This is a genomic window from Endozoicomonas sp. ALE010 (assembly GCF_049310165.1).
In the GTDB taxonomy this organism is placed as follows: domain Bacteria; phylum Pseudomonadota; class Gammaproteobacteria; order Pseudomonadales; family Endozoicomonadaceae; genus Endozoicomonas.
Window position 1 is genome coordinate 1 of sequence record NZ_JBLYNV010000007.1, and the last position, 57,671, is coordinate 57,671.

44 protein-coding genes (1 of these 44 running past the window's edge) are annotated in these 57,671 nt (G+C 47.9%); 22 read left to right on the forward strand and 22 right to left on the reverse strand.

Annotated features, from left to right (window positions below; genetic code table 11):
* The first annotated feature begins 664 nt into the window (after nt 1–664).
* From ACO6UY_RS04985 to ACO6UY_RS04995, 3 genes are all read left to right on the forward strand, one after another.
* A complete protein-coding gene (locus tag ACO6UY_RS04985) occupies nt 665–877 on the forward strand; it encodes a TauD/TfdA family dioxygenase (RefSeq protein ID WP_422449776.1) in 213 nt (70 codons plus the stop codon).
* 43 nt (nt 878–920) lie between these two features.
* A complete protein-coding gene (locus ACO6UY_RS04990; RefSeq protein ID WP_422449777.1) occupies nt 921–1,619 on the forward strand; it encodes a hypothetical protein in 699 nt (232 codons plus the stop codon).
* 894 nt (nt 1,620–2,513) lie between these two features.
* Nucleotides 2,514–2,963 (forward strand): hypothetical protein, encoded by a 450-nt coding sequence (locus ACO6UY_RS04995; RefSeq protein ID WP_422449779.1) that lies wholly within the window; start codon nt 2,514–2,516, stop codon nt 2,961–2,963.
* 81 nt (nt 2,964–3,044) lie between these two features.
* Here the strand turns inward: ACO6UY_RS04995 and ACO6UY_RS05000 are convergent, their stop codons facing one another.
* The 5 genes from ACO6UY_RS05000 to ACO6UY_RS05020 form a co-directional block, all read right to left on the reverse strand.
* Nucleotides 3,045–4,460 carry an ankyrin repeat domain-containing protein gene (locus tag ACO6UY_RS05000; RefSeq protein WP_422449780.1) on the reverse strand — a complete coding sequence of 472 codons (1,416 nt, stop codon included), beginning with the start codon at nt 4,458–4,460 and terminating at the stop codon, nt 3,045–3,047.
* 104 nt (nt 4,461–4,564) lie between these two features.
* Nucleotides 4,565–7,984, reverse strand: a complete 3,420-nt coding sequence (locus tag ACO6UY_RS05005; protein ID WP_422489253.1) for a hypothetical protein — start codon at nt 7,982–7,984, stop codon at nt 4,565–4,567.
* Nucleotides 7,985–8,164: 180 nt separating this feature from the next.
* Nucleotides 8,165–11,584, reverse strand: a complete 3,420-nt coding sequence (locus ACO6UY_RS05010) for a hypothetical protein (RefSeq protein ID WP_422489254.1) — start codon at nt 11,582–11,584, stop codon at nt 8,165–8,167.
* An 883-nt stretch (nt 11,585–12,467) separates the two neighbouring features.
* Entirely contained in the window at nt 12,468–13,226 is a 759-nt protein-coding gene (locus ACO6UY_RS05015; protein WP_422449783.1) for a hypothetical protein, read from the reverse strand.
* Between the two features lie 191 nt (nt 13,227–13,417).
* Complete coding sequence (locus ACO6UY_RS05020) at nt 13,418–18,469, reverse strand: pentapeptide repeat-containing protein (RefSeq protein WP_422489256.1); 5,052 nt, start codon at nt 18,467–18,469, stop codon at nt 13,418–13,420.
* 453 nt (nt 18,470–18,922) lie between these two features.
* On the opposite strand from ACO6UY_RS05020, the gene ACO6UY_RS05025 reads away from it, so the two are divergent.
* Entirely contained in the window at nt 18,923–20,119 is a 1,197-nt protein-coding gene (locus ACO6UY_RS05025; protein ID WP_422449785.1) for an ADP-ribosylglycohydrolase family protein, read from the forward strand.
* A gap of 22 nt (nt 20,120–20,141) precedes the next feature.
* Here ACO6UY_RS05025 and ACO6UY_RS05030 read toward each other — a convergent pair whose 3' ends face one another.
* Nucleotides 20,142–20,897 carry a hypothetical protein gene (locus ACO6UY_RS05030; RefSeq protein WP_422463078.1) on the reverse strand — a complete coding sequence of 252 codons (756 nt, stop codon included), beginning with the start codon at nt 20,895–20,897 and terminating at the stop codon, nt 20,142–20,144.
* Between the two features lie 584 nt (nt 20,898–21,481).
* Between ACO6UY_RS05030 and ACO6UY_RS05035 the strand changes: the two genes are divergently transcribed.
* From ACO6UY_RS05035 to asd, 3 genes are all read left to right on the forward strand, one after another.
* A complete protein-coding gene (locus tag ACO6UY_RS05035; RefSeq protein WP_422449788.1) occupies nt 21,482–23,110 on the forward strand; it encodes a hypothetical protein in 1,629 nt (542 codons plus the stop codon).
* Between the two features lie 143 nt (nt 23,111–23,253).
* Nucleotides 23,254–24,087 (forward strand): sulfurtransferase, encoded by an 834-nt coding sequence (locus tag ACO6UY_RS05040; protein WP_422449789.1) that lies wholly within the window; start codon nt 23,254–23,256, stop codon nt 24,085–24,087.
* A 198-nt stretch (nt 24,088–24,285) separates the two neighbouring features.
* On the forward strand, nt 24,286–25,155 hold the full coding sequence (gene asd, locus ACO6UY_RS05045) for an archaetidylserine decarboxylase (RefSeq protein WP_422489257.1): 870 nt from the start codon (nt 24,286–24,288) through the stop codon (nt 25,153–25,155).
* Here the strand turns inward: asd and ACO6UY_RS05050 are convergent.
* Entirely contained in the window at nt 25,148–26,284 is a 1,137-nt protein-coding gene (locus tag ACO6UY_RS05050; protein WP_422449791.1) for a hypothetical protein, read from the reverse strand. The genes asd and ACO6UY_RS05050 overlap by 8 nt on opposite strands.
* A 251-nt stretch (nt 26,285–26,535) precedes the next feature.
* Here ACO6UY_RS05050 and ACO6UY_RS05055 point away from each other — a divergent pair, with 251 nt between their 5' ends.
* Together ACO6UY_RS05055 and ACO6UY_RS05060 are read left to right on the forward strand one after the other, a co-directional pair.
* Nucleotides 26,536–26,715, forward strand: a complete 180-nt coding sequence (locus tag ACO6UY_RS05055) for a hypothetical protein (RefSeq protein ID WP_422449792.1) — start codon at nt 26,536–26,538, stop codon at nt 26,713–26,715.
* Nucleotides 26,716–26,796: 81 nt separating this feature from the next.
* Nucleotides 26,797–27,336 (forward strand): phosphatidylserine decarboxylase, encoded by a 540-nt coding sequence (locus ACO6UY_RS05060; RefSeq protein ID WP_422489259.1) that lies wholly within the window; start codon nt 26,797–26,799, stop codon nt 27,334–27,336.
* Here ACO6UY_RS05060 and ACO6UY_RS05065 read toward each other — a convergent pair.
* A complete protein-coding gene (locus ACO6UY_RS05065) occupies nt 27,329–28,468 on the reverse strand; it encodes a hypothetical protein (protein ID WP_422489261.1) in 1,140 nt (379 codons plus the stop codon). The genes ACO6UY_RS05060 and ACO6UY_RS05065 overlap by 8 nt on opposite strands.
* A gap of 422 nt (nt 28,469–28,890) precedes the next feature.
* Here ACO6UY_RS05065 and ACO6UY_RS05070 point away from each other — a divergent pair, with 422 nt between their 5' ends.
* From ACO6UY_RS05070 to ACO6UY_RS05080, 3 genes are read left to right on the forward strand one after another with little or no spacing between them, the layout of a single operon-like run.
* A complete protein-coding gene (locus ACO6UY_RS05070) occupies nt 28,891–29,361 on the forward strand; it encodes a hypothetical protein (protein WP_422489263.1) in 471 nt (156 codons plus the stop codon).
* Nucleotides 29,358–30,074: a hypothetical protein gene (locus ACO6UY_RS05075; RefSeq protein WP_422489265.1), complete on the forward strand. Its 717-nt coding sequence runs from the start codon at nt 29,358–29,360 to the stop codon at nt 30,072–30,074. Before ACO6UY_RS05070 ends, ACO6UY_RS05075 begins: the two co-directional genes overlap by 4 nt.
* Nucleotides 30,075–30,132: 58 nt before the next feature.
* Complete coding sequence (locus ACO6UY_RS05080) at nt 30,133–31,917, forward strand: hypothetical protein (protein ID WP_422489267.1); 1,785 nt, start codon at nt 30,133–30,135, stop codon at nt 31,915–31,917.
* 112 nt (nt 31,918–32,029) lie between these two features.
* Here ACO6UY_RS05080 and traF read toward each other — a convergent pair whose 3' ends face one another.
* A complete protein-coding gene (traF, locus tag ACO6UY_RS05085; protein WP_422449796.1) occupies nt 32,030–33,190 on the reverse strand; it encodes a conjugal transfer protein TraF in 1,161 nt (386 codons plus the stop codon).
* A gap of 537 nt (nt 33,191–33,727) precedes the next feature.
* Between traF and gshB the strand changes: the two genes are divergently transcribed.
* From gshB to ruvX, 4 genes are all read left to right on the forward strand, one after another.
* Entirely contained in the window at nt 33,728–34,660 is a 933-nt protein-coding gene (gshB, locus tag ACO6UY_RS05090; protein WP_422450541.1) for a glutathione synthase, read from the forward strand.
* A 160-nt stretch (nt 34,661–34,820) separates the two neighbouring features.
* Nucleotides 34,821–35,711, forward strand: a complete 891-nt coding sequence (locus ACO6UY_RS05095; protein WP_422449797.1) for an energy transducer TonB — start codon at nt 34,821–34,823, stop codon at nt 35,709–35,711.
* 71 nt (nt 35,712–35,782) lie between these two features.
* Nucleotides 35,783–36,355 (forward strand): YqgE/AlgH family protein, encoded by a 573-nt coding sequence (locus tag ACO6UY_RS05100; RefSeq protein ID WP_422449798.1) that lies wholly within the window; start codon nt 35,783–35,785, stop codon nt 36,353–36,355.
* A gap of 18 nt (nt 36,356–36,373) precedes the next feature.
* Nucleotides 36,374–36,823: a Holliday junction resolvase RuvX gene (gene ruvX, locus ACO6UY_RS05105; RefSeq protein ID WP_422449799.1), complete on the forward strand. Its 450-nt coding sequence runs from the start codon at nt 36,374–36,376 to the stop codon at nt 36,821–36,823.
* 240 nt (nt 36,824–37,063) lie between these two features.
* On the opposite strand, the gene ACO6UY_RS05110 is transcribed toward ruvX, so the two are convergent.
* Nucleotides 37,064–37,489, reverse strand: coding sequence for a hypothetical protein (locus ACO6UY_RS05110; protein WP_422467887.1), 426 nt, complete (start codon nt 37,487–37,489; stop codon nt 37,064–37,066).
* A gap of 41 nt (nt 37,490–37,530) precedes the next feature.
* Nucleotides 37,531–38,316, reverse strand: coding sequence for an NRDE family protein (locus ACO6UY_RS05115; RefSeq protein ID WP_422449801.1), 786 nt, complete (start codon nt 38,314–38,316; stop codon nt 37,531–37,533).
* Nucleotides 38,317–38,399: 83 nt separating this feature from the next.
* On the opposite strand from ACO6UY_RS05115, the gene ACO6UY_RS05120 reads away from it, so the two are divergent.
* A complete protein-coding gene (locus tag ACO6UY_RS05120) occupies nt 38,400–39,248 on the forward strand; it encodes a carbon-nitrogen hydrolase family protein (protein WP_422489269.1) in 849 nt (282 codons plus the stop codon).
* A 253-nt stretch (nt 39,249–39,501) separates the two neighbouring features.
* Here the strand turns inward: ACO6UY_RS05120 and ACO6UY_RS05125 are convergent, their stop codons facing one another.
* The 3 genes from ACO6UY_RS05125 to hemB all read right to left on the reverse strand — a co-directional run bounded on the left by ACO6UY_RS05125 (nt 39,502) and on the right by hemB (nt 44,021).
* Nucleotides 39,502–40,146, reverse strand: a complete 645-nt coding sequence (locus tag ACO6UY_RS05125) for a hypothetical protein (protein ID WP_422449803.1) — start codon at nt 40,144–40,146, stop codon at nt 39,502–39,504.
* A 455-nt stretch (nt 40,147–40,601) separates the two neighbouring features.
* A complete protein-coding gene (gene ppk1, locus ACO6UY_RS05130; RefSeq protein WP_422449804.1) occupies nt 40,602–42,791 on the reverse strand; it encodes a polyphosphate kinase 1 in 2,190 nt (729 codons plus the stop codon).
* A gap of 222 nt (nt 42,792–43,013) precedes the next feature.
* Nucleotides 43,014–44,021, reverse strand: coding sequence for a porphobilinogen synthase (gene hemB, locus ACO6UY_RS05135; protein WP_422449805.1), 1,008 nt, complete (start codon nt 44,019–44,021; stop codon nt 43,014–43,016).
* Between the two features lie 331 nt (nt 44,022–44,352).
* Here hemB and ACO6UY_RS05140 point away from each other — a divergent pair, with 331 nt between their 5' ends.
* Both ACO6UY_RS05140 and ACO6UY_RS05145 read left to right on the forward strand, forming a co-directional pair.
* Nucleotides 44,353–46,491: an FAD-dependent oxidoreductase gene (locus ACO6UY_RS05140; protein ID WP_422449806.1), complete on the forward strand. Its 2,139-nt coding sequence runs from the start codon at nt 44,353–44,355 to the stop codon at nt 46,489–46,491.
* Between the two features lie 38 nt (nt 46,492–46,529).
* On the forward strand, nt 46,530–47,258 hold the full coding sequence (locus tag ACO6UY_RS05145) for a hypothetical protein (protein WP_422449807.1): 729 nt from the start codon (nt 46,530–46,532) through the stop codon (nt 47,256–47,258).
* Here ACO6UY_RS05145 and ACO6UY_RS05150 read toward each other — a convergent pair.
* The 3 genes from ACO6UY_RS05150 to ACO6UY_RS05160 all read right to left on the reverse strand — a co-directional run bounded on the left by ACO6UY_RS05150 (nt 47,253) and on the right by ACO6UY_RS05160 (nt 50,132).
* On the reverse strand, nt 47,253–47,765 hold the full coding sequence (locus ACO6UY_RS05150) for a hypothetical protein (RefSeq protein ID WP_422489271.1): 513 nt from the start codon (nt 47,763–47,765) through the stop codon (nt 47,253–47,255). The two genes, ACO6UY_RS05145 and ACO6UY_RS05150, sit on opposite strands and share 6 nt — an antisense overlap.
* Nucleotides 47,766–48,214: 449 nt before the next feature.
* Nucleotides 48,215–48,703: a hypothetical protein gene (locus ACO6UY_RS05155; protein ID WP_422449808.1), complete on the reverse strand. Its 489-nt coding sequence runs from the start codon at nt 48,701–48,703 to the stop codon at nt 48,215–48,217.
* A gap of 175 nt (nt 48,704–48,878) precedes the next feature.
* Nucleotides 48,879–50,132 (reverse strand): sterol desaturase family protein, encoded by a 1,254-nt coding sequence (locus tag ACO6UY_RS05160; RefSeq protein WP_422449809.1) that lies wholly within the window; start codon nt 50,130–50,132, stop codon nt 48,879–48,881.
* Nucleotides 50,133–50,381: 249 nt separating this feature from the next.
* Here ACO6UY_RS05160 and ACO6UY_RS05165 point away from each other — a divergent pair, with 249 nt between their 5' ends.
* A complete protein-coding gene (locus tag ACO6UY_RS05165) occupies nt 50,382–50,813 on the forward strand; it encodes a hypothetical protein (protein WP_422449810.1) in 432 nt (143 codons plus the stop codon).
* 101 nt (nt 50,814–50,914) lie between these two features.
* Here ACO6UY_RS05165 and ACO6UY_RS05170 read toward each other — a convergent pair whose 3' ends face one another.
* From ACO6UY_RS05170 to nagB, 5 genes are all read right to left on the reverse strand, one after another.
* Nucleotides 50,915–53,068 carry an ankyrin repeat domain-containing protein gene (locus tag ACO6UY_RS05170; protein WP_422462205.1) on the reverse strand — a complete coding sequence of 718 codons (2,154 nt, stop codon included), beginning with the start codon at nt 53,066–53,068 and terminating at the stop codon, nt 50,915–50,917.
* Between the two features lie 117 nt (nt 53,069–53,185).
* Entirely contained in the window at nt 53,186–53,353 is a 168-nt protein-coding gene (locus ACO6UY_RS05175) for a hypothetical protein (RefSeq protein WP_422449812.1), read from the reverse strand.
* A 274-nt stretch (nt 53,354–53,627) separates the two neighbouring features.
* Complete coding sequence (locus ACO6UY_RS05180; RefSeq protein ID WP_422449813.1) at nt 53,628–54,845, reverse strand: ROK family protein; 1,218 nt, start codon at nt 54,843–54,845, stop codon at nt 53,628–53,630.
* Nucleotides 54,842–56,032, reverse strand: coding sequence for an N-acetylglucosamine-6-phosphate deacetylase (nagA, locus tag ACO6UY_RS05185; RefSeq protein ID WP_422462203.1), 1,191 nt, complete (start codon nt 56,030–56,032; stop codon nt 54,842–54,844). Before nagA ends, ACO6UY_RS05180 begins: the two co-directional genes overlap by 4 nt.
* Nucleotide 56,033: 1 nt before the next feature.
* On the reverse strand, nt 56,034–56,834 hold the full coding sequence (nagB, locus tag ACO6UY_RS05190) for a glucosamine-6-phosphate deaminase (RefSeq protein WP_422449815.1): 801 nt from the start codon (nt 56,832–56,834) through the stop codon (nt 56,034–56,036).
* A 238-nt stretch (nt 56,835–57,072) separates the two neighbouring features.
* Here nagB and ACO6UY_RS05195 point away from each other — a divergent pair, with 238 nt between their 5' ends.
* Nucleotides 57,073–57,522: a glucose PTS transporter subunit EIIB gene (locus tag ACO6UY_RS05195; RefSeq protein WP_422449816.1), complete on the forward strand. Its 450-nt coding sequence runs from the start codon at nt 57,073–57,075 to the stop codon at nt 57,520–57,522.
* Nucleotides 57,519–57,671: the 5' end (the start) of a phosphoenolpyruvate--protein phosphotransferase gene (gene ptsP / locus ACO6UY_RS05200; RefSeq protein WP_422449817.1), read on the forward strand. 2,412 nt of this gene lie beyond the right edge of the window; 153 of the gene's 2,565 nt are visible here — the first part of the coding sequence; it begins with the start codon at nt 57,519–57,521; its stop codon lies off the right edge, out of view. Before ACO6UY_RS05195 ends, ptsP begins: the two co-directional genes overlap by 4 nt.

Below are 57,671 nucleotides of genomic sequence, written 5' to 3' on the forward strand. Positions count from 1 at the left end.
CAGAACTGGTCAACAACGATGACTGGATGGAAGAGTTCCTACAAGGGCTGTGATATGCATTCACACGTTGCAGGTGAAAAACACCTTCTATATTTCGCTGCTGGCTGGTTAATAACGGTATAGCATTAAGAAGGTCTTGAAACCCCGGAACCCAACACAACGCTTGCACAAACAACGATAACTTCACCGACCATTACCTGTAACTGGCAGTGATTTGGAATCCTCCGCCGACTCCTAAAACGAACTCTCAGCCTATGATGCCTTGTACGCTATACCCGTTGTCTTGACAGTGGGAGCCGCCACGTACGGCCTTTGCGCTTATGCCAGCTACAGGGCCATCAGGGAGGCAAATCCGTTATTATCAACAGGACAAGCTTTTCACAATCACTCAGACATCCGCTGTCTTTCCAGCGGACACAATATCAACTGGCCGCTTTAGCTGACCCATCAACTGGCTCTGGAAGAACGCCGGAAGCACTTGAAATGAAGACGGTCGTTTAGAAAATTAGGTATCAGGTCTTCCTTTGCATATGCAAGATTAAAGATCTGACCGCCAGTGAGGTGGCGGATGTGATGGATAACCTCACACAACGCACTTCCTCGACCAGCTTGAAGCCTGGCGCGCGCTCAGTCCTGAGCGGCCAGAACATTCTGGCAAGCACTGTTGGATGAAATCCTTGCCAACTGTGTCATTTACACTCACCGGTGGCAGGAAGGCGATATTGTTTTCTGGGATAACTCTCAAGTCATGCACCGTGGGCAACTCTATGACTCAAGGCATTATCAGCGAGTTGGCCTCAGGTTAGGGGTTGTGGCCCGGGAAGAAACCACTCTGCGACATAGCGAATTATTGAGGTGGGGAACCTTGCAACTATAAATCTGTCGAATCCAATGGATGATTAGTAACCGGTAATGAAAAAATGAATGCAACATATTTTTCTTTTGCCACTACTGCTGCTGCAAAAATTAACTCCATGGTTTACAGCTCAAAGGCTATGGGTGGAAAACAGCAAACATCAAGGACATTGTGCAAAACGGTAACAACTGCGGAAGAGCCGGTAGAGCCGCGAATAAATAAGCGCAAAGCAATGGATGAAAGGCCCATCATTGCGGATCTTGGCAAAAAAAGTTGTAAAATAACCACTCCTGATCACCAGATTGCTGTCAGGCAGAGTCCACAGCCTTCAGAATCAGGGCAAGCAAGTATCTCACAGAAACTTTCTGATCCCCCTGTCTTACCAGGTCAAAATATACAGAGAGACCTGGATCAGCCCGTTGAAATAAATGGAAGACAATATACTCGTCAGGAAATTGCCGGGTTGACCATACCAGAACTTAATCAGGTTCTAAAGAAAGAAGAAAATAAAGACGTTTGTAAATTTGTAAGGTATTTGCGAAGAACTGAGAAGAATAAAGGTTACTCTGAAAAAAGCAGAGGATTGAAAGTTATTAAAATGAAATACATTGATAAGCAAATAAAAGTAATGAAATCAGAAAAGGATAGACTGAAATTAGAGAATAAAAATCTATCCCGGGAAATAAAGGCCATTAATAAAAAATGTAAAGATGTTGGGCGGTTAATTTGCATTAATAAGAATCAAATAATAGGCAGAAAGTAAACAGAGGTCTTTCTTTTTGAGCATGGTAAAGATTTAAGACCTGCTGTTTTTTTTCTAGCTACTTTCAAACAGCCTTTTATTGTTACTACAGAACTACCAAAAAGTTCTAATCATTAAAAACCACCGCCGCCACCGAAGCTACAGTCACCGCCGCCACCGCCGCCGAAGCTGCATTCACCGCCGCCGAAGCTGCATTCACCGCCACCGAAGCTATAGTCACCGCCGCCACCAGAGTAACAGTCATCGTGACTACTATAAGTATAAGCACTACGGCTGTGATTACTGCTGCTGGCGAGTAAAGTACCTGCAACCAATCCTGTACTCAAGGTGTTTCGCATGAAACTGGAAGCTCCGGAGTAGCCAGTACTTTTGCCTCCGGAGATGGAAGATGTGCTCGGGGGGTGAGCTTTGACATGCGCTCTAATGGTTTGTCTTCGAGCCTGAGAGAATTTTTTCGCCGGAGTATTTGGCACATTTGTCGTTGACCTCCGTGTGTATGGTTCACTTTTCGGTTGGTCAACAGAGGTACAGCTAAAGCAACTCCACAGACCTTTTCTCCTGGTCTTGGGCGCTTGTTTCTCCGTTACACAATCGGAGCGCACAGTGGCCCCTGAAATGGATTCCATAGAAATCTCCAGTGTTTCAAAGTTCGACAGGTAATGTTTATTTATAAGTCCGCGTTATTGCATGATTCCTGATGACAGGGACAACATTTGGCGGAACACCATGGAGCCTAGTCATGATTCCGGATATGGCAAATTTTCTATGTTTTTTTTGGCTATGTTTCCTTTAAAGGCACTGTTCGGGAACAATCGTGAATAAATTCAGTCCAATTCGATGAGTCAGGCAAGCTGGATTTATTGAACGATGAATATTTCAGGCAACTATCAACCAATGGCCCAAAGTGGAAACAATCTTCGGCACTGTCAATCCTGTCAGAATGAACGACAAGCCTTGCAAGAGGCGGCCCTGGATGAAAGCTCCGCAGTGGTGTGTCTGGGATGCTGTTTCTGCATGGAATTAAGTTTGGGATACGGCTGGATTGCGTCTGGTTTCTTTGGTGTGCTATGTGCCGAAATGTGCCAGCCATTTTTATTGAACCTGAGCGTTGATTTAGCTGATGAGCGGCTGAAAGATCGCAAGTGCGATCACACGGATAACTTGACGCCCCGGCTTAACGTTAGTGATAGCAGCACCAGAACCGACATTGCAGCTGCCAGGGCAACGGGTTCAGTTGATGACCGTCCGACTACACAGTCCCGGCCTGTCACTGTTCAGCCAGAGGAAAACTCAGACAGATACCCTCGCCCAATCAGGCGTGGCAGAAAGAAACGTCGCCGGTAGCGCTGGAATTAACCTGATCTGATACGTATGGCAACACTTCTGCTCTTTCACGTGTTTATCAATAGACATTGCTCTTCTATTTTATTTTCTTAACCGGGCAGCAGTGATACTGCCCACATTATCATTATCAACATCTTCATCAGCAACACGTTGCGATTCGACAAAATCAGCCCACACAGCAACGTCATGTTTATTGTACAAACAAACAGGAATTTGCCAGCAGTATTTTTTCAGACTATCAGGCAATGGCAACTGATCCAGAACTATATACTGATCAGTGGCTGCATATCGTTTGATGATCGATCGGCACAAATACTTTAATGAGTAAGGGCTATCCACAATATTCTCAATGGATAAAATCTCATTAAAGTTCCTGTCGATAATGCGTAGTGGACTTTCTGCAAGAAACTTTCCTGTCAGTGAGGTTGCCTTGGCAATGCATTGAAACGTACTGGTTTTATCAGGTATTTGTTGAAACAGAATTCTGAGTATTTCATCCTCACCATTGAGGGCGGCGAGGTAAAATAGACGGGAGTCATAACCCATGACTGCCTTGTGCCACCCCCTGCTCAGGATGAGCTCTACCTCACTGGAAAAACCACCTGCGATGACCGTCAGCAGCGGAAACCAATGATTGTGGTCCAGTGTGAAGACTTCTACCTTTTGCCGGATAAGGAACCGTAGAAGATCTGTGTTTCTGGACTCATTGGCGTAGTAACAGGCGAGCTGGAAGACAGAGGTGAAGGTTTTGCAGTTCCTTGCATTGATATCCGCACCATATTGTACAAGTCGTTCTGCCACCTGTTTATTCCCTTTGCGGCAGGCAGACATCAGCGGAGTCGAACCATAGGTGTTGACCGCTTCAACATCTGCTCCGGCCACCAACAGTATCTGGGTAACCTCTTCGTTGCCTACTTCAGCAGCAGCATGCAAGGGGCCGAACATCATCGAATCTGTCTTCTCAATATCTGCGCCCGCAGCCAAAAGCATCCCGGTGACCTCTGTACAGTTCTGGTCGGCAGCCGCTATCAGGGGGGTCCAACTGGCACTGTCGGCCTGGTCCACATCAGCTTTTGCACGAATCAGCTTTCTGACATGCTCGGGCTGATTAAAATAGGCGGCCCTGGTCATTAGTGTAAATCCCTCATCATCTACTGTGTTCAAGTCACCTGACGACAGAGCTTCATCAATTGAACGACATTGGTCTAATACACTGGGCAGAGTATCTGCTCCGTTCAATTGCCCGTTCAGTTCAGGGGGGAGCGTTTCAGCAGGTTTCACTTTACGATTGTCCAGTCTGGGCATCGTGCCCACTTCAAGCTGGTTGTCAGCGGTTGGCAATTGACGGTTAGTAATCTGATCTTCTGGATATTGGTCGCTGGACAGACTGCTAGGGACAACCGGAAGCGAACTCGATAATCTTTCTGCTGGACCCACACTACCTCCCGGGAAATCAGGACAATATGACAGCATCTCTATTAGAGAGATAAACGTCATGAAAGTTCCTGATCGGGCAGCTAATCGCAATAGCTCATGACGGTTTCGTCATGATGAAAAGCTGTCCTTGCAATGTGGGGCGGAAAATATACGACACTAATTTTTTAATTGGTGCCATTAGATCCTTCATAAGCAACCATATTAAATGCCCTGGAGCGCAGATTGCTGGCCAGTTTGCCTTGGGCTGGATCGGGGTAACTTTTCTGAAGACGCTCCAGAACATGCATAAGGACAATGCGTGATTCGGCATCGAGCTTTGGCTCTATACATTCAAGGACTGCCAGGACATTAATGCGCGTCATTGCCATCAGTGCGCGGGCAGGACCAACAGCCTGACCGATTGCCAGGTTGAGTTCATCGATCATAATGCTGGTAAGTGACCTGGCGTGGGTCGAGTCACCTGAAGCCAGCACAGGGGAATCGTAATTTAGCAGTGTTGACGGGCCAGAGTCCATCGGGGTGATCAAGTCAACCACATAAATCCAGTCTTTCCTTGTACGCGTTCCTTTTAAACGGAGAATGAGGTTGCAGAAGCAACAGTTTATGCCGTAGTAAACCTCATTGAAGTCGTTGGTATGAAGCGGTTCGTACTTATCCGGCAAGTAGCCACCCTGCTTGGCAGCTTCCTCCAGCCAGCCATAGAGTTGACCTTTGATGCTACTGAAATCCTTTCTGTTAAGCACCAAAAGATCGGTATCCCTTGGCGTGACTGAGCGTTTAATAAGATCCGGGAATATTTCGGCTGGTAACAGGTCGCTGCTGGTTGCCAGCTCAAATGCCTCGCTCCCCCAGAGTGACTGAACCTGTAGCTGGTAAGCACGGCTTCCCAAATATGCCACAGACTTCTTATCATGATTCAACGCCTGTACCCCCCTGGCTATTTGCTCATGAAAATAATCTCTTGTCGTGAGGGTCTGCGGAGTATCTAACCTGACAGATTTGTTGTTGTTTGCGATAAAGTTTGCCAGAGAGTCAAGGCTTTTTCTGGTTTGTTTTTTAGAGCGGCCATTATGAGTCGGGACTGGATTCAGTTTATGACTGACAGTGGTTTTGGCTAATGATAGCTCTTTAGAGATATCCAGGTCTTTTAAGCCGCGTGCTATGAATTCAATATTTTTTTTCAATCTTTTCCTGTTACCAGCTGAAGCCTGTTCAAGTTTGGCAATCGTTGGAAACTCATTTTTGAGAATGTCGACCCGTTTACTGCTAACGGTAGCCAGAGCATCATTCAAATGCATAATTTGTTGCAAGCTGTCGTATAAAGTAGCGTGAATTGACTCGAACAGAACAATTTTCAGGCACTTGTCTTCATTAATGACGTGTTCTCTGATTTTGTTTAAGTGACTGAAAGCATCTTTGAAACTGGATTTGATGCTTTGGTTGAACTTATGGAATTGATCAGTTTTCTCTGTGATCCCGGCAGCATTTGCTTTGATTTTTTCATTCCCTTTCTCTTTGGTCACCTTAAGTGCGGGTGATAAATCACTGGTATGAATGCTGGTAAGGCAGGCTTCCAGATCACTGAATATTGAAGCGCATGCACAAATTTGCTCAATGAGCACTACGCAGTAATGACTGCACTGGGAGAACATTCGCAATAACTCAGTGTGCGGTGATTGTGCACTGTTGGCGAAAATATTGGTTAGCCATTCACAGGATGTTCGGTCCAGTTCCGAGATGTTGATGCCTGGATTGTAGGCATCGCACTCTTTATTAATGAGCTTTAAAATATCATGCTTCTGAAGCAGAGTTCGTGCCAGGAAGGATTTCAGGTACTCAGAAAGCGGTTGCGGATCGTCATTTGTTATTCCATCCCCGGCAGTATATTGCATGATGATTTTTTTGGCCTGATCAAAGCTATTCCTGATGGTCGTCTCGTGATTGTTGGTCAGAGTCTGTATTCTTTGCCTGGCCAGTGATAAACGACGGTGGAATGAGCAGTCTTTCATTGCGTCATCGGGCAATAAGTCAAGCTCATGCAACTGCTCTTCCCATCGGTTCAGAGTATCCAGTATTTTTTGCAAATACTCGGTTTTCTCGACCGGTATTAACGGTGAATGGTTCTCAGTTTCAGCCTCCTTGTGATCAAGAAGGTAACTCAGGTAATTAGAAGCAGTTCCAAGCCCTTTAATGAAATAATAGCTAAGGGGGTAGCATCTGGATTGTGTATACTCATCAAGTTCACTATGCCAGCTTTCGATGTTAATTCCTGCCGTATTGTCATGTTTAAGTGCTTGAATAACCGGCTCCAGTGAATACTTGCTGTGGAAAACTATTCGAGTGGTTGCTTCATAAGCCTTTTTGGTTTCCTCCCATCGGCCTGATATTGAAGCTGCATGTATTAAATCTGCACAGAATAGATGCTGCCCAATCGTCCGATTATCAACGCAGACGGGTTGAAATTCGTGATCACCAGATTCTTCCCTGTATCGATCAATTGATTTGAAAAGTTGGTCAGAGGCGATATGCAGGATAGGCTTTTTCCTGTTCAAGTCTTCCCATGCACCTGTAGCAATGGCAGTGAGCATATCGCTGATCCCTTCATTTAGCATGTCAGACTCTTTCGGATCAAAGCCAGGGTGTTTCTGGGGTGGCACATGCTTAATTGAGTGGAGCTTCCTGATGTGCGGTTTTACTCGTGCCCGCAGGGCGATATCTTTTCTGACATCACCGTTTCTTAGCAATGTCTCCACAACACAACGAACAAAGGATAAATGGCAGACAATAATTACACTCAGAAAGCTGATGGATTGCTGGCCCGGAGAGTCATCCCTGGGGTACCATTGCCATAGCATTTTGATGAGAACACGATACTGCATGGCCAGGTGCAGCGTTACTTCACTCATATCATTGCTCAGAAACAGCAGTTTGGAGAGTTTGATATATTGACTTTTGTCAGCGAACTTTTTTGTGTTGTACCAATCAACAAGTTGGTAAGCATTGTCTCTGAATACCAGATATTTATCGGCGAGACACCTGAGCGAAATCAGACTATCGTAGATTAAGCTATGGAACTGGTGACGATCGGTATCAAGAAACGTTCTTTCGAGGAATTCCTGATCAAGTTGCGCGCTAAGTTTGGATAATACCTCCTTGAAGTTTCGGACACTCCCTATCGTAATTGTCTGAGGGGACGACGTTATTCTGAAAAGGGGAAGAGTACACACAACGCTGTCATCATCAGGCAGAGGCTTCATGAACACGTCGGAGACAGGGCCGGAGGCTGATGACGGTTGCGGAAGGCTCTGCCCGGCAGCTGAGGTCAGTTCAGGTGTATGATACGTTTTATCGACAGGACTGGTCTCCGTCTGTCTTTCAGTCAGTGACAAATCACTGGGCTGGGAGTATTCCGGGCCATTGATGTTATCACTGCTCACGAAATGAAGTTCTGGTTTGATTACAGAAGCCACTGCTGTCGTTGGGTCTGCGCCCACCAATGCTTCTGAGCGGTGCTCAGTGGTGTATCCGTCAGGGGCTGGACGGGGGAAGGGCGGCGGAGTAAATGTGTTTTCGATATTTTGCATAATTATTTTTAAAGAACAGCATATAATAACTGGATATATTTATTATTCAGACATAATTACTCTGATTTGGTTCCATAGATTTAATTACGCTCAAGGAGTCGATTGCTCCAGCCATATCTATTTTGGTACTAAAGTACATAAAAGTGGCTTGGGAACTGTCCTCACTAAGACACTGATTTTTTAATTGGCTTCATTAGAGCCTTCATAAGCAACCCTATTAAATGCCCTGGAGCGCAGATGGCTGGCCAGTTTGCCTTGGGCTTCATCGGGGTAACGGTTCTGAAGACGCTCCAGAACATGCATAAGCACAATGCGTGATACGGGATCGAGCTTTGGCTCTAAATATTCAAGGACTGCCAGGACATTAATGCGCGTCATGGCCATCAGTGAACGGAAATGGCTAACGCTAACCGCCTGATTGATTGCCAGGTTGAGCTCATCCACCATAATGCTGGTCAGTGGCCTTGCCCAGGTCGAGTCACCTGAAGGCAGCACGGGGGAATCGTAAGTGAGCAGTGGTGACGGGCCTGAGTCCATCGGGGAGATCAAGTCAACCACATAAGCCCAGTCTTTCTGGAAATAACTTCCACTTAAAGAAACAATAAGGTTGCAGCAGCAACAGTTTTTGCCGTAGTAAAACTTGTTGTCATTGTCAGGAACAAACAGTTGATATTCCCCTGGCACATTGTCGTCTATACCGGCAGCTTTCTTCAGACGGATAGAGATTTGTGTTTTGATTTCACTGAATTTCTTCTGGTCAAGCACTAAAAGATCGGTATCCCTTGGCGTGACTGAGCGATTAATAAGATCATTAGATATTTCGGCTGGTAACAGATGGCTGCCGGTTGCCAGCGCAAATGCATTATTCCCCCAAAGTGACTGAATCTGCATCTGATAAGCACGGCTCCCCAGATAGACCACAGGCAAACCTTGATGTTGCATCGTCTGCACTTCGCTGGCTATTTGCTTCTGAAAATAATCTCTTTTACTGAGGGTTTCCTGAGTATCTGACCGGATAGTTATTGCATTGGCAAAACCTGCCAGAGTATCACTGTGATTGATGACTTGATTGTTGCGTTGACCTTTTTTAATCTGGCCTGAATTCGGTTTACGCCTGCCAGAGGTGTTGGCTAATGATAGCTCTTTTGAGTCATTCAGCTCTTTTAAGCACTTTGCTATGAAAGTAATATTTTTATTCAATCTTTTCCCACAACTTGTGGTAGCCTGTTCAAGGTTGATAACAGTTGGAAATTCATTTTTGAGAATGTCGATCCGTTTACTGCTAACGGTAATCAGGGCAGAGTTCAAATGCTGAAGTTGTAACAAACTGTGGTATAAAGTCGCCTGAATTGACTCTGAAAGCACAATTTTCAGGCATTTGTCTAGCCCATTATTATTGAGTTCTCTGATTTTTTTTAAGTGACTGAAAGCATGTTTGAAAAAGGTTTTGGAACTTTGGTTTAACTGGTCAAATCTATCAATTTCCTCTTTAATCCCGGAAGCATTTGCTTTGATTTTATCTTTCCATTTCTCTTTGGCCATCTTAAGTGAGCGTGATGCTTCACTTGTATGAATGCTGGTAAGGCAGGTCTCCAGCTCACTGAATATTGAAGCGCAGTCACAAATATGCTCAACGAGCATTGCACAGTTATAACAGCCGTGGAAGAACGTTAGCAATAATTCGGTGTGTGGTGTTGGTGCATCGTCTGCAAAAGTTTTAATCAGGGATTCACAGGATTCTTTGTTCAGTGCTGAGATGTTAATGTTTGGATTGAATACACTGCACTCTTTATTAATGAACTTTAAAATATCATTATTATGGAGAAGTATTTGTGTCAGCCGGGATTCCAGATATGCAGGAAGCGGTTGCAGATTGTCATTTGTTATCCCATCCGAGGCGCTATGTGGCATGATGGCTTTTTCGGCCTCATGAAAGCTCTTCTTGATGGCCATCTCGTGATTTTTGGTCAGAGTCAGCAATCTTAGCCAGGCGAGAGATAAACGGCGGTGGTATTTGCAGTCTTTCATTGCAACACTGGCCAACAAGCCAAGCTCCTGCAACTGGTCTGTCCATGTATCCAGAACATTCAGTATTTGGTTCAGCTCTTCCGTCTTCATTACCTTTATTAGTGGTGACTGGTTCTCCGTGGCACTCTCCTTGTGAGCAAGAAGGGTACTCAGGTAAGTAGAAGCAGCTTCAAGCCCAAGGGTAAAATACATGCCAGGGGAGTAGGGGCGGGATTGTGTGAATTCATTAAAATCATTATGCCAGTTCTCAATGTTGATTCCTGCTGTGTTATGTTTAAGTGCCTGAATAACCGGCTCCAGTGAATACTTGCCATGGAAAACTATTCGAGTGGTTGCTTTAAAAGCCTTATCGGCTTCGTCCCATCGTCCTGCCATTAAAGCAGCATGGAATAACTCTGCACAAAATAGATGTTGCTCAATCGTCAGTTGATAAATGCAGACTGGTTGGAAATTTTTTTGATCATTCCCTTCTTTCCTGTATCGATCAATTGATCTGAAAAGGTATTCAGAGGTGGTTTTCAGGATATCTTGAGGAGCTTCCCTGTTCACGGTTTCCAATGTCCCTGTGGCAATGGCAGTGAGCATATTGCTGATGCCTTCATTCAGGGTGCCGGTACCGTGTGGTTTTATGTCAGGGTGTTCCCGGGGGCGCGCATGTATAACTGTGTGGAAGTTAAGTGGTTCTGTTGGTGCCCGCACGGCGATGTGCTTGTTGAAATCAGCGTATCTTATCAGGCCCTCCACAAGACAACAGATATATGACAAATGGCAAACCAGAGATTCACTCAGAAAGCTGATTGATGGCTGGTGCGGGTAATCAACCCCAGAGGGCCATCGACATAGCATTTTGTTGAGATCACGATAGAGCATGCCTAGCCTCAGTATTTCCTTACACATATCATCACTCAGAAACAGCTGTTTGGAAAATGTGGCATGGATTTCTATGTAGGCAAATTTTAAGGTGTTATACCATTCAACATGTTTGTAGGAACTGTCTTTGAATGCTTGATATTTATCAGCAAGATGTTTGAGATAAGCCAGTCTATTGCAGATTAAGCTATGGAACTGGTAACTATCTAGGTCCAGAAACTTTCCAGCGAGAAATTCCTCATCAAGTTCCATTTTAAAGATGGATAATTCATCCTTGAAGTTTTGGACATCCGTGGTGGTAATTTCCAGAGGTTTGGGCAGTGTCATGTCGAAAAAGGGAAGAGTGTCCATGATGGTGTCATCATCATCAGTCAGAGGCTTCATGAACACGTCAGAGACAAGACAGAAGACGGATGACTGTTCCGGCTGGTTCTGCCCGGCAGCTGAGGTCAGTTCAGGTGTATGATACGTTTTATCGACAGGACTGGTCTCCGTCTGTCTTTCAGTCAGTGACAAATCACCGGGCTGAGAGTATTCCGGGTCATTGATGATATCACTGCCCGGAGAATGAAGTTCTGGTTTGATTGCAGAAGCCCTGGCAGTGGTTGATGTGTCCGCCAATTCTTCTGAGCCAGTGGTGTGCCCTTCAGGGACAGGCCGGGGGCAGGATGGCAGAGTAAATGTGTTTTCGATATTGTTCATAATTATTATTGAAAGAACGTTATGTAATAATTGGATAAGTTTTATTAATCAGACATAATTAATCCAATTTGGTTCCATGGAATTAATTACGCTCAGGGAATTGGAGGCAAGTCTTTCTTTTTGAACACATTCAAGAGCTGATCGTGGTTTTTACGTGACACCGGCCTTGCTAATTTTGGAACTTTATTAAATAAAAGTGGGCTGGTTTAAAAATAACGTTTTTTGACTTAACCAGGATGTTTCATAAACGTGCTCCCGATCTTGCTTATGAAATATCCGGGTTAACGATGATTGCCTGAATACTTCTTTAATCAGATACTTTTTGTGAAACCTGTTCGGTTGATCGAATATGGTCTGTTGATGGTTGGGGAATCAGAATTTTATTTTTGGGCATCAAAGATTCAATACCAAACATCGGTTTTCCTGACACCGGTTTTTCAAAATTTGGCACCGATTTTTTCGAAATTTTAGCTATGGCCTCATATTATAAATAATTAAATTAATCACCAGAGATTATGTTCATAGCGGTTCCAATGCTCATAAGAATTCCATGGCGCAAACTGAATCTCTTGGGATTCTGATCACTGCTCCAGATAAAAGTTCCATAATGAGGGATAATTTCAGCTTCTTGGTGGGAAAATTTTGCTGCTGTGTATTGAGCACAATGGCGGCAGGGTTGATTAGAGAATCTGTTGCTCGATTTTATGAAAAATGGATTTAAAAGATATAACCTGGGTTGACCCTTAGCACTAAAGAAATTGTCAATAACTGAACGAGATCACACTTTTCATAAAACATTAGAATACTATGATCTCGCCTATTCTGAAGCGCAAATATTATCTCCAGTTCCTTATTAAAGGCTTAACAAAGATTGGTTGCCTGATTACATTTTTAGTTCAGACTCAAATCCCAGCAAATTCCTGATGTTTTCAGCTACAGTGGTGCCTCTACAAGCCTTCTCAAATGTTTCTAATGCTTCTTTATAGGTCTCTCCGCAATAGAGGGAATGAGTGTTTTCTCCACCACTCTTGGTGGGAAATGTTTCACCACAGTACACGACATTATTGTGGGAATCGTATTCAAAAAACGTTTTACACCGGGTTGGATTGGACGCCAGGAGGAAGAACGTGCCATCATCAAATTGACCAGCATACATTGAATGTGGGTCGCTTGGTTGAATATATTTATGTGGACTAAATCGGCGGGCATGATTCAAATCTATATCATTGAAAATATAAACTCCTGTAAACTCTTTCACGGTATCTTTACATTCCGAGTACTTCTCTTCGTGCAATAATCCATCGAATGCTAGGGAGTATTTCAACATGTCCTTATAATCAAGGTCATTGTACTGGCGTTCAATTTTTATCATATTCCTGAATTCAAGCGGAGGAGGACCTGATGATGATGTAACTGATTGCATGCACCAGGTTTTCATAAGATAGTCTTTCTCCGACTGTGACTTGAATGGGTGAAAATCAGGTTGCGGTATTTTGGTAGCTGGAACAACTTCTTTAGCCGTTAAATTATTAAACTTTGCTGTGGCACCTGTTTTTGCCGTAGCATCCTCGGTTGTTTCAGGCTTTTGTTGTTCTTGCCACGCCATTTTTCGGTAAGTTGATGCTGATATTGGGGAAGTCATAAAAATTACTTGTATTCTGATTAATTAAGTTGATGACAAGGGGTTATGTTCAAAGCGTTTCCAACACTCATGAGTATTTCCTGGTGCAAGGTGGAACTCTGTCAGTTTTGACCACTAATTCAAATGAAAGTTTCGTGATGAGGCATAATTGCTGCTTCTTGGTGGAAAAGTTTTTCTCGGTAACTTTTCGCTCAAAGGTATGAGTCATGATTTTTTTGAATCCCGGACTGCGCTCTGGTGAAATCGGGTGCCTCTGACTTTATCCATTGCTCAAAAGCCTTTAATGATTCATCTATTTTTGTGCTGTCATAATCATTGATATTCCGAAAGTATTTCTTCATTGATAAATTGCACTCATATTCATTCTTTTTATGTTTGTCCATATTCGCTGAAAAGTCATCCAGCCAATGTTTTCCTTGTTGATTAATGATCAATAGTTTCATGAATTCCACTGTGGTAATAGGGCTAACAGCTATAATTTTGTGCTTCAGGCAGCATTTGGCTATTTCTAATCGACGCACATCTGAGCAACTCTCCCATATTTTTATAAAGTGATTTCTGTATTTTTCCAGGGTATGTCTATCACAAATGTTAGCCTTAAAACTATCTATCATGTTTTGACCTTCATGATCTAATTCAAAACACAACATTTTATTATTTTCTGTGCTCCTGAAACTTTTTTCGGATTTCTGCTCTCCCCCATCGTTTGTGTTGATGCCAAATTCTATGTATTCGTGTTCAAGAGGAAACATGGCAAATTCTATAATGTTTACAATTAAAGCCAGAACCTCTTCTTTGGGTGCATGGCTACACACATCTTTTTCAGGGTCAACTAAATCTGACAAATCGCTCAGAAATAACGATGTTGCAAAGCTAAAGCACTTTTGATTTTCATCACGTACTTCTCTAAGGAAGGTGGTTCTGAAGTCAAAGTAAAAATTCCTGACATTTACAATTTTACGTTCATGGAATTTCGGGTTCTTTTTGATAAAATTCGATATAGTTTCAATATTACCCATCCTTATACGAAAAACTTCTTCAACAATAAATTGAAGTCTTTCCGGATGCTTGTTGATGACATTGTCAATCTGTTCAACGAGGATTTTTTTGGTTGTTTCATCCATAGGTGTCCTGCCCTTGACGCGCCTCTGAAAAAAAGCTTCCGCCACCACGAGACGACGCAAGTAATGACTTTTTTCCATCACCTCCAGCCATAGTTCCAGATTGAACTGCCCCTGACTGTTGATACATGATTGTGATATAGCCTGGGATAGCTTGGGTATACTGTCTGTTACCGGCTGACTATTTATTAATTCAGCAGGAGTAAATGTTGCGCTTTTTAACACTGATAATGAAAAGCATTCACCTTCAAAAGAGCAACCTTTAAAATAAACCTTTTCAAGACTTGCGTCGTTTAACTGCTCCATAGTGAATTGACAGTGCATGAATTGAGTTCTTTTAAGTTGGGTATCATTCATTGAGCAGCCTCTGAAATCCAACCCTACGAGCTCTGGGCCCAATATCTCAGCCTGTATTTTCAAACCATCCAACGACTGCAGTTTTCCTTCCAGCAGCTCTGGATTTTGTTGAAGCAGCAACTCTAAACTTTCTTCGCCACAGGCCTTGATGAGCATTTTGATGTTTCCGGGGATCCTGCTGAATAGAGCAGTTAACTCATAGTAACGGGTTGACGGGGAATACTGAAAAAGCGCTTCCAGCGGGCGTCCGTCAGGCCAGTGGCTGTAACGTCGCTTGAGGGCATGCAACAAATTTAACCGGTCTTCTGGAGAGCTGACGTGCAGCGATTTCAGTTCATCAAACAATGACAAAGGGTAGGCAAAGAAGATCTCGTGATATGGGGCTTGCATCAATTTCTGATAGTCATCATGCGAGCGCAGAATTATTTTAATATTACGTCGAAAGGCCTCCAAACCGGGGTGGAAACTGTGATAATCAAAATGATGTTCAATGGCACAGAGATCAAGACGGCCGAGCGCCTCAGATTTGATCAGCGCGGACAATAGCCCCCCATAAGTACTATGCCCGATTTTATGCTCGACAGGCTGGATACGGGCAAACACATCACGGGCGTCAACATTAACCTGACGATTCATATCCTTCGTAGTGGGCTCCAGGCCAATGTCCGTCCGTCGCTCAAAGGAACAAAGAGTGCCATCATTTGCCAGGCTGGACGTGAGAGTCTTATTACTGTCCGTGTTGCCAAGAAAACTGACATTGTGACCGGGACAGAACAACCGGGCAGGGTTTTCGGCAATGCCATGTGGCAGCCCCGGAAGGAAATATATCAGTCGTCCTGCACGAAAACGCAGCTGCTCCTCAAATTTAAGGGGCTGTTTTAGCAGCTCTTCAAGAAACGCTTTTTTTCTGGCGATTACCGAAACATCCGCGTTAGTATCTGCTGCTACGGCACGGTTCATATCACCAAGGCAACCATGATAGTTGGCCAGGGCGTCCAGCCACCGTTCCTCCAGGTCGCTGGCATCCGGTCGCTGACAATGAATGCCCAGCCCTGCCAACTCACTGAACAGCGCTTCAACCACTGATTTACCGTGTCCGGGCAAGGTCAGCGCCAGGCTATTTTGTAAGGCTCGGGCCTTAGGCAACCACTCGGGTATAAACTCAATATGCCCCTCCTGACTGACCGGTTTCAGTTCCGCCACTCGCACAGGTGAGGCACGCTGGCCGACATAATCAAGCTGAGTCTTGTTAAAATAACTGACGCTCTGACCTGTTTGCCTGGCGAAACCGTGACTGAATTCAGCCAATTGTACTTTTGCTTCACTATTTTCAGCGGCCCGCGAACAGACCCGTGCAGGAAAGGTGGGTTCAGGCAGTTGGACTAGGTTCAGGGAGTTCTTGCCAACAGACGGCCTGTCTGCTTCTAAAGACTCCCGGCAGATGGCGACATTGGCTTGCAGGTCTTTTATGGCCTTGTCGATGGCGTCGTGATGAGATGGGTGCCATCGCCCTTTATCCTGGATTAACTGCTGCGCCCATTGGTCACACTCATCGGCCAGGCTGGCCAGGTCGCTGCGCCAGTCCCGGTAACTGGCACTCAGGTGGCCCTGAAGGTAAAAGATCCATGTGTTCAGATGGTGCAATCCCCGTTCCAGGGCCAGGTTGTCTGCCAGTCGGTTGCTGGCATCCCGGACCAGCTGGAGAGACATCCGGGTAATCGGCTTGCCATCCTGATCCAGTCGCTGGCTAAGGCAGAGCTGTCCGCCATGGATATCCTGGCCCTTAACCTGCAGCCAGCCCCCGCGGATACCCGCCGCCGCGATGGCCTGATACTCTGCCATGGATACCCGCTCTCCGGCCTCGACGCTGTTGGCAAATCGGGTGGTGAGCCAGGCGATTCGATCATGAATCGTCTGCCGTAACCAGCTACGGTCACCGGGCAGGAAACCGCTGTGTTCGATCTGTTGGTCCAGAGTTTGCCAGTCAACTTCACGCAGCATCGCTTTCAGGGTCTGCCCCAGCAGCTCATCGTCCAATTGTGACAGGATAGCCACGCAGGGGTTGTGGATAACGTGGGAGTTCATTGCTGGTGCCTGGGGATCCCGCAGTTTTATCAACAGCAACGGCATGGAGGAAAAATCATCCTCTTGGGAGGCGGGTTCTGGTTTATCCGGACACGGATAGCGTGTGGCCATCCCGGCGAACTCCCAGTTCAACATCACCGGCTCCCCTTGCGGGGTCAGTTCAATGTTCTCCCAGGCTTCATTGACCATGGCTTCATTGCCAACGATGGTATTGACCAGTAACAATCTGGCCCACTGATTTGCAGGCAGGGATTGCAGAGGGTCTTTCCCACTTTTCAGGTTACCCGGCCAGTCACCGGGAATTTCACTGACCACATAACTGCAATCCTGTTCCTGATGGGCAAAGGTGACGGGGGCATTAACGCCCAGCAGTCGGGCGAGATTGGCCATCAGTGCCTGATTGCGGGCGCTTTCCAAAGAGACCGCCGTTTTGATGTAGTAGCACTGTTGCTGAACGGGGTCATTATACAGCTGTCCAATCCTGCTCCCTCCCACGCTCTCGATCTGCCGGTTCAGCCTGGCCAGGGAAAAGGCTGGTTCTGGCTTCACCGGGAGACCGGTAAAAGGTGTGATCAGCTTGCTGATGAAATCGGATTGTGTGCCTATGGTAAATAACTGATACTCGAGTGGCGAAGGATGGTGTTCCCACTGCTTTTTCGTGTTAACACACCGGGTAGAGGTTTTGCTGAAAAACTGTTTGGCTGTTTCGGCGCTGTCTTGCAAGTCGATGGAATACCAGAGATCGCCCTGGCTGGCAATCACCCGGCAGACCTCTCTGGCCAGACAGCGCCACGCTTCACGGCTTGTGTCATCATGGCAGTCGGCAAAACACTCCAGCTTGTCCATATAAAAACAACATCTGACCCGCATAACCTCCAGCGTATCGGCATCATGGAGCAGACTGCGCAGTGTCTGTATCTCCCCGGGCAGATGCTGGCAGGCATCCGGTCGATCCTTGTGGCGAATTGCTTCACCGCACTGCCAGGCCAGGGATTGCTCAATGCCACAGTTGCGCAGGTGCTCTTGCAAATTGTCACCGCTGGTCTTCTCCCATTCCGTGGTGTCTTTTCCATCTCCTTCACGGCCTGAATCATGGAACAGACAGGCCTTGACCAGTAACGGTACCAGGTGCTCAGGAAAGGACAGTGCTCGGTGATCATGTTGCTGTTTGCGTTGCTGCAGTATTGCCAGCGCCCAGATTGCACTCCGGCAGCTGTGCTGCAGGCCATGAATAAGGCGCGCTATGGTCTGGGAGGGTGGTAAAAAACTGGATGGGTGATATTCCTGAAGCAGGGCAGTTTTTACCGGAATCTCAATGGATTTGATAAACGGTTGGTCGATTATTGGCAGTCTGGACGTTTCCATTTTGGTGTGATGGCGGACCGATGCGCTTTCAGCAGTCGTCGATGTCGGCTTTTCATAAGCCGTTAGACTGATTTTCCGATGAGCGTTGCTAACCGCTATCTTGGGTATCTTGGGATCGGGTGTGTACTGGTCACTGGAAATAAAGTTTTCAGGCTTATTCGAAAGGCCGTCACCTGAGGGGATTAGGTTGTCATTAACCTGGACCTTTCTGGTGAACGTCATGCATTGTCTGTCGTTGTCGTCTGGTAGATTAACATCGACAGGGGTTTGTTTATCAGGGGCGTTCAAATTACTGGTGCTGGCCGAATTAATCATTGAGTCCACCTTTATCGTTCCCGTTCCCATTTTAAGTTTCTGAATTATTCGGCCATAAATTTTTGTAGTTTTTAGCCCGGATATCTCATAAATGTGCACCCGATCTCCCTTGTCTTTTGCCGCTGCGGGCGACAAGGTTCCCGGCTTTAGCATCCTGCGTCGTCGTGGCTCCCACATCCCTGTGGTCGTACGCGAGATTCGGGGCAGTTTATGAAATAACGTTTTGACCAATCGCTCAATAATTAGTTCCCGTCCAAAAACGCATCGGGCAATCCATGCTCAAATTTGAGGAGCACCTGAAAGATGCTCTGTTTGATTCCGTCAGGCCTGCTTACTTGATGGTTAGGTTAAATGCCTGGAGTTAATGTTATAACTTTTTAATTCTGAACTGCGTACGAAAAAAGCCGTAAACACCAATTTATTGCAACCATGCATCAGTAACGGGAGTAACTCATGTTGGCAAAAATAGCTACTTTCAGAAGCATAAACATTGTCATCAAACGATGGCTGGTACTCATCCTTCTGTCCCTGGCTACCGTTGCCACAGCAACCCAGACGCCAGAAAACAACACAGCTGAAGCTGTTGACAACGAGTCGATCAGCACGCCAGCAGATCCTGAGGATCTGGCCAGAATCAATCGGGCCGCGGGTGCCATCATGGGTGTACTGATTGGTGATGCACTGGGGCTGGGGACGCAGTGGTATTATGATATGGACGCCCTGCACAGGGAGCACGGCACCTGGGTTGACCACTATGTTGACCCCAAACCCGACGGCGATCACCGGTTCGCCAACGTCAGCCGGTTTCGCTACGAACAGGGATTACGCGCTGGTGATTTCTCCCAGACAGGGCAGGTTTACACGTTGTTGCTGGAGAGCCTGCATGAAAAAAAACAGCTTGTGGGCAATGACTTCTTCCAGCGTCTGGATACCTTATACGCCACACTCAGCGGGGAGGCCTTCTCAGGTCGTTACACCGAAAGCCTTCACCGAGCCTTGCTGAAATATCGAGCCCGGGGTATAGGCTGGAACGACCTGCGGTCGTTCGTCCCGCCTAACGATTCATCTGACGGCGCATTGCTGCTCGTTCCCCTTGCTGCCACCATCTCCGACCCTGAACATTTTGCCCGTGAAGCGGACCAGCTGCTGCAGGTGTTTTACCGTGATCACTTTGTCAGGGGTAACCATATCGTCTACGGTCTGGTTATCCAGGCGTTGATCAATGGCATCACTGTTGATGAGCTGGAAGATTACCTGAAGTCGATGGCTCGTAACCCTGCCATTGCCCCTGTTGTTGGTGGCTTCGACCGCTTCATAACCCCGGTCAATGGTAGCATCGCCCGCCGTCCGGACCTGGTCAGTATTCCAGAGCCGAAGTACGTCAGTCATCTCTTTGGTATGGACTGTCAGGTTATGCACTTGCTGCCCGCCGCTTACTACCTGATGTATCGGTTCCCGACTGATTTTGAGATGGCTACCCTCTCCGCCAGCAATGGCGGTGGCAATAATATGGCCAGAGCAGCATTGACCGGAGCCATCGCCGGAGCCATAAACGGCATCAGCAATATACCGCAACGGCTGTTAAAAGAATTACGCAATGGTGACGAGCTGGAAAACCTGGCAAGGGAGGTAGCCAGTCAAAATCACTAGCAAAGATTGCCTGATTACATTTTTAGTCAGGCTCAAATCCCAGCACTTTTCTGATGTTGTCAGCTACAACGCTACCTTTACAAGCCAACTCAAACGTTTCTAATGCTTCTTTGTAGGTCTTTCCGCAATAGAGGGAATGAGTGTTTTCTCCGCCACTCTGGGCGAGATAGGATTCACCACAGTACCCGACATTATTGTGAGAATCGGCTTTAAAAAGCCTTTCACACTGGATCGGATTCAACGCCAGGAGGAAAAACGTGCCATCGTTAAATTGACCAGCATATATTGAATGTGGATCTTTTGGACCAAGATTTTTAAGGGGGCGAAGCTGGCGGCCATGATTCAAATCAATACCATTGAAAACATAAACACCTGTAAACTCTTTCACTTTATTGTTACATTTCGAGTAATTATCTTTCTGCAATAATCCATCGAATGCCAGGTTGTATTTCAACATGTCCTGATGCATAAGGGTGTTTTTCCGGCGTTCAATTTTTATCATATTCCTGAATTCAAGCGGAGGAGGACCTGATGATGATGTAACTGATTGCATGCAAATGCTTTCATCAAAGCAATCTTTTTCGTACTGTGACTTGAATGGGTAAAAATCAGGTGGCGGTATTTTGGTAGAAGCCTGTGGCACAACTTCTTCAGCCGATAAATTATTAAACTTTGCTGAGGCACCTGTGTTTGCCGTGGCATCCTTGGTTTCTTCAGGATTTTGTTGTTCTTGCCATGCCATTTTTCGGTAAGTTGATGCTGATATGGGTGAAGTCATAACAATTACTCATATTCTAAATAATCAAGTTGATGACAAGGGGTTATGTTCAAAGCGTTTCCAACGCTCATGAGAATTCATGGGGCAAGGTGAAACTCTGTCGACTCTGACCACTGATCCAAATGAAAGTTTCATGATATAATGGATATTTCCGGCTTCCAGGTGGAAAAGTTTTACTGCTGTATTTTTAGTAAAATGGCTGACTATAAACGCAGTTACAGTAGTTGAGAGTCAGGTATTTTTATGCACACATTCAAGAATCAAGAACTGCCACTGGTTTGCAATTTGTTTATGCTTTGGACGCAGGTCTTGAAAAATTGAACTTTAAGCATAAAAATCAGTCGAACTTTATAAAATTGAATCCAACCTTTTAATAACAACTAGTACACGGTTTCAATGAGTTTTATGGGTTGTCGTGCCTCCGCACTCTGTTCGCCCTGAGCCTGTTGAAGGGCGTAAACTCCGGACTCTGATAGATCGTGCCAAGCACCCTTCGACTCCGCTCAGGGTGAACGGAGATGGTACACGTCAAACTCATTGAAACCATGTACTAACATGATGGTTCGCTCTTCAGGCAATTTGCAATGAACTCATTAACATCAGACTGTGGATTTTACTGGTTCAAGTCCCTGGCAAGAGAGCCGGTGGAACATGACGAAAGATTCAGTATTGGCTCTGCGGTCAGCCCACTTATGGTATCGGATGAAAGTCAACCCCAAAACACTTTTGAGGCAACGCGGCTCCCTGAGCGACTCACAGTTGCTGTTTCTGAATCAATAGCTGTTCCTGAAACAGTTGCTCCTGAGCCAGTTGCTCTTGAAACAGTTGCTCCTGAGGTCATCGCTGTTCAAGAGTCAGTTGCTGCTCAAGAGACAGTTGCTGCTCCAGACGCTGCTTCCTGTGTTGGGCTCTCTTTGCCCGGAACTTCGCCTGTTGTCAAAAAACAGATTCCCGAACAGCTGCACGATATTTGCCAGCAATGGCTTGCGCTAAGCCACCGCTTCCCTAAAGACCTCAGTTTCCAGCAAACCGGCGAACTGGTCGAGGCCTTCAGAGAAATATTGCTTCAGCGACTTAGGGGATTGGCATCAGAACCTTCCAGATCCACCACGGGCTGTCAGCCATCGGGGTGGTCTTCAACGCACCACACCAAACCGGCTGACCAGAAAAACGCACCTGATGACAGTAGTCAGAGGGATCATCAGCTGGTGGACCATTTCTGGCTAAGTTACCTGAACGCGATAAGCCGACGTATTACCCAGATAAGCAGTGACGATGTTCGTGTGAATGGCCAGAGTCCGGAAGAACCGAATCCGTTCACTTTTGAGCAGCTGAACCAGAAAAGCTGGGATTTATATGCCAGGATCGGTGTGAGCTATCCGGACAACATCCCGCTGATTCTTAAACAGGCTTCCTATCCCCTCAGCCATGGTGGTGACACTTTCGCTATTATCCATAGTGTTGTTTTTCAGGGCGTAGAGGCCAGCAGCAACTTTGTGAGCACCCTGCTTTTTTCCCTGTGTGAATACTATCAGCCGGAACAACGGCCTTCGCCAAACGGCTCTGAGCCAGTGATTATCCGGTTATTCGAGCAGCTCGGCTACTGGCGGCAACAAAACGACAAACTGATTGTTCCGAAAGTCAAAACGGCTAAAGGAGAGATTCGCCCCATGAGTATTTTCAAAAGCATGGAGCGAATTATCCCCAAAGAACACCCATTCCAGCAGGCCCTGGCCAAGGTCCAGCTTGACAGCGGCCCAATCGGCATACTGGAAGGCAGTGTTACCCGGCAAAAAAAATGCCTGAAGCAAACCATCAAGGCGCTTGCCAGTTCAAAAGCCGCTGATGATCTGGCCAAAGCAAAACAAGGACCATCGCCAGCCAAAACACAGCGAAAGCAAAAAAAAGACAACAAGACCACCGCCCCCCTCTCCAGCAACAAACCTGCTGCGCCATCGACACCTACGCCATCAGAGGCTGGCAAAAACAATTCCGGGGAATGTCTGAGCACATTGGCAGACAACAGCAGCTCGCCAATAACATTTGCCAGACAATGCAAACAGCTCATTAATGCTGATAACGTCGACCTGCTGAAAAAACTGCTGACAGACAATCCGCAACTGTTCTACGGATTAAAACAGTCACAGAAAAATAAAATTGACCGTTTTCTGAAAGCAAAGAAACTTCCCAATTTTATGCGGGATAAACACTAAAATACGCTGGTACTGGATAGGGTTGTTCAGGCAGAATTGCCCGACATAGCTATCTATCAGGTTGACATTCGGGCCACCATAAGAACCTCTAATGCAGAGAGCCACAAACAACAGGCCCTGATATTTAACGCCCTGGACGTAATATGACTGACAATAACAAGCTGCCACTTATCCTTGAACCAGACGTTCTGGAATCCATACTCACTGCTGAAGACCATGCGTCAGTAAAAGAGCGCCTGATTATTATTGATCTTGGTAATCCCCGGCTGTATCAACAGGCTCATGTTCCCGGGGCCATCCATGTGCCACCCCATCAGCTGGTTGCAGGAACGCAACCGGCCCGTGGCAAACTGCCAGCGCTCAGTCAACTGGAATCGTTGTTCAGTGAGCTGGGCTTTACCGGCGAAGAGCACTTTATTGTTTACGATGATGAAGGCGGTGGCTGGGCGGGGCGCTTTATCTGGACGCTGGATGTTATTGGTCACCGGAAATATTCGTATCTCAATGGTGGAATCCATGCCTGGTTGAAAGAAGGCCATCCAAGAGAGTCCGGGGCCAACGTGAGAGCTTCCACCGACGTTTCCCTGACGATTGATGACCGTGTTATTGCCAGCTGCGACTTCATCCTTGAAACACTGGCGAGCCCGGAGTTCACTATCTGGGATGCACGCTCTCCAGAAGAATACCGCGGAGAAAAGGTCATGGCACAAAAAGCTGGCCATATTCCCGGAGCCATTAATTTTGAGTGGACCCGAGCCATGGACCCGGAAAAGAACTATCGAATTAAAGAAGGGCTGGAGGCGGAGCTTGATGCCCTTGGTATTAAAAGAGATCAACAAATCATCACCCACTGTCAGGCCCATCACCGTTCAGGGTTTACCTATCTTGTGGCTAAAGCGCTTGGCTTTAAATCGGTCAGAGCCTATGACGGCTCATGGTCTGAATGGGGGAACCTGCCTCATACACCAGTTGCTTAAGTAGTTAATAAGCAAACACAGCAATCACCGAAGGTGCAGGCAGTCATGCCATGAATTACAATGGCTGCCACTTTCCTGTTTTTCGAGAACCATTGTCTTGATTCATTTGAACAACCTTCAGAGCCTGGCATGATCCCTTACAAATAGACGACAGGCTCTTATCAGATACCTATTTTAACCACAGGATATTCCATCACCGTGAAAGAAAAACTGTTTGCAGCTATCCAGTATGTACTGCCTCATCACCTGATCTCCAGGGCTGTGTACTATTTTGTGGAATGCCAGATTCCATGGTTCAAAAATGGCCTGATTCGCTGGGCTATCGATCACTACCACGTCAATATGAGTGAAGCGAAGCGGGAAGGCGCTGAAGAGTACCGCCACTTCAACGACTTTTTTACCCGGTCATTAAAGGATGGAGCCCGTCCTTTACCCGAAGACCCGGAGATGATTGTCAGCCCGGCCGATGGTGTCATCAGTCAGATAGGCGACATCAAGAACGGCAGAATATTTCAGGCCAAAGGCCATGATTACAGTCTGGTCGAATTGCTGGGTGGTGATCTGCAGCTTGGGCAGGAATTTATGGGTGGAAAGTTTGCCACCATTTACCTCTCCCCGAAAGACTACCACCGTGTCCATATACCTGCGGCCGGGTCCCTGCATAAGATGGTCCATGTGCCCGGACGCCTTTTCTCTGTAAACCAGGGGACCGTTGAGAACATCCCCAATCTCTTTGCCCGGAACGAACGGGTTGTCAGTATTTTTGATACAGAATACGGTCCCATGGCAGTCATCATGGTTGGGGCAATCAATGTTGCCAGTATTGAGACCGTATGGGCCGGTCTGGTGACGCCACAAAGGGGACAGGTTGCTACCACCACCTATGGTGAGGCGAGCCAGTCGGTTGAATTAAGCCGTGGTGATGAACTGGGCCGCTTCAAACTGGGTTCCACTGCGATATTGCTCTTTGGCAAAAACCAGATTGATTGGCTGGAAAACTGGCAACCAGGCCTGTCGATCAAGATGGGGGAGGCATTGGCCCGGGTCGATGCTCCTGACATCAAATAGTGCCTTCTCTATAGTGGAGATTTTTATCACATAGAGCCTGGTATTCAGAACCTCCGGGAGCGTAACGAATCCGTGTCAGAAACTCAGTTGCTGAAAGACGTTTGTTCTGCATCCCTCTGCATTCGACCGAATCATCCTCTTGGGAAGGTGCCGTCGTTTCTGGGTTGATCAAATCGCTAAGGAAGGCAACTTTTTCGCTGTCAGGCATAGGGCTATGCAGGGTATGCCAAATAATGCCGAGAGTTCCGGTTAAGCACTCGGCCACTTTATCGGCTAAATACTTTTCATCATCCGTCATAACCATAATATTACTTACTTCAGTAGCTTGAATTTCCTCTATCCGAATGTATCTTGGGTCGATTAACGGTTCAGGATAATCAAAACTCCTACCTGCCTCGGCAGGCAGCCATTGTTGAAGATATTCATTGAAATATTCAAACACGTCGACCCCGTGCTTAAATACATTGGTACGGCGAAAATCATTCTCGGCATATTTCATAAGATGAACAATTACCTTGTGATTAGCGATGTAATAAAAACGGTTAAAACCCAGGTTATCTATTTGATTGAGCATAGATTTACCAGTGGTGAGATGGAGAGCGTTTTTCACGTCGTCAATAGAGAGGCCATCGTCATACATACGTTGTTTTGCTGACTCAGTTAAACGGACCGCTTTACAGCATTGGTCGACATAAAATACCGGTAAGGTTTTACATGCCTTTAACTCTTCATAGGACTTGAGCCGGATTTGATCGGCCAACTCCTTTGGTGATAACAATAAAGAGTGAAGGCTGGCCATTTTCCGGGCTGGGATTTTCGACGGTTGTCCTGACTCAACGGGAGATGACATTGTGGATTGAACAGAAGCTGTCGTGTGTTTAACGAGTAACTGATCAATTTTGCCAGGCAAAAAGTCAGTTTCTGCCATTTTTTTAGTGATTTTAATGAGCGGTAGAGGATCGCATGTGGAATCTGTCGGCCTTTTTTGAGTAGTTACTTCAACGTCTCTCCCTGAGAAGCATGAAGGGCTTGAGATATTTTCTGAACCTTTTACCTCCGCAGAATTATTATCTGAAGCAGGGGCCTGATGACTCTCTGTCAGAGAGGATGTGCTTGCTCGAATATCCACAACATTTCCACCCAATACGTTGTTTGACTGTTAGTAAGTTCTGGACCAAAAAGCGCAACCAATTGTAAATATGTGAAATTTATCCTGACAAAAAATTAAAACACCTCTGCTTTTTGACAGCCAGAAAATATCAGGAAATGCTAAGAGCAGATGGCTTCAAATGCATCAAATATCATAGTGTAGTATGGAGCTCCATTACTTTCCAAATGAAATCTGGTAATTGAAATAATTTTAAAATCCTGAATTCAGGTATGGATAGAGGCGGTGCTGGTATAAGTTGGAAACACACGATATCCGGTAATGATTATAAACAACCGGACGATCATGTCGGTGCTTCAGGGAGTGGGCGATACAGGCATGGCACAGTCAGGCAGGCGAACGAAATCTGGGGTCAGGTCTTTCTTTTGAAAAACCAATGTCGTTTATCATAACTACTGATGTACAAACAAAGACCCGCCCCCACACTTCTTACTTTAATGCACAAAAGAAAGACCTGACACCAATTCTGTTTTGTGGAATGCCAGATTCCATGGTTCAAAAATGGCCTGATTCGCTGGGCTATCGATCACTACCACGTCAATATGAGTGAAGCGAAACGGGAAGGCGCTGAAGAGTACCGCCACTTTAACGATTTCTTTACCCGGTCATTAAAGGAGGGAGCCCGTCCTTTACCCGAAGACCCGGAGATGATTGTCAGCCCGGCCGATGGTGTCATCAGTCAGATAGGGGATATCAAGAACGGCAGAATATTTCAGGCCAAAGGCCATGACTACAGTCTGGTCGAACTGCTCGGTGGTGATCTGGAGCTTGGGCAGGAATTTATGGGGGGAAAGTTTGCCACCATTTACCTCTCCCCGAAAGACTACCATGGTGAGGGGAGCCAGTCGGTTGAATTAAGCCGTGGTGATGAACTGGGCCGCTTCAAACTGGGGTCCACTGCGATTGTGCTCTTTGGCAAAGACCAGATTGAGTGGCTGGAAAACTGGCAACCCGGCCTGTCGATCAAGATGGGGGAGGCATTGGCCCGGGTCGATGCTCCTGACATCAAATAGTGCCTTCCTTATAGTGGGGATTTTTATCACATAGAGCCTGGTATTCAGAACCTCCGGGAGCGTAACGAATCCGTGTCAGGAACTCAGTTGCTGAAAGACGTTTGTTCTGCATCCCTCTGCATTCGACCGAATCATCCTCTTGGGAAGGTGCCGTCGTTTCTGGGTTGATCAAATCGCTAAGGAAGGCAACTTTTTCGCTGTCAGGCATAGGGCTATGCAGGGTATGCCAAATAATGCCGAGAGTTCCGGTTAAGCACTCGGCCACTTTATCGGCTAAATACTTTTCATCATCCGTTATAAGCACATATCCACCTGCTCCAAGACTTAGAATTTCCTCCATCTGAATGTATCTTGGGTCGATTAACGGTTCAGGAAAATCAAAACTCCTTACTGCCTCGGCAGGTAACCATTGTTGTTTAGGTTCATTGAAATATTCAAACACGTCGATCCCTGGCTTAAATACAGTGCGTTTAAAAATATTATCCTCGGTATATTTCATAAGATGAACGATTACCTTGTGATTAGCGATGTAATAAAGATGGTCAAAACTCTGGTCAGGTGTTTGATTGAGCGCAGATTTACCAGTGGTGAGATGGAGAGCGTTTTTCACGTCGTCAATAGAGAGGCCATCGTCATACATACGTTGTTTTGCTGACTCAGTTAAACGGACCGCTCTATGGGGGTAGGCAACATAAAATACCGGTAAGGTTTTACATGCCTTTAACTCTTCATAGGTCTTGAGCCGGATTTGATCGGTCAACTCATTTGGTGATAACAATAAAGAGTGAGGGCTGGCCATTTTACGGGCAGGGATTTGTGACGGTTGTCCTGACACAACGGAAGATGACAATGGGGATTGAAAAGAAACTGTCGTATGTTGTTTAACGTGTAACGGCTCAATTTTTCCTGACAAAACGTCAGTTTCTGCCATTGTTGTAGAGATTTTAACGAGAGGTAGAGGATTGCATGTGGAATCTTTCGGCCTTTTTTGAGTAGTTACTTCAACGTCTCTCCCTGAGAAGAATGAAGGGCTTGAGATATTTTCTAAACCTTTAACCTCCGCAGAATTATTATCTGAACCAGGGGCCTGATGACTCTCTGTCAGAGAGGATGTGCTTGCTCGAATATTCACAACAATTCCACCAAATGAGTTATTTGATTATCAGTCAGTTCTGGACCAATCAGTTCCGGACCAAAAAGTACAACTAAATGAAAATAATAGTGACTTATCCTGGTAAATAATTGAAGCACTTCTACTTTTTTACAACCATTAAACATCAGGGAATGCTAAATACAGATGGCTTCAAATACACAAATAAAGACAGTGTAGTATGGAGATTCATTACTTTCCTCATGAAATCTGGTAATTGGAATGATTTTCAAATTCTAATTTATTACCAGCGTTCACCTTTAAAACAGCTCCATTCATTGCCTTTTCGGACTTAACTAATTATCATCCGCCTCAAACCTGCCGACAAGGCATCAACCAATTAATCTGCTTTTTCAAATTCCGATAAGTAGAAAATATTATCATTCGAGATTGTATGTATTGTTATGTCTCTACCTGTTAAGGCAAACTTTCAACTGGTTAATACCGCAACGGATGGCAATGCTCTGTCATCAGTAGAAGATGCTAACGGGATTAACTCCAGAAAATATACGGAATATTTATGCCATGGTGAATCTGAAGCCGCCACCCTGGTTTCATCATTTTATCGTAACCTTGGCTTGACTATACGTGTTGTTGATGTAAATAAAATATTGGCTGAAAGAACAAGAATTAATACCAGGGCAATAAAATTCAGGCCATTCAGCTGCCTGTTCCCTGGCAGTAAACGTGTGCTTGTAAAGCCGGTTTTTGATTTGAATGAATGGAAAGATATCCCGATCAAAGGGGTGGTAACCGTTCATAAACCGATTGCTGACGGCATTATGAAGTGGGCATATAAACGGGACGGCTCGACTGACAAAAAAGGCGAAACGATTGAGGCAGGCTTAAAAAAATTACCGACTTTGCCACATTGAAAGATAAAACAATGGAATGCCGGGATGAATCATTATTCGTGGCTTGCTCCTCAGGCCATGTCAGTCTTGATGGTTATTTACTGCATCAGCCATTATTGCAAAAGGTTGAGAATGCTAACGACTACCCGGAGATCATCTGCCCATATAACTTTGACCAGACCCATTGCGGATACCTGCTGGATTTCAGAAGGGAGCAGTGTTTTATTAATATTGCCAAGTTTATGGAGAAAATTTTACTCCTTGAGTTCGATGATGATGCTGGTCAAATGCCAAAGCCCATTGTTATTTTTCTGTACGACAGCTTTCGGGGGGGATTGCTGCCACCGGTGGAACTTAATGGTACTCTGCTCAAAAAAATAGCAGACAACGCCCGAGTATTTACTCGCTACACCCGATCCCTTGACGAAGAACGCAAACTCTGTAATTTGCTGGCTCACGCAGGCTATAAGCGCTTCTTGCAGCTATTGATGAACAATATCCCCGAAAGTGTGACTGCTGTAGCAAATACACCTCAACCCATAAATATGGAAAGTATCAAGCAGGCCATTGTTAATCTGGAAGCCGACAAAGCCGTTACCATGCTGTCAGAAATAGATGATGAATTGATTGACAGCATCGGCTTACCGACAACACTCATGGATCAATTGACTTATAATCCCGTTTTTACCTATCAAGATCATACGTTACGAGACGTTATGGCAAATCGTTTCTAATTCCACCAAGTGGATTGTTACTGATCCTGATAAAATCCTGGAGCGATTTCGCAAGTTGGTGAATAATCTGGCAAGAGTCCTGGAGCAGCGGCACCCTGTCGGCCGGGTTCAACGACAGTGCCGGCAAATCTTCAGTGATGAACTTTACACATCATTTTATCTGGATAAAAAAGCCAGCGGCCTGGCCCTGAAGCAGGTACTGGAAAAGGGCCTGTCTACCCAGCGTTACAATGATAAGGAGTTATGGAGCTATGTACGCTGTATATCATCTACCATTAGTCGATCACATGAAGGAGCTATCTTTTATCAGGATGAACTGTACTTAATAGACAGGTGCAGGGCTATCAACCGCTCACCGGACAAGGATTTCAGCCGCGACTGGCTGGAGGCGTTGCTGGCCACACCGCCGATCTTTGATCAACGGGAGTCTCAACGCATGGGGCGCTATCGGGCGCTTACCCGGGAGGCTGGCCAGCACTACTATCAGAGTCCCCATCCAAGTCAGGCAAAAGCCATCATCGCTACGGGGTTAAATCCCTGTCATCGTCATTTCCATGGTCTGGACCATGCCCTGCGTACGCAACTGGCCACTGAATTTCTGCTGGAGATACTCACCGACTTTCACCTGCCCTTCAAAAAATTACTGAAGCAGCATCAGCTGCTGCAAGAGTTACTGCCGATTGCCGAGTTGTACCACGACGCTGTCGCTGAAGTTGCAGCCAAAGAAAATGAAGAGCTGCGTGCCGCCGAACTGTTTCTGCGCGATATGAGTGAGTTGCAGCAGTACCCCGTGCCGCTGATTACCCTGGTGGCCGATGCGCTGCGCAATAAAAACAGTAATAAAATGCACCCGGTGCAGGAACCCTTCACCGCCGATGACCAGTGCCCGGAAGATGAGCTACTACTGCGTCAGGTGCTCCGTTTCGGAGATACTGTGGATATTATGCGGGTCTTTCCGCCCAGGCCCGACTTTCCCGCAATTAACCGGACACCGGGTTCAGCAAAATTGACTGCTGCAGCCCTCAATGACGGCTATTTTCACCCGGAAGCCATTGAGCTGCTGGGCGTGGTCAATCATCCAGAGTTCACGCAGCTGATCCAGGCAGCACTGTTGACGTTCCGGAATCTGGCCAGCATCACCGGGGGCTGGCATCATCACACCCATGACAACCCGTTCTCACGTAAATACGGCCTGTCGGTTGATAACGATAAACGACGGTTACGGATTGAACGGGCACCCGAGCCTTATATGTGCCTGCGCGAAAGTCTGGATGACCTGGTGCGGCTCGTTATCGCGCAAAAAGCCGGGGTCCAGCCCTGCTTTGCGGAGCATTCCAGGCACAAGGATAGTACCAGAGCACCTGATTGCTGGGACCCGGGTATCGGCTTCGCCGGTGCCTACCGAAAGCTGCACAATGAGCAGGAGCTGCGGCAAGTTCGGTTACCCACCATGACCCTGAAGGAAAAGGTTATTGTCGTTGCCGAGGAACTGCCCAGCCTGGAAACAAAATGGCTATCGTCAGCTACCGGCAGGGCTTTTAAGGCAGAGATCAGGCGACTGCAACAGAAGGGCATCCTGCCTGCCATTGGCACGCCGCGACAATCTGAGCTGGAGCAGATACTCAAACAACCGGACTGTGTCGGCGCTAAGATACTGAATGAGCGTGAGCTTGCGGTGGTGGCTGATGACCATGAAGGGCGAGTCTTTTACCGAATGGTGCCAAAACGACGCAAAAGGCAACGCGCCGAGCCTGATAATGACGCCGGTCGCCAAAATACCGGCCCTGCCCCTAAACGACGGGGGAGTAGTTTCATACAAACGTCCGCTGTAATTATGCCTTGATATATTTCATTAGTTGTCAAAAATGCCACAGAAGTTACACGAGCGTGTACGTCTGTGGCATTTCCCCGGGTTCATCCTTTCACATGTTGTTATGGTAAATTGCGGCCCTGCCTTAGAATTTTGCACTGAATTGCAACGCACCGCCGTAGGTATTATCCTCGCCCACCATAACTGCCACATTCAGACCAAACAAATCCCATGGCGACAAGCCGACACCGGCTGTCAGTACATTCCCTGAATTATCTTCAAGGTCAGTCCGATAACCAGCCGAGAGGCGTGCATGCTCCCAGAAGTCCAGGGTAATGCCCAGACTTGCATAGCGATTCTCCTGAACAGCGCCGTAGCCACCGGTCGAGGTGAGCTGCAGGTCACCCATTATGGACGCGATACCGTAATCCACACCCACACCAGCCGTTAACTCAGGCTTTACCTTATATTCAGAGGTTGAGTCTTTTGACTTATAGGTTTTGCCAATCAGGTTTTTCGCCGTAAGACCAAAAGACAGTATATTATTCAGTTGATAGGCGGCTCCAAGGTCGATATTGAAGTTACTGTGACTGGACTCTGTATCCAGCAGAGCATTATCATCGAATGCCGCAACTGCCTCACTGTAGTCGATCAATGTTATTTGCTGGTATTTGAGCACTCCACCAACATTCAACTTGCCAGGCAATTCGGTGCTTACTTCATTGGCGACAGCGATACCAACGTCAACAGTCATTACGGCGCTGGCTTCAACCTGAGTTTCCAGATCATCGACCGTTACAGCACTGCTATTACCGTCGGTTATGGCATCTTGTATATCATCCCTGTCGTCAGTGCTAATCTCACCAACGCCTGCCGACATTTTCAGTACACTGGTCACATACAGGCTTGCTGGCATAACACTGTTTGGAATAGCAATAAATCCATTCCCTCCAGCTTCGACGCTCAGGTATTTATTGGCCAGGTTATCTAAAGAGTCCAGAGCCAGTTGCGCCTTTGCCTGATAATTACCGGTCAGGTCATCAAGTGCATTCACGGCATCAGATGCTTTGTCGGCTGTGTCGACCAGATCATCTTTATCCTGTAAAAGCACGCCAAAACCAAGATTCACACCAAGATCATCATCCTGATCAAAGGACGCCAAATGCGCAGGGTTTAGAATATGGTGTGTGTAATCCCCGACAGCCACTCCAGCTCCACCTTGAGCTATTGTCCTGGCATCAAATGCCTGAGCAGCTCCGGAGAGAAAGACGGCTGTGGTCGCAACGGCTATTTTGTGAAGTTTCATGAAATGCTCCCTGCTTTGTTAGTTTTATTGTTGTCCGTTATTACCAGACTATCACGCCACAAAGAGTATTGGCAGGTTATTGATGGTTGAATAAAAGCAATGGACTCGGCATTGGTCTTTTATAAAAACGACTCAGCATTAGTACTCAACCAGTAAAAATGATTTTTATATTTCTTTAGTGATCTGGCTTCTGGTAATAGATTCAAAATGTAAATTATTTATTTTTGTATCGCCAATAATAAGATTTTGCAGAATGGTTAGCTCATGCGGTAAATAAGGCGCTGTCAGCCGCAGTGATTGACTGTTCAGCGTATTTTGAGCAATATGTGAACCCATCAGCGGCCAGTACCACTCGATTATTTTTCGTTGCTTGTCTGACAGTACAACTCGCCAAAAAGTTCATAGCAATAACGCTCAGCAGACACTGAAACGCAATGTCTTTATGTTCATGATGTTTGGAAATAGAGAAGTTAACCTGAATCCTGCTGGATAGTATAAAAGGTATATATTGTGAAAGCGTTGAAACTCGGCATTGTGATGGATCCTATTGCCTCCATCAATTACAAAAAAGACAGCTCCCTTGCCATGCTGCTGGCGGCCAGTCAGAAAGGCTGGCAGCTGTTTTACATGGAACAGGCCGACCTTTATCAGAAAGAAGGTGTTGCCATGGGCAGCGTTAAGCCGTTAACCGTCAATGCTGATCCTGAAAACTGGTTTGCCCTGGATGAGCGCTGTGAGATGCCGCTGGATGCGCTGGATGTCATCCTGATGCGCAAGGACCCGCCCTTTGATATGGAATTCATTTACAGCACTTATCTGCTGGAGCAGGCTCAGGCGGCAGGTACTCTGATTGTGAATAACCCCCGCAGTATCCGTGACTGCAACGAAAAAATGTTTGCCACACTGTTTCCACAGTGCACGCCCCCGGTGATGGTTTCCCGCAGTCCAAGGCTGCTGAAAGAGTTTGCGGCAGAACATGGTGATGTGGTGCTGAAGCCACTGGATGGCATGGGCGGCAGTTCTATTTTCCGGACCCGGCCAGATGATCCGAACTTAAGCGTGATCCTGGAAACCCTGACGGAAATGGGCCAGCATCAGGCCATGATTCAAAAGTTTATCCCGGATATTAAATCCGGTGACAAGCGCATCCTGATGATCGATGGGGAACCCGTCCCGTACTGCCTGGCGCGCATTCCTGCTAACGGAGAACTCCGGGGCAACCTGGCCGCAGGCGGTACCGGTGAAGGACGCCCCCTGAGTGAGCGGGATCTGTGGATTGCCCGTCAGGTAGGGCCCGAGCTGCGCAAGAAAGGCCTGATCTTTGTCGGGCTGGATGTTATTGGCGACTACCTCACAGAAATCAATGTTACCTCACCAACCTGTATCCGTGAGCTGGACAACCAGTTTAAACTCAATATCGCCGGTCAGTTGATGGATAAGATCGAGGAAAAACTCAAGGCCAGGCCCTGACCAGACGATTATTCTATAGACTGTTTTTTTCCAGCAGAATCTTGCCTATAGTCTTAAGTCCGACAGGCTCCCGGGAGCCCTTTGATAGAAGGGCTCAATTGTAGTAATCAGGACGGCTCTGCCATCGGGCTTTACCAGGGAAAGCAGTAATCAGAAAGCTATGACTCAGCCAGCGACCATTTCATCAGCAGCAGTATCGACGGCAGACCGTTTGGGTTTTACCCTTTTTATGGCGGGGGCTCTGCACGTTCTGATCGTGCTGGGGATAACGTTTAGCTTTAATGACAAGCCTGCCCCACCGCCAACCCTGGAAGTGACTCTGGCCAGCTATCAAAGCAAAGAGAAACCCAAAGAAGCCGACTACCTGGCCCAGATCAATCAACAGGGCAGCGGTACTCTGGATGAAAAAGCATTGCCCTCCAGTGACCAGCAGGCACAGTTTCAGGAAGACACCATCAAGGAAGTCAAGCCACAGTCACAAACCGCGGCTCAACCAGAGCAAGCCGTGACAGAACAGACCCGTATTACCACCAGGGCAAAGAGCCAGCAGCAAGTTTCGGCAACCGATGACCGTGAAAAGCAAGAGCCTATTGCCGTTGAAAAAGACAAGCCACGCAAGCACATTGACCTGAAAAATGAAATTGCCAGCCTTGAAGCCCAGTTCCATCAGCAGCGCCAGGAGTTTGCCAAACGCCCTCGTATCAAAAGGCTGACAGCGGCCTCAACCCTGCAGGAAGCCGGGGCATTTTACAAAGAGTCCTGGCGGCGGAAGGTTGAGAAAGTGGGCAACATCAACTACCCGGAAAAGGCACGTAAGCAGAAGCTCTATGGCGAGCTGCGCTTGATGGTTGCCATCAACCGGGATGGCACATTGTCCAATGTTGAGATACTGGATTCATCGGGTTATCGGGTTCTGGACGATGCTGCGGTGCGCATTGTCAGAATGGCTTCGCCCTTTGCCCCATTTGACGACACGCTTAAGAGCTATGATATCGTCGAGATCATACGTACCTGGCGCTTTGAGCCGGGGGATCGACTGTTCAGTCAGTAAAGGCCTGTTGTATTGCGGGAATATAGGTATCAAGACTTGCCATAAATGCCCTTTACCCTGATACTGCCGCTATGAGCAGTGTCCCTTTCCAGAATTTCAAAAGTCACTTTCTTCTTGCCATGCCCGGCATGGCCGACCCTTCTTTTGCTGAAACGCTGACCATTATCTGTGAGCACAGCCCGGAAGGTGCCCTGGGCATTGTGGTGAACCGACCAAGCACTCTGCCGATGAGCGAGATATTCCGACAGATTGGCATTGATCACCATGAGCAGTCAGGCGTGAGTCAGCATGCGGTATACTCTGGAGGCCCGGTATCCCAGGAGAGGGGTTTTGTGCTGAATTCAGGGGAATCCAGCTGGGATGCCAGCTTGCAGATATGCCCCGGGCTGCAACTGGCGACATCAACCGATGTACTGGTGGCCATGGCAAAAGGCAAAGGTCCGAGGCAGGCACTGGTGGCTCTTGGGTATGCAGGCTGGGGCGCGGGTCAGCTGGAAAAGGAAATTTCCGAGAATGTCTGGCTGACCTGTGAGGCCCATCCATCCATTGTTTTCGATACTCCTTACCACCTGAGACTGAGTGCCGCTGCCAGTACACTGGGTGTCAATATCAACCTGATTTCTGATCAGGTTGGCCATGCATAAGTTTCTTTTGAAAAAGCAATGACCGCTAAGAAATTAAGTACCGTACTGGGTTTTGACTTCGGAACCCGTAACATTGGTGTTGCGGCCGGGCAGGTGATTACCCGAACCGCCTCCGCCCTGCCATCGTTAAAAGCAAAAGATGGAATCCCGGACTGGAGCCAGGTTGAAGCCCTGATCATGGAGTGGAAACCCGATGCCATTGTCGTCGGTATTCCATTGAATATGGATGGCTCAGAATCCGACATGTCGCGCCGCGCCAGAAAGTTTGGTAACCGGATTCATGGACGCTTCAACCTGCCATTTTATCCAGCGGATGAACGACTGACGTCTTTTGAGGCCAAAGAATGGGCCAGCAAGCTTGGCCATAAAGGGCATTACGGATCAAACCCTGTGGATGCCATGGCCGCCCAGATTATCCTGGAAGCCTGGCTGAATGATCCTCAGAATGAACATCTTATGAGTCATTAAGACATTGTCTCGCAATAAGTTCCGCATTTGACTGAGGCTTGTTAAGGAATTGTCCCGAAATAATTTCCACATTTTGAACTCGATCTCCGTTCATCCTTCGATACTTCGACAAGCTCAGCACTCAGGACGAACGTAGTTTTGAAACCCAGAAATGTGGAAATTATTTCAGGACAGCTCCTAAGGTCGCTTCCCGCAAAGGCGCAAGCAATCTGTCTTTTACGGGCAGCGCTTATTCCCATCTCAGGTTACAGGCACACCAAGCAGCTCAACAATGACCGGCTGGGTTGCCAATTGCTGCTGTTTGAATTTATAGAATACCTTGATCTTCGCCAGTGGGCTCTGCTGTGAACTGCTCAGTGGCACTGTCCTTGAGTAATCCTGTACCTCATCACCATTTCTTTTACCTCGAATGGTTTTTTGCAGGTTGATATGAAATACCTCACCTTTAGCCAGATAGATACGAGCCTGACGCAAGATGATATCGCCATTGGATATATGGAAACGAAGCTTGCTGTAGGACTCTTCCATCTGGGGAAAAATGGTTAAGGTATTTTCACTGACCCTGGCTTTCGCTGAACCAACGGCTATCCAGTTATCGATAGCCAGGGTACTGATCGGCAGTGCCAACAAAGAGAGAAGCAGTAACGGGCGAAAGCGGTTAAGCATAGGAAATCCTTAGTTCAATCGGGCAACTTGCAATTGATGTACTAGCTTAGCTGATTCTGCTCCAGTGTGAATTTGAACTGACGCTGTTCACCGACAGCGCCTTCCGGCAGGTACTCCTGTTCCACCCATTGCAGCTGATGGTGATGATCAATCATCAATACGCTGGTATTGCGGGTACCGTACTCTTTACTGGCAATAAAGCAGCTGGAAATCAGTTTTTCTACCTCTTTGCTGACCCCGGTATCCGGTAATTGTTCCTCCGGTGGTTGATAATTATCGTGCATCAGTTCAATAAGCTGTTTGCTAACGGGGGGGATGGACTCTTTGATTGCCCTGGTAAAGCCAGTACGTGCTCTCATAAGCTTTGGCCATGGTGTGTCCAGCAGGTGGTTGCTCAAACCATAGATCCCGGGGGGGAGAGGAGCAATACTGTGGTCTTTTGCGCGGTTGCTCAAGTAATAAAGGCCGGTTGAATCCATAGTCAGGAGATTGAACCCTGACCATTTATCGCTCTGTTGCTGAACCGCCTGTAAATAGTCAGATGCCGACTGGGAACCTGTGACAAAGTTGGCCACCAGCGCCCCCCTGGAATATAAGCCAGCAGGGCTGGGAACTTCCCTGTAGTTGGTAACGGCAGCAAAGCGGCCATTTTTGTTAATGGCCAGCCAGCTGCCGCCAGCTTCCAGGTCCCGGCCTCCAAAGACATCGGGCGAATCGTTCCAGAAGTCGGTTGCCTGTGTCGGGCGTTGATAAAATTCATCTCGATTGGCCGCCAGAATCAGTGGATACTGGCTATCAGGCTGCCATGAAAAAACTATAAGGCACATGTTGTTGACGATCTTGTGGTGTTATGAAGTCACGCGAGAAATAAATTATCATCCATCCAGCGAAAAAGCACAGGCAAATAATAATGAGTAGACTCAAGGCGGCGGTGGTTCAGGTTTGCTCGGGCCGGGTTGTGGCAAAAAATCTTGCGGATATTGAAAGTCAGTTAACGGCTTATCAACAACAGCAAATAGACATTATTGTATTACCCGAATGCTTTGCCATGCTTGGAGGCCCCCAGGCTGAAGCGGCTCTGCAAGCGGATGAAATAAGGGAATGGATGGCATCAACAGCCAGAACATTGGGTAGCTGGCTTGTGGGCGGTTCAGTACCTGTGCGGGATATTAGTGACGGGCGCAACCATGCCTCATGTCTTGTGTATAGCCCCGCAGGGGATGAAGTCACCTGCTACAACAAAATGCACCTGTTTGATGTCGAGGTATCTGACAGTAAAGGTCGGTATAGAGAATCCGATGATTTTATCCCCGGAGCCGGGTTAGGGCTGGTGGATATTGGTGAGGCAACGATTGGCCTGTCAATTTGTTATGACCTTCGCTTTCCCGAGTTATTTCGCACTCTGGTGGCGCAGGGGGCAACCATATTAACCGTACCTTCTGCCTTCACAAAAGTAACCGGTGCAGCCCATTGGGAAGTGCTGTTGAGAGCCAGGGCGATTGAAAACCAATGTTATGTGTTGGCAGCCAATCAGGCGGGTACCCACCCTGATGGCCGACAGACCTATGGCCACAGTATGATCATTTCACCCTGGGGGGATATTCTGGCACAAGCCCCTGCAGAAGGGGCTGCGGTGATTATGGCAGAACTGGATCTGGATGAACTGGCGAGAGTTCGTCGGCGAATGCCTTGCTTAAACCACCGCAGACTCATCCTGGATAGAAAAAAACTTGCCTCGGAGTCACGGAGGCACGGATGAAAGAAAAAATCTTTTCCTCTGTGACTCTGTGGCAAAAAAGGGGCAGTCTATTCTCGGAGCATAATAAGCCTACTAGTTCTGCTACTTAGGGTAGACATTAAGCATCTACTCCCCTCTTCGGGAAGTTAAAGATGGAACCACGAAGGACACCAAGAGCACGAAGAAGAGATTTTCTTTTCCTCCGTGCTCTTGGTGTCCTTCGTGGTTCCATTCAAAAGCCATTGAAAATGGAGGGGTAAGCTTAATGTCCACCCTAAGAGTTCTGCCATTTACACAGCTCCACAAGATCTCTACTGCATAATTTACTGGCAGAACTTTGAAGGTCAATTGCCGGCGAACATATACTGCTACCTGTAGAAGTATATCCACCAAGAGAACTACAAGTACCTGCATCCATACTAACGCACACAGATTCATCAATATACTGTCGCCAGGTAAGCCCTTGATTGATACATTCAAAGGTGTTCTTTGCACCATGGTAAATTATGTTTCCTGCGTGCTCAATTACGCTAATGATTCCGTGATCGACTAATTCTGCCATCTGTTCGGGCAGGGTTTTATCAGTGTAAGTGCAATAAATATCATTGTCATTGTCATTGTCATTGAAGGGATGTATACCGGTAAAATAGGTGAATTGGTCGGTATTAAGGCATCCTGGAGTAATTAATCGTTCACTTAATGACGACGGTTGAACACTGCTTTGGCTGCTAGCCAAATAATACAGTGCTCCCATAGTGGCTATTGCTGAACCGACAGCCAGCGCAACAACACATGTGCGGCTGGAAAACGCCCTGGTTTTATTTTGTGAGGAGTTATTCTTATCAAACTTTTGCTCGAGTTCAGCCAGCCTTGATGATCGACTCTGATTGACATCGGCTCGATAATTTAAGTTGTGCATTTCAGGAATCTCATAAAATATTGATATATCTCAGTCGTGTAGCGTAGTGGCTTAGAAATAGAGTCAATTCTCAGGAAATAATTCAAACACTTCTTAAAAATTGTCAGTGATAAAAGAATATGAAGGGAAGATTGGCTATAAAGTAGGGGTAAGTCCTGAACTACGACCAGAGAGGGGTAATTACATAGAACTAGTGCAGAGAAGCGTTAATACCCGTACACCCCGTTCATCCTGAAGCCTGTCGAAGGACCCATACGGCCTAAAGTCGGAAACTCCGGATTCTGATAGATCGTGCCAAGCACCCTTCGACTCCGCTCAGGGTGAACGGAGATCGTACACGTCAAACTCATTGAAACCATGTACTGGCTCGCTATCCGCAAAAGCACAAGTGACCTGTCTTTTTCGGATAGCGGGTGGCGCTTACTAAAATGCCAAAGTTATCAAATAACAGCGTCTTAATCAGTAGACGGCTTGTTAGCAATAATCGCCAACGCATCCATCAACCGTTCCTGGGCATTACGTCGGCGCTGACTCCGGACCGGCCGGTTTTTCTCATACTCACCGTCACTTTGCAGCTGCCAGCTGCGGGTGTTATCGGAGAGGTAGTAGTCCAATTCTTTTTTGATGCGAGCGGCCAGTTTCGGGTCTTCAATGGGGAAGCAGGTCTCAATACGCATGTCCAGATTTCGGATCATGGCATCCGCACTGGAACAGTAGACCAGTGCGTCATCGTCGCCATTTTCAAAGTAGTAGATACGGGTGTGCTCAAGAAACCGTCCGACAATGGAGCGTACGCGGATATTTTCCGACAGCCCTTCAATGCCGGGCCTCAGGCAGCAGATGCCCCGAACGATCAGATCCACCTCAACACCGGCCTGAGACGCTTTGAACAACGCCTTAATGATATGAGACTCAGTGAGTGAGTTGATTTTGATGATGATCCGGGCCTGTTTTCCCTCTTTGGCGTTACTGGTTTCCTGGTTGATCAGATCAATCAGGCTCTTCTTCAGCGTGAAAGGCGCGTGGAACAGCTTACGGACACGAACCGCACGTCCCATCCCGGTCAGCTGCTGGAAGATTTTATGAACGTCGTTGGTCAGTATCTTGTCACAGGTCAGCAGGCTGTAATCGGTATAGAGACGGGCATTGCCAGCGTGATAGTTACCGGTGCCAAGGTGAGCATAACGCTGAATATGCCGACCTTCACGACGAACAATCAACATCATTTTGGCATGGGTTTTATAGCCGACGACACCGTATACGACGACGGCCCCTGCTTCCTGCAGGCGACGGGCCAGGGCCAGGTTTTCCTCTTCATCAAACCGGGCTCGGATCTCTACCACAACCGTCACCTCTTTACCCTGCCTGGCGGCTTCTACCAGGGCATCCACCATTTCTGAGTGAGCACCGGTGCGGTACAGCGTCTGCCGAATGGCCAGGACATCAGGGTCTTTGGCGGCCTGACGGAGCATATCCACTACCGGAGTGAATGACTCAAAGGGGTGGTGGAGCAGGATGTCCTGTTTGGCCACCAGATCCAGTACGTTGTTGCTGTGCTTCCGTTTACTGTGCAGGCCTTTTGGGTAGCCGGGGGTAAACGGCGGGAAGACCAGGCCCGGTTTGTCATTGGTGTCGCAGATGGACATCATGCGAGTCAGGTTGACCGGTCCACTGACCTGGTAAACGTCTTCATTGGTCAAACCAAATTCATTAAGTAGAAAATCCACCAGCGGTTGTGGGCAGTTGTCGGCTACTTCCAGTCGTACCGCTTTACCATAGCGACGGGAGAGCAGTTCGCCCTGCAGTGCCTTGGCCAGGTCTTCAACCTCATCTTCGAGATCCAGGTCACTGTTACGGGTCAGTCGGAACTGATAACAGCCTTTGATATCCATGCCGGGGAACAGGTCGCTGACATGGCGATGGATAATCGAAGAGAGAAATACATAATCATTCTCCCGGCCATCACAGATATCTTCAGGCATTTTGACAATACGGGGTAACGACCGGGGTGCCGGGATAATGGCCATACCGGTATCACGGCCAAAAGCATCTTTGCCTTCCAGAGAGACAATAAAGCAGAGCAGCTTGTTCGCCAGCCTTGGGAACGGATGGGCAGGGTCCAGCCCGATAGGGCTGATAATGGGCATCACTTCATGGTAGAAGAAGCGCTTGATCCATGTCTGCTGCTTTTCCGTCAGCTCATTGCGGCGCAGAAAGCGAATACCCTCTTTTCTCAGAGAAGGTAACAGGCTTTCATTCAATATCTGGTATTGCAGAGCAACGTATTCTTTGGCCTTCTGGCTGATCTCTTTCAGGACCTGCTGTGGTCCCATGCCATCGAGGCCCACCTGCTCACGGGAGAAGTCGATCTGCTGCATCAGGCCCGCGACCCGGATTTCAAAATATTCATCGAGGTTGGAGCTGAAAATCAGCAGAAACCGGAAGCGCTCCAACAGCGGGTACTCTTCGTTTAACGCCTGCTGCAGCACCCGGAAATTAAACGCCAGATGGCTGAGTTCACGATTAATGTAATAGTCAGGGTTCTGATAATCACTGACCTTTGGGGGCTTGCTGGCCATTGGCTCGGCAAGCTCAGATGATTGGGCCCGGGTTTCCTGAACATCCGACTGTTGGGGGGTATCCATATGACCTCTTTCTCAGCAAAATAGCACTGGCTTATGATGACCGGTTTCAGTGGCTTTTGTCATGGATCCTGTCAGTGACGTTTGTCAGATATTCAACCAATGGCCCGGTGAACAGGCGACTCTCGGAGCGGAAGTAATAGGGCAGGGAGAATGTCGCATTATTCATTTTATTCTAACAGAAATAATAAAGACTACTCCCTGCATGAACGTTTACCTGTTTTATCAAGAGTTCATTTTACGGAGCGCTCTTGCCGCATCCTTGGCAAAATAGGTCAGAATGGCATCCGCACCGGCCCTGCGAAAACACATCAGGGATTCCAGCATCACGGCATCGCCATTAAGCCAGCCATTGGCCGCCGCTGCCTTGTGCATGGCGTATTCACCACTGACCTGGTAGGCAAAGACCGGGACCTTGAATTCATCCTTAACCCGGCGAACAATATCCAGGTAGGGCATGCCTGGTTTTACCATCACCATATCGGCACCCTCTGCCAGGTCGGCAGCCACCTCGTGGATTGCCTCATCACTGTTGGCAAAGTCCATCTGAAAACTGAACTTATTGCTTTTGCCGAGGTTACCGGCCGAGTCCACCGCATCCCGGAACGGGCCGTAGTAATTGGAGGCATATTTGGCTGAGTAAGCCAGAATGCGGGTATTGATATGGCCTTCTTCTTCCAGGCGCTGGCGGATGGCACCAATCCGGCCATCCATCATGTCTGACGGGGCCACAATGTCTGCGCCGGCTTCGGCGTGGGACAGGGCCTGACGGACCAGAGCCTCAACCGTTTCATCATTGACCACATAACCCTCTTTATTGGTCAGGCCATCAAGACCGTGGGAAGTAAAGGGATCCAGTGCGACATCGGTAATCACACCCAGCTCCGGGAACTGGTTTTTCAGCGCTCGAACCGCGCGCTGGGCAAGGCCTTGTGGGTTCCAGGCTTCTTCCGCCAGCTCAGACTTCCTGTCAGCGGGTGTTACGGGAAACAAGGCAATGGCCGGAATGCCCAGCGCCACCAGCTCAGCGGCTTCCTCAAGCAGTAAATCAATGCTGAGGCGCTCAACACCGGGCATGGACGCAACGGCCTGGCGCTGCTGATCACCGTCCACAATAAACAGTGGATAAATCAGGTTGTCCACGGAAAGCTGACTTTCGCGCATCAGACGGCGGGAGAAGTCGTTGTAGCGCATCCGTCTTGGGCGGGCAGCAGGAAAAGGGCGATGAATCATACTTCTTTATCCTTTTGAGGTTGTAATACCAATTCCACCTTCTAAATATGATAACGAGCAAGTCATTTTGGACCGCTGGGCAAGGCGGAATGACGAGTAATAGCAGGGCTATTGCGAGGAATTCCAACGAAGATCCAGCGGTTCAAAATGGCTGCGCAGTTCATATTTAGAAGGTGGAGTTGGTATAAGGGCCGGGTCGCAACGAAGCGTCAACAGGCCAAACAGCCACAGTTTCTAATTTGACAATAATGGCTGGCATTATACGGGAAAAAACGTATGATTTTGCAGGGATTGTCGTATCAAACAGATGTTTGTAGCTCTGGAAGGTGTTATGAATAACAAGAAATGGCTTTTGCTGACAGTGCTGGCCGCAGCAATTGGTGCGTTTTACGCCCTGGACGGTCAGCAATACCTGACCCGTGATTTCTTTCAGGGCCTTTATCGTGATGATCCGGTACTGACGGCTGTCGCTTTCTTTATCATCTACGTAGCGGTAACCGGCCTGTCACTGCCGGGAGCGGCAGTGCTTACGGTGGTGGCGGGGGCCATTTTTGGCCTGTTTCATGGTGTGTTGCTGGTCTCTTTTGCCAGCACCCTGGGAGCCACCCTGGCTTTTCTGTTTTCCAGAACCTTATTAAGAGACTGGGTAGCACAAAAGTTTTCCGGTTATCTGGAGACCATTAACAACGGCGTGAACAAGGACGGAGCCTTTTATCTGGCAACGCTCCGACTGATTCCGGCGGTGCCTTTCTTTGTGATCAACCTGGTGATGGGGCTGACCTCCATGCGGGTCCTGACCTTCAGCCTGGTCAGTCAGCTGGGAATGCTCCCGGGCACGGCGGTTTTCGTCAATGCCGGTGCCCAGCTTGGTCTGGTGGAGGAGCTGTCTCTTGAAGGGATTTTAACGCCACCATTGATCGCTTCATTTGTACTTTTGGGTATTTTCCCCTGGATTGCCAGAATGGTGATGGAGTGGTTAAGACGTCGTCGTTTATATCGCAGCTACCCGCAGCCTGCACAGTTTGATAATAACCTGACCGTGATTGGTGCCGGTTCTGCCGGGCTGGTCAGCAGCTATATTGCTGCGGCGGTCAAGGCCAAAGTATCACTGATTGAAAAGCATAAAATGGGGGGCGATTGCCTGAATACCGGGTGTGTGCCCAGCAAAGCCCTGATTCGCTCCGCCAAAATGGCCCATTACCTGAAGCGGGCCGATGAGTTCGGTATAGAACATGCGTCCGGGCAGGTTAATTTCGCCAAAGTAATGGAGAGGGTTCAGGAGGTTGTTGGCAAGGTTGAGCCCCACGATTCTGTGGAGCGTTATTCCGGTCTGGGAGTTAACTGTATCAGTGGCTCCGCGCAGCTGATCAGCCCCTGGGAAGTAGCAGTGGATGGTAAAAGAATCACGTCCCGAAATATTGTCATTGCCAGTGGTGGTCGCCCCTATGTGCCACCGCTGCCGGGTCTTGAGCAAATCGAATACTACACATCGGACACCATTTGGGGCTTGCGCAAGAAGCCCGGTCGAATGCTGGTGATTGGCGGTGGCCCTATTGGCTGTGAACTGACTCAGGCCTTCACCAGGCTGGGGGTTCAGGTTATTCAGGTGGATCACGGAGCCCGGCTGTTGCATCGTGAAGATGACGATGTTTCAAAACTGGTGATGAATCAGTTTATTCAGGATGGCGTCGACCTGAGGCTGAAACACGAAGCCCGTTCTTTCCATAAGTTGCCGGATCCGGACACCGGCGTCGAGCGTCAATTTCTGGCAGCGGAATTTGCCGGTCAGACCGTAGAAATTGACTTTGATATCGCCCTGTTTGCCACGGGTCGCAAAGCCAATACGGCAAATCTTGGCCTTGAAGCGCTGGGTATCGAGTTAACTGAGCGGGGAACCATTGAGGTTAATGACTACATGCAGACCCGTTACCCCAATATCTATGCCTGTGGCGATGTTGCAGGACCTTACCAGTTTACCCATACGGCGGCACATCAGGCCTGGTATTGTGCGGTGAATGCACTGTTTGGCCGTTTCAAAAAGTTCAAAGTGGATTACTCAGTAATTCCCTGGTGTACCTTTACCGATCCGGAAGTGGCCAGAGTGGGTTTGAATGAGCAGGAGGCCCGTGAACAGGGCATTGCCTATGAAGTGACCAAATACGGTATTGATGACCTGGATAGAGCCATAGCGGATGAAGAGGCACGGGGCTTTGTGAAAGTGCTGACCGTGCCGGGCAAGGATAAGATCCTGGGAGTCACTATTGTTGGTTATCATGCCGGTGAGCTGATTACCGAGTATATCAGTGCCATGAAACACGGTCTGGGTCTTAATAAAATCCTGGGGACTATTCATATCTACCCGACACTGAGCGAAGCCAACAAATACGCTGCGGGTGAGTGGAAAAAAGCCCATGCACCCCAGGGTGTATTGTCGCTGGTGGAAAAATACCACGCATGGATGCGCCATTGACTATCATTAAGGGGTCATTATAAACATAAGGATGTTTAATGAGTGACCCGGACCCGTCTGATGGTGGCCCGACAGAGGATCCCTCAAAGGATTCTGTAAATAACAGCCCAAGGTTAGCGTCGGCTGCCATCAGCGAAGATAAGAAAATCTTCAAAGAGCTGAAAAAAATCCTCAAGAACCGAAGTGTTATGCTGGCTGAGCCTTCTTCCCGAAAAAGTCTCAAAACCAATAACAAGAGCCTTCTGGCAAGAATAAAAAACTTTCTGCCAACCTCTGTCTATAAGATGGTCTCCCGTCTCAAACCCATTGATAAACAGAAAAAGATTGGAACGATGATTGCGCTGGTCCAGCAGAAGAATCAAATGGCCTGGCAGCGCCTGGGAGAAGGCAAGGCTGAGGGTGCCTGTGATCAGGCGTTACGCAAGCTACAGCTGGATTGTGAGCAGTCGCAGCTCTGGCTGGACCTGCTGGAGGGCAGGGGGCAGTCCAAGGTTACTGAAGAGCGGGCTCGGGTGGTTGACTGTCTCAAGGACTGTGTTGCTGCAGACGTTGCCAGTGACTTCAGGCAGGCGGATGAAGCTTACGTTGAGGCTGTTCATGATCTCAAGCTATCCATCATTCATGAAAATGATCTGAAAATTGAGCTGCAGGCACCCAAAGCGTCTTCTCCCCTGGCCGGAGAGCTGAGGCAATTTGAGAAAATGCTGGTGGATGAGGCATCAGCCCTGGAAGCCTATCGGTTGTATGGGCAGAATCAACGGTCATGACGGATTCTTCGGGATCATTTTACATTTAAAAACTTTTTTCCCTTCAGCATTCGTTTTGGTTGTTATTATCAGCTCGAACTCGTCAATCTTATTCTCTAAGTGATGACGCTCCGCTTCCTTCAGAAGCTTGGTTTTCTCTTGGGTAAATGCTTCGTCATAGGCAAATTCATCTTTATGGAGAATATCCAGTGCGTTTTCCAGCCTGTCAAAGGGAAAAACAACAGAAAATTCTGTCTCCCATTTCTCCCTTTTCTTCCTTTCATAGTAAGCCTGCAAGTCGGCTGATGAAACATAAGTCTGCGAGTCGGCTGATGAAACAGTATGATCCGAAATGCTCTTTTGTTGCACGGCGGAATTGTTACCTTGCTCTGATCGATTCGACAGGAAATTGGAGATATTGGTAGCAATGGCCACCACCCTTCCACAAAACCAACGCACAATGTTAATTGGCAGTTTTATTGCCGCCATAAAATAATGAGTAATATTTTCAATTGTGTTGTTAATCATTATTTAAATTCCAATAATTTGCCCTCTAATATCGAAAGACTTTGTCAGGGGGGGATTTATTACGCGAACACCATTCGTCAAATTAGACTGTGTGCGGCCAGGTAAGTTCCAGATGGTTGCCCCGGTGAGTCCAAAGCGTATGATTTCATTTGGTTAACTACTGATGCTGCCCGGATTTTAGATTGGAACCAGAATTAGCCTCTTGCTGGCAGTTGACCGGTAGGACAATTACGGTTGTCTGAAATTTTATCAGGCAGGCGGATGAAGCTTACGTTGAGGCTGTTCACGATCTCAAGCTATCCATCATTCATGAAAATGATCTGAAAATTGAGCTGCAGGCACCCAAAGCGTCTTTTCCCCAGGCCGGGGAGCTGAGGCAATTTGAGAAAATGCTGGTGGATGAGGCATCAGCCCCGGAAGCACATCCGCTGTATGGGCAGAATCAACGGTCATGAAGGGGTTCTGCTGTTGGCTCGATCAACTTCTTTGGTCAAACTGCAAGTAACCTGTTTCCCTTCAGCATTCGTTTTAGTGATTATTTTCAGGCATAACATGTCAGTCTCATTCCACTTTATGTGAAGCCACTTCGCTTCCTGCAGAAGCCTCGTTTTTTCCTGGGCAAATGCTTCGGCAGATTCAAAGTCACTGCTATGACAATCCAGTATTTTTTCCAGGTTGCCAAAAGGAAAAACTGCAGTAGTTACGGTCTCCCTTACATGATACATAGGCTGAGAGTGGGATGAAGAAACAGTACGATCCGAAATATCCTTTTGTTGCAGGTCAGAACTGTCATTTTGGTCTGATCGTTTTGACAGGAAGTTGGAAATATTGTGGGCAATGGCCACCACTCTTCCACAAAACCAACGCACAATGTTAAGCGGCAGTTTTATTGCCGCTTTAACATAATAAGTAATATTTTCAACTGTGTTGTTAATCATTATTTAAATTCCTTAAATTTCAATAATTTGCCCTCAAATATCGAAAGACTTTGTCAGGGGGGAATTATTATGAGAACGCCGTTTTCTAACTTAGACTGTGTACGGCCAGGTAAGTTCCATATGCCCCTTGGCCAGGACAGGCCGGGAGGCATAAGTGTTCTGTGGGTAATAAAGATTAAGGCTGGGCTTCAGTCGGGTCCGGGATCATAGAATAGGCAGAAGGGCTGGCAATACCACTGGTTTTCAGCACCAGCAGAGACATAACTCCGCTGACTAAAACAAACTGCCAGGTCCAGTCTGGCATCAGATCAATCCATATACCATTGGATACAACGATGGTTGCCCCGGTAAATACAAAGCGTATGGCTTCAATAACGATCAATCCGGTGAATTTTTCCAGCAACCAGCCAATACCGATCAGGTTCAGTGCAAGAACAAATGTCCAGAGTGCATTGAAGCCGTAAGGCGTGTTGTGGCTGATGGCTAACAATACCGTGGTTGCCAGCACAAGCATGGCAAAGTGGATCAGTGCATAGACTTTCAAGCCCATGCTGACGTCAGGGTTATAGTTCTTATAGCCGTGAATATCCGGCATCTTCATCGGTGAGGCGATGTCCGCAGGTCGATAGCCTGTGCGTCTGAACCAGAGTGTGAGTTTGTCTTTCCAGCTTTTGGTATTAAAGGCATCCCTGCACATCCCGGTATAAAGATGCAGGTTTGCCCACACCGGGTTCCAGCTTCTCAGAGGCGTTAGCGTGCCGTAGCGGATGGGCTCATAGTTTTCATCTTCTTCGATAAATGTGCCAAACAGCCGGTCCCAGATAATAAATACCCCACCATAATTCTTATCCAGATACTTCCGGTTTTTGGCATGGTGCACCCGATGGTTTGAAGGGGTAACAAACAGCCGTTCAAACCAGCCAAGCTTTGGAATATGGCGGGTATGCACCCAATATTGATAAAGCAGATTCATCAGGCTTACCGTCAAAAAGACATAAGGCGGGATGCCAAGAATGGCCATGGGAATGTAGAACACCCATGAGAACAGAAAGCCGGTGCTGGTCTGGCGCAGAGCCGTGGTCAGATTATACTCCTCACTCTGGTGATGCACCGAGTGGGCGGCCCAGAGCAGGTTGATTTCATGGCCTTTGCGATGATTCCAGTAATAGAAAAAATCCTGCAAGACAAACCCAAGGACCCATACCCAGAGGGCGTTGCTATCCAGTGACAGGAGCGCTGCATGATTATAAATAAGGGTATAAATACCCAGTTTGAAAATAACACCCGTGGTGACGTTAAGCATCCCCGTACTCAGGCTGTTTATGGCATCGTTAATTCGATAGTAATCCTTCTTGCGAATGATGGTGGCGATCACTTCAACAAGGATCATCAGCAAGAAGATTGGTATGGCGTACACAATCGGATTCATGGGGCGAGCCTGATTATTGTTGTTATAGGCCTGTTTTTAACATGAGTCCCAACGAAAAGCATGGTTTTTCATCAATTGAACACGTCTTATGCTGCCTGGATTTTAGATTGGAACCAGAATTAGCCTCTTACCGGTAGTTGACCGGTTAGACAACTACAGTTGTCTGAAATTTTAAATTCCCATTTATGAACTTTTCTGTTTTTTTTGGGGTCGTACCAAGTACCAAAAAAACTCATGTTTTTGTGATTTATGACTCCTTTATCAAACCAGGCTGCTGGGGCTACTCCAAAAAATACTTCCTGCGATTCTCAGGCTCCTGCTGCGGGCACTGCTTTTGGAGGGCATAAAGTCTCCATAGTGAATTTGGAGAAGGGGCAAGTCTTGATGGCTTTATATAATTACGCCCGTAACCCGATGGGCAGTTTTTATAGCCCTCCCGAGTCACACAATCCTACGCCCGCATACCCTCCAAACATGTATACCTTCAAGATTAAGGATTCTGATAAATTTATGTCTCTTGATGAAGCGAGTTCACTGGTTTCTGAAACGCTGAATCTTGAATATGTCCGGGGCAGAGCAATTAAAACTAATATATCAGGAGATGTCATAGATACACGTCGATATGACAGAGATAATGGCGAAGGTGTCGGTGCAATGGCTATTCAGAGCCTGACAAAATAACGAGAAAGAAAAAGAGCGTCATTATGTTATATGGCGCTATTTTTCCTGTTACTCATCGTTAAAGAATGTTTTCACCCAAAATCGTCGTAAAGAATTTTTCCCTAAACAGTCTCAGCAGGTTCCTTTCCTGACTGAAGCCCCGTTGCCTTGCGTGACTGAATCGCTTTATCGATCAAGGCAACGATACTCCTGTTACCACGTTGGACTGCTGCCTGACGGGGGGGGCTTCTCTTGTATTTGCCCAGGGCCCAGCGAACCTTTGCCTGTTCCAGGTCAGCACCGTGCTCCAGCAGCATCGACACAGCAGTCCTGTCATTGGCCGAGGTTGCGGCGTAGAGTGGAGTTGCTCCGTCTTTGTTGGCGGTATTCAACAACGCATTGCCAAACCCGGCTCTTTCTGACTCTGGCACTTCACTGATGACCCCCAGTATATACTGGACAATCCTGGCAAACCCACCTCGTGCAGCAATGAATAGCGGCGTAGCACCATGAGCGTCAGTGGCATTAACCACCTGCCTGGCTACCTTGCTCCGCTGTGGTTGCGGTACCGCTGAAACAGACTCCAGCAGTGACTTTATGATCCTGCTATTGCCCATGCTGGCCGCTAAATGGAGAGGCTGCCTCTCACCCCTGCGCCCATTGTGTTTGTCAGGGGCCAGCACCTTGATCATGGTATCGGCTCTTTTAGCCTCCGGCGAGTTTTTCAGGGCCTCCATGAAGCAGCATACCACACGGTCATCACCTCTTTTGATCGCTTTACACAGCGGGGTTTGGCCGTCTTTGCTGGCAGCATTCATGACCGCCACCAGTGCCCGGGCAATATCTGCCTCAGGCAATGCCAGCAGGTAGTTCAGGAAAGTTAACACGACCGACTCATTGGCATTCTGTGCGGCAAGATGCAACGGGGTCTCGCCATTGCTATGGCGGGGTGTCATGAGCATGATGGCAACATTTGCCTTTTCTGCCTCCGGTACACCCTGCAAGGCCGTATTCAGCAGGCATTCTGTGGCCTCAACAAGCCCTCCCCCGGCAGTGATATGGAGTGGAGAAACCGGATGGTTGGTCGCGTCGGACGGGGCTGCCCGTTTTGCCAGTTCCGGGTCTTCGGTCAGTAACTCCCGGAGCCGGACCAGGTCATTATTACTACAGGCAGCCAGTACTGGTGCCATCTGGCGGGGGGGAGTCAATCTTCGGTATGTTCCCGGGGCGCAGCGAACCTTTACCTGTTCCGGGTCAGCACCATGCGCCAGCAGCATCGACACAATAGGCCTGTCTTTAACCGAGGTTGCTGCGTAGAGTGGGGTTGCCCCATCTTTGTTGGCGGTATTCACCAACGCATTTCCAACCCCGGCCCTTTCTGACTCTGGCACTTCACTGATGACCGCCAGTATATACTGGACAATCCTGCCAAACCTGCCTTGTGCAGCAATGATTAGCGGCGTAGCACCATGGGCGTCAGTGGCATTCACCACCGCCCTGGCTACCTTGCTCCGCTCTGAAGACGGTACCGCTGAAACAGTCTCCAGCAATAACTTGATGATCCCGCTATTGCCCATGCTGGCAGCCAAATGGAGTGGCTGCCTCTCACCCTTACCCTCGCTCTGCCTGTCAGGGGCCAGCACCTTGATCATGGTATCGGCTCTTTTGGCCTCCGGTGAGTATTTCAGGACCTCCAGGAAGCAGCATACCATCCGGTCATCGCCTCTTTTGATCGCTATACACAGCGGGGTTTGGCCATCTTTACGGGCAGTATTCATGACCGTCACCAGTGCCCTGGCAGTATCTGCCTCAGGCAATGTCAGCAGGTAGTTCAGGAAAGTTAACAAGACCCACTCATTGGCATTCTGAGCGGCAAGATAAAACGGGGTTACGCCATTACTATTACGGAGCGTCATGAGCATGATGGCGGTATTAGCCTTTTCTGCCTCCGGTACACCCTGCAAGGCTGTATTCAGCAGGTATTCTGTAGCCTCCTTATGCCCTCCCTGGGCAGTGATATGGAGTGGAGAAACCGGATGGTTGGTCGCGCCGGACGGAGCTGTCAGTTTTGCCAGTTCCGGGTCTTCGGCCAGTAACTCCCGGAGCCAGACCAGGTTATTATTGCGGCAGGCGGCCAGTACTGATGCCTCGTTCAACGGATTAGAGCGGTCATCACCATCGCTTATCCCGGTATCCGGTGCCGCCAGAACCTGCAAAGGCAGCGCCTCAACAGGCTGTGGATGGGAGCTGGAAGGAACACTCTGGATCGTATTCATAACTATAACCTGATGACATGGATGAAGATCGTTGGCAACTATTCGCATGGTCAGTAGCTGGTTTATTAGTTATTGGAGTTTTTATCAAATTGCTATTCAGCTGAATTCATTATTCTTTTAGCCATTTCGATTGCTATAAACCAGCATTAATACAATTGCTTTATCGAGTCCTGCAATGGAGACTTTGTGAGGGTCAAGTGAGGCACCTGAATTTGATGTTGAAGAGTTGGTTTGTTCCTGCGGCGATGTAACTGCCGCTGATGAAGCGCCTTGTATAGGTTGCATTGCAATATCCTCCGTTAGTTTATGACAACAACCTACTAAATAAGTTCGATTATTTGAAAATGGAATTGCTGAATGATCCAAATTAACGACAGATGTTTAATTATGGAAGCCCAAAGCCCAAAGCCCTAGGCCTCACGGCTTCGCTGGGGCCCTCATGGCCAACGACTGTTCCTTTCGATGCACTGACTGCTGGCTTTAACAGCCAGCTTTTTTCCTGATAGCATCGCAAAATCGAGCCTGGCTCACAGTAACAATATCTCCCTTCCCCGCTTTCTTACTGGATAAGTTTCAATAGCAGCCCCTCTTCCAGAAGCGCCCTTCTTACCAGGGTAAACCCGCCATACCATGGGCTGTCATAAAGCGTTGAGTAAACGACGCTGGTTTCAAGGTTTTCATTGATTGAAACCGTCTGCGTTTTCAGACAATGTTTGATCACCGGGTGGATAATCGTGGCGGCGGCACAGATCTCACCGGCAAGCACCACCGTGTCCGGTCGCAGCAGGTTGACACTCATGGCTATTGCCCTGCCAAGGTTACCGGCGGCTTCTTTCAGTAGATCATTTGCCAGCTGATCGCCCTCGTTCGCGGCATGACAGATTGCCAGGATATCCGCCTTTTTTGTCTGGCTCTTATTTAACAGACTGGGAACACCCGACGCCAGCAGCTTATGACAGCGCTTTTCTATGGCCGGATTACAGACCAGGGTTTCCAGGCAGCCAAAGTTACCGCAGTAACACCGTTCTCCCAGCGGATCGATCTGAATATGGCCAATCTCGCCAACGGCCAGGGTGCTGCCTTCATAGAGCTTATCGTCCAGAATCATACCGGCTCCCACCCCGTTATGGACGCTGACAAAGAGGCTGTTTCTAAATCCACGGCTGACACCAAAGTGGTGCTCGGCCAGCGCCATGGACGAAATAAAGTTGTTGATAAAGCAGGGAATCCCCAATGCGTCAGACACCTGCTCTGCCAAAGGGAGATTGCTGACCGAAAGGTGGGGCATGAAAGTAATAATCCCTTTGGCTGAATTGACCAGCCCGGGCGTTGTGATGCCAACACCGGCCAGACAACGAATATACTTCTTATGGGTTTTGAGGAATTTTCTCAGTGAGGCAATCAGCTGTTTGGTAAATTCAACCTGATTCAAAGGCTGAATTGGCTCTGAGTACTCAGCCAGCAGCTTGCCTGACAGGTCACACAACCCCAGGTGGAGTTTGGTTCTGCCTGCCCTTGCCGCAAGAATCTGGATCTGGCCCTGCCGGGGAGCCAGCGATGTGGCCCGACGCCCCCGTTCAGAGGTCTGCTGTTCCTGTTCAACAATCAGGCCTGCTTCCATCAGTTGTCGGGTGATACGGGTCACGCTACCGGCAGCCAGACGACATTGTCTGGCTATCTGGATTCTCGAGATGGAGCCATGATCAACAATCGCTTGGTAAACAGCAGAAATGTTCCGCTCTTTTACAAAGTCCAGATTAGCAATTACTGTCGTCATTTTTGTAGTTTCAGCTCACCACCGCTCACCGTACCCTGCAGGGTAAAGTTGTCATCGAAAATGGCAAGGTTGGCAAACTGCCCAACCGCAATGCTGCCCATCTGACTTTCAATATGAATGGCTTTTGCTGCATTGACGGTAGCCATGCGAATCACTGCCTGAGGCTCAATCCCTGCCCGAATGCTATTGGCGACCGCAGCAATCATGGTGAGTGCGGAGCCTGCCAGGGTGCCATCTGCATTGGAGCACTTGCCATCCTGGTGATAGATGGTTTGTCCGGCGAAGACAAAGGTGGCCATATCCGTACCGGTCGGCGTGGTTGCATCGGTCACCAGCACCAGACGGTCCTGCATCAGACGATGGGCGATGCGCAGGTTTTCCCAGGACAGGTGAAGACCGTCAGCAATGATACCGGCACCCATAGCATGGCTGTCAAAGACGGCACCTACCACACCAGGCTCGCGGCTGCCCAGGGGGCTCATGGCGTTATGCAGATGAGTGGCAAAGGTTGCCCCCGCCTGTTCTGCCGCTTTAGCCTGTGCACAGGTGGCATTGGTGTGGCCGATGGACACAACAATGCCCGCTTTACTCAGCGTTTCAATGGTGCCTTCAGGGCAGACTTCCGGTGCCAGTGTCACCATGGCAATGACGTCTGCATTGTCACAGAAAAAATCGATCATTGCGCAGGAGGGCGCACGTATGACGTCCGGATCATGAATGCCTTTGCGCTGAGGGTTCAGATAAGGGCCTTCCAGATGGACGCCGGGTACACGATCCGGATGCCTGGCCATGTATTCACGGGTGACCTTGACCGCTTGTCGCATATCCTCATCACTGCTGGTAATCAGCGTAGGCAGAAATGCCGTACAACCTGAGCGGAGGTTGTTCTTGTGCATGATATCCAGCGTATCGATGGCGATATCACTGTGAAAAAGAACACCACCACAGCCGTTTAATTGCAGGTCGATAAAACCAGGGCTTAACGTAAGACCGCCGATGTCTACTTTTTTCAGGCTATCAGCACCCTGATGACCACCGGCAATATCCTCCGCCTTGCCAATGGCCGAAATTCGGCCATTCTCTATAATGATGGTATCAAACGACGACTGTTCCGGGTCACCGGTTAACGGTTTGAAATTAACCAGCGCGTAACTCTTTTCCGGGCTGATGACCAGATCCGCAGACATATCAAAAGTCCCTGATGTTTTCAGACTCAATATCCTGGAAGTAGCGCAGAGTGCGAACTTTCAGATCCAGGGTGGCAGGGTCATCACAGATCATCGTCGCTTTTGGATGAAGCTGCAGGGCTGAGATTGTCCACATATGGTTGACTGATCCTTCAACCGTGGCCTGAACCGCACGGGATTTATCAGAACCCGTGGCCAGAATCATCAGCTCACGGGAGTCCAGAACCGTTCCGACACCCACGGTAAGTGCCAGTTTTGGTACCTGGCTGATGTCCTGATCAAAGAAGCGCGCGTTGGCTTCACGGGTTTCCGTGGTCAGCGTCTTCAGGCGGGTACGGGAGGATAGTGAAGAACCGGGTTCATTAAATGCGATGTGCCCATCGTGTCCGACACCACCCATAAACAGCTCAATACCGCCACAATGTTTAATCGCTGTTTCATAACGCAGGCATTCAGCTTCCAGATTTTCTGCGTTACCGTCCAGAAAGTTAATGTTTGCTGCCGGGATATCCATATGATCAAAGAAGTGGCGGTGCATGAACATTCGGTAACATTCCGGGTGATCGGCAGGCAGGCCAACGTATTCGTCCATGTTGAAGGTAACAACATGGGCAAAGCTGACTTCTCCTTCCCTGTGCAGACGAACCAGTTCCTGATATGTCGGGATGGGTGTGCCGCCGGTTGGCAGGCCGAGAACAAAGGGGCGTTCAGGGGTCGGATTAAATGCCTTGATCCGGCTGACAATGTATCGAGCAGCCCAACGACCAACGGCTGGCTTGTTTTTCAGAGGTATAAAGCGCATGTCGTGAACTCCAGGCTTCTCTAACCTGCTCAGGGGGGTGTTGTCATAGCTTATTTATTTTTTAATGAAAAATAAAGGCGGTTGGCAATGTGCTCAACGGGTAGAAAATGTCTTTAAGTAATGATCTGAGTCAATGTATTTGCTTTTTTATTTTTCTTGGAAAAATAAATCAGTAAAATTCCGCGCCACACTGAACGAGACATACTCTCACTGTAAAGAATTAAATGGTTGATCAATCATGAACATTTTTGGTTACTTGCAGAAACTCGGTAAGGCGCTGATGCAGCCCTTTGCCGGTAAGGTGAAGAAAAGTGCGGCTACTGGAGATCTGAGTGCTACCCAGTCGCGTCAGACTCAGCAAGTAGCGGCGGCTGTTTCTACGGAGACAGTGAAAAAAAAAGTGGAAGTAAAAGATACTGCTCTGTTCGCCCGTCAGTGCCTGAAAGTGCTGGGTGGCCACCAGAACGTGACTCAGATTGATGCCTGTGTCACACGCCTGCGTCTGACGCTGAAAGATACGGCCAGCGTCAGTGATGACCGTATTAAGGCGCTGGGGGCAGCGGCGGTGGTTCGTGTGGGTGACAAGAACCTGCAAATCGTCGTCGGTCCCCAGGCTGAAATAATTGCTGATGAAATGAAAAAGATCCCGGTGACGGATGATCTTGCCAATGTTGAGGTTTCTGCATGACGCTCTCCCATCAAGATGTCAAAAAAGAGGGCAAACCTTGCCAACTGTCACTGGTTGCGCCTTTGTCCGGAATGCTGTTATCCATCGAGGAATCCACTGACCCGGTATTTGCTGGTCGACTGATCGGTGACGGTATTGTGATCAACCCA

What these genes read in the sequence shown, in the direction of transcription:
- ACO6UY_RS04990 (WP_422449777.1), top strand. Translation starts at nt 921, where the DNA reads ATGAATGCAACATATTTTTCTTTTGCCACTACTGCTGCTGCAAAAATT.
- ACO6UY_RS04995 (WP_422449779.1), top strand. Translation starts at nt 2,514, where the DNA reads ATGGCCCAAAGTGGAAACAATCTTCGGCACTGTCAATCCTGTCAGAAT.
- ACO6UY_RS05000 (WP_422449780.1), bottom strand. Translation starts at nt 4,460, where the DNA reads ATGACGTTTATCTCTCTAATAGAGATGCTGTCATATTGTCCTGATTTC.
- ACO6UY_RS05005 (WP_422489253.1), bottom strand. Translation starts at nt 7,984, where the DNA reads ATGCAAAATATCGAAAACACATTTACTCCGCCGCCCTTCCCCCGTCCA.
- ACO6UY_RS05010 (WP_422489254.1), bottom strand. Translation starts at nt 11,584, where the DNA reads ATGAACAATATCGAAAACACATTTACTCTGCCATCCTGCCCCCGGCCT.
- ACO6UY_RS05015 (WP_422449783.1), bottom strand. Translation starts at nt 13,226, where the DNA reads ATGACTTCCCCAATATCAGCATCAACTTACCGAAAAATGGCGTGGCAA.
- ACO6UY_RS05020 (WP_422489256.1), bottom strand. Translation starts at nt 18,469, where the DNA reads ATGATTAATTCGGCCAGCACCAGTAATTTGAACGCCCCTGATAAACAA.
- ACO6UY_RS05025 (WP_422449785.1), top strand. Translation starts at nt 18,923, where the DNA reads ATGTTGGCAAAAATAGCTACTTTCAGAAGCATAAACATTGTCATCAAA.
- ACO6UY_RS05030 (WP_422463078.1), bottom strand. Translation starts at nt 20,897, where the DNA reads ATGACTTCACCCATATCAGCATCAACTTACCGAAAAATGGCATGGCAA.
- ACO6UY_RS05035 (WP_422449788.1), top strand. Translation starts at nt 21,482, where the DNA reads ATGAACTCATTAACATCAGACTGTGGATTTTACTGGTTCAAGTCCCTG.
- ACO6UY_RS05040 (WP_422449789.1), top strand. Translation starts at nt 23,254, where the DNA reads ATGACTGACAATAACAAGCTGCCACTTATCCTTGAACCAGACGTTCTG.
- ACO6UY_RS05055 (WP_422449792.1), top strand. Translation starts at nt 26,536, where the DNA reads ATGGATAGAGGCGGTGCTGGTATAAGTTGGAAACACACGATATCCGGT.
- ACO6UY_RS05070 (WP_422489263.1), top strand. Translation starts at nt 28,891, where the DNA reads ATGTCTCTACCTGTTAAGGCAAACTTTCAACTGGTTAATACCGCAACG.
- traF (WP_422449796.1), bottom strand. Translation starts at nt 33,190, where the DNA reads ATGAAACTTCACAAAATAGCCGTTGCGACCACAGCCGTCTTTCTCTCC.
- gshB (WP_422450541.1), top strand. Translation starts at nt 33,728, where the DNA reads ATGGATCCTATTGCCTCCATCAATTACAAAAAAGACAGCTCCCTTGCC.
- ACO6UY_RS05095 (WP_422449797.1), top strand. Translation starts at nt 34,821, where the DNA reads ATGACTCAGCCAGCGACCATTTCATCAGCAGCAGTATCGACGGCAGAC.
- ACO6UY_RS05100 (WP_422449798.1), top strand. Translation starts at nt 35,783, where the DNA reads ATGAGCAGTGTCCCTTTCCAGAATTTCAAAAGTCACTTTCTTCTTGCC.
- ruvX (WP_422449799.1), top strand. Translation starts at nt 36,374, where the DNA reads ATGACCGCTAAGAAATTAAGTACCGTACTGGGTTTTGACTTCGGAACC.
- ACO6UY_RS05110 (WP_422467887.1), bottom strand. Translation starts at nt 37,489, where the DNA reads ATGCTTAACCGCTTTCGCCCGTTACTGCTTCTCTCTTTGTTGGCACTG.
- ACO6UY_RS05115 (WP_422449801.1), bottom strand. Translation starts at nt 38,316, where the DNA reads ATGTGCCTTATAGTTTTTTCATGGCAGCCTGATAGCCAGTATCCACTG.
- ACO6UY_RS05120 (WP_422489269.1), top strand. Translation starts at nt 38,400, where the DNA reads ATGAGTAGACTCAAGGCGGCGGTGGTTCAGGTTTGCTCGGGCCGGGTT.
- ACO6UY_RS05125 (WP_422449803.1), bottom strand. Translation starts at nt 40,146, where the DNA reads ATGCACAACTTAAATTATCGAGCCGATGTCAATCAGAGTCGATCATCA.
- ppk1 (WP_422449804.1), bottom strand. Translation starts at nt 42,791, where the DNA reads ATGGATACCCCCCAACAGTCGGATGTTCAGGAAACCCGGGCCCAATCA.
- hemB (WP_422449805.1), bottom strand. Translation starts at nt 44,021, where the DNA reads ATGATTCATCGCCCTTTTCCTGCTGCCCGCCCAAGACGGATGCGCTAC.
- ACO6UY_RS05140 (WP_422449806.1), top strand. Translation starts at nt 44,353, where the DNA reads ATGAATAACAAGAAATGGCTTTTGCTGACAGTGCTGGCCGCAGCAATT.
- ACO6UY_RS05145 (WP_422449807.1), top strand. Translation starts at nt 46,530, where the DNA reads ATGAGTGACCCGGACCCGTCTGATGGTGGCCCGACAGAGGATCCCTCA.
- ACO6UY_RS05150 (WP_422489271.1), bottom strand. Translation starts at nt 47,765, where the DNA reads ATGATTAACAACACAATTGAAAATATTACTCATTATTTTATGGCGGCA.
- ACO6UY_RS05155 (WP_422449808.1), bottom strand. Translation starts at nt 48,703, where the DNA reads ATGATTAACAACACAGTTGAAAATATTACTTATTATGTTAAAGCGGCA.
- ACO6UY_RS05160 (WP_422449809.1), bottom strand. Translation starts at nt 50,132, where the DNA reads ATGAATCCGATTGTGTACGCCATACCAATCTTCTTGCTGATGATCCTT.
- ACO6UY_RS05165 (WP_422449810.1), top strand. Translation starts at nt 50,382, where the DNA reads ATGACTCCTTTATCAAACCAGGCTGCTGGGGCTACTCCAAAAAATACT.
- ACO6UY_RS05170 (WP_422462205.1), bottom strand. Translation starts at nt 53,068, where the DNA reads ATGAATACGATCCAGAGTGTTCCTTCCAGCTCCCATCCACAGCCTGTT.
- ACO6UY_RS05175 (WP_422449812.1), bottom strand. Translation starts at nt 53,353, where the DNA reads ATGCAACCTATACAAGGCGCTTCATCAGCGGCAGTTACATCGCCGCAG.
- ACO6UY_RS05180 (WP_422449813.1), bottom strand. Translation starts at nt 54,845, where the DNA reads ATGACGACAGTAATTGCTAATCTGGACTTTGTAAAAGAGCGGAACATT.
- nagA (WP_422462203.1), bottom strand. Translation starts at nt 56,032, where the DNA reads ATGTCTGCGGATCTGGTCATCAGCCCGGAAAAGAGTTACGCGCTGGTT.
- nagB (WP_422449815.1), bottom strand. Translation starts at nt 56,834, where the DNA reads ATGCGCTTTATACCTCTGAAAAACAAGCCAGCCGTTGGTCGTTGGGCT.
- ACO6UY_RS05195 (WP_422449816.1), top strand. Translation starts at nt 57,073, where the DNA reads ATGAACATTTTTGGTTACTTGCAGAAACTCGGTAAGGCGCTGATGCAG.